The 43,682-nt window shown below is 73.8% G+C and carries 44 protein-coding genes; 23 read left to right on the top strand and 21 right to left on the bottom strand.

Annotated features, from left to right (window positions below; translation table 11 throughout):
- Positions 1-117 precede the first annotated feature (117 nt).
- Positions 118-1,032, top strand: a complete 915-nt coding sequence (locus tag PV341_RS13755) for a LysR family transcriptional regulator (RefSeq protein ID WP_500325128.1) — start codon at positions 118-120, stop codon at positions 1,030-1,032.
- Positions 1,033-1,078: 46 nt separating this feature from the next.
- Here PV341_RS13755 and PV341_RS13760 read toward each other — a convergent pair whose 3' ends face one another.
- The gene (locus PV341_RS13760) at positions 1,079-1,549 is read right to left on the bottom strand and encodes a pyridoxamine 5'-phosphate oxidase family protein (RefSeq protein WP_500325127.1); all 471 of its coding nucleotides are present in this window, start codon (positions 1,547-1,549) and stop codon (positions 1,079-1,081) included.
- Positions 1,550-1,634: 85 nt separating this feature from the next.
- Here PV341_RS13760 and PV341_RS13765 point away from each other — a divergent pair, with 85 nt between their 5' ends.
- Positions 1,635-2,309, top strand: a complete 675-nt coding sequence (locus tag PV341_RS13765) for an isochorismatase family protein (protein ID WP_500325126.1) — start codon at positions 1,635-1,637, stop codon at positions 2,307-2,309.
- Here the strand turns inward: PV341_RS13765 and PV341_RS13770 are convergent.
- Together PV341_RS13770 and PV341_RS13775 are read right to left on the bottom strand one after the other, a co-directional pair.
- Entirely contained in the window at positions 2,292-2,774 is a 483-nt protein-coding gene (locus PV341_RS13770; protein WP_499510498.1) for a Rieske (2Fe-2S) protein, read from the bottom strand. The two genes, PV341_RS13765 and PV341_RS13770, sit on opposite strands and share 18 nt — an antisense overlap.
- Before the next feature lie 188 nt (positions 2,775-2,962).
- Positions 2,963-3,469, bottom strand: a complete 507-nt coding sequence (locus PV341_RS13775; RefSeq protein ID WP_500325125.1) for a hypothetical protein — start codon at positions 3,467-3,469, stop codon at positions 2,963-2,965.
- Between the two features lie 146 nt (positions 3,470-3,615).
- Here PV341_RS13775 and PV341_RS13780 point away from each other — a divergent pair, with 146 nt between their 5' ends.
- The 7 genes from PV341_RS13780 to PV341_RS13810 all read left to right on the top strand — a co-directional run bounded on the left by PV341_RS13780 (position 3,616) and on the right by PV341_RS13810 (position 8,854).
- On the top strand, positions 3,616-4,434 hold the full coding sequence (locus tag PV341_RS13780) for a HipA family kinase (protein ID WP_500325123.1): 819 nt from the start codon (positions 3,616-3,618) through the stop codon (positions 4,432-4,434).
- A complete protein-coding gene (locus PV341_RS13785) occupies positions 4,431-4,823 on the top strand; it encodes a DUF3037 domain-containing protein (RefSeq protein ID WP_500325122.1) in 393 nt (130 codons plus the stop codon). Before PV341_RS13780 ends, PV341_RS13785 begins: the two co-directional genes overlap by 4 nt.
- A gap of 119 nt (positions 4,824-4,942) precedes the next feature.
- Positions 4,943-5,704: a 3-oxoacyl-ACP reductase FabG gene (fabG, locus tag PV341_RS13790; protein ID WP_500325120.1), complete on the top strand. Its 762-nt coding sequence runs from the start codon at positions 4,943-4,945 to the stop codon at positions 5,702-5,704.
- 22 nt (positions 5,705-5,726) lie between these two features.
- On the top strand, positions 5,727-6,488 hold the full coding sequence (locus PV341_RS13795) for an SDR family oxidoreductase (RefSeq protein ID WP_500325118.1): 762 nt from the start codon (positions 5,727-5,729) through the stop codon (positions 6,486-6,488).
- 101 nt (positions 6,489-6,589) lie between these two features.
- Positions 6,590-7,573: an aldo/keto reductase gene (locus PV341_RS13800; protein ID WP_500357913.1), complete on the top strand. Its 984-nt coding sequence runs from the start codon at positions 6,590-6,592 to the stop codon at positions 7,571-7,573.
- Between the two features lie 77 nt (positions 7,574-7,650).
- Positions 7,651-8,331, top strand: a complete 681-nt coding sequence (locus PV341_RS13805) for a uracil-DNA glycosylase (protein WP_500325115.1) — start codon at positions 7,651-7,653, stop codon at positions 8,329-8,331.
- A 67-nt stretch (positions 8,332-8,398) separates the two neighbouring features.
- Entirely contained in the window at positions 8,399-8,854 is a 456-nt protein-coding gene (locus tag PV341_RS13810; RefSeq protein WP_500325113.1) for a hypothetical protein, read from the top strand.
- Positions 8,855-8,858: 4 nt separating this feature from the next.
- On the opposite strand, the gene PV341_RS13815 is transcribed toward PV341_RS13810, so the two are convergent.
- The gene (locus tag PV341_RS13815; protein WP_500325111.1) at positions 8,859-9,377 is read right to left on the bottom strand and encodes a DinB family protein; all 519 of its coding nucleotides are present in this window, start codon (positions 9,375-9,377) and stop codon (positions 8,859-8,861) included.
- 31 nt (positions 9,378-9,408) lie between these two features.
- Positions 9,409-10,005: a TetR/AcrR family transcriptional regulator gene (locus tag PV341_RS13820; RefSeq protein WP_500325110.1), complete on the bottom strand. Its 597-nt coding sequence runs from the start codon at positions 10,003-10,005 to the stop codon at positions 9,409-9,411.
- A gap of 577 nt (positions 10,006-10,582) precedes the next feature.
- On the opposite strand from PV341_RS13820, the gene PV341_RS13825 reads away from it, so the two are divergent.
- Together PV341_RS13825 and PV341_RS13830 are read left to right on the top strand one after the other, a co-directional pair.
- Positions 10,583-11,794, top strand: a complete 1,212-nt coding sequence (locus PV341_RS13825) for an FAD-dependent monooxygenase (RefSeq protein ID WP_500325108.1) — start codon at positions 10,583-10,585, stop codon at positions 11,792-11,794.
- A gap of 13 nt (positions 11,795-11,807) precedes the next feature.
- Positions 11,808-12,722, top strand: a complete 915-nt coding sequence (locus PV341_RS13830) for a Gfo/Idh/MocA family protein (protein WP_500325106.1) — start codon at positions 11,808-11,810, stop codon at positions 12,720-12,722.
- Here the strand turns inward: PV341_RS13830 and lnt are convergent.
- The gene (lnt, locus tag PV341_RS13835; RefSeq protein WP_500325104.1) at positions 12,694-14,220 is read right to left on the bottom strand and encodes an apolipoprotein N-acyltransferase; all 1,527 of its coding nucleotides are present in this window, start codon (positions 14,218-14,220) and stop codon (positions 12,694-12,696) included. The two genes, PV341_RS13830 and lnt, sit on opposite strands and share 29 nt — an antisense overlap.
- A 188-nt stretch (positions 14,221-14,408) precedes the next feature.
- On the opposite strand from lnt, the gene PV341_RS13840 reads away from it, so the two are divergent.
- Positions 14,409-16,832: a SpoIIE family protein phosphatase gene (locus PV341_RS13840; RefSeq protein WP_500357914.1), complete on the top strand. Its 2,424-nt coding sequence runs from the start codon at positions 14,409-14,411 to the stop codon at positions 16,830-16,832.
- 50 nt (positions 16,833-16,882) lie between these two features.
- Here PV341_RS13840 and PV341_RS13845 read toward each other — a convergent pair whose 3' ends face one another.
- Complete coding sequence (locus tag PV341_RS13845) at positions 16,883-17,575, bottom strand: hypothetical protein (protein ID WP_500357915.1); 693 nt, start codon at positions 17,573-17,575, stop codon at positions 16,883-16,885.
- A gap of 147 nt (positions 17,576-17,722) precedes the next feature.
- Here PV341_RS13845 and PV341_RS13850 point away from each other — a divergent pair, with 147 nt between their 5' ends.
- From PV341_RS13850 to PV341_RS13870, 5 genes are all read left to right on the top strand, one after another.
- Complete coding sequence (locus PV341_RS13850; RefSeq protein WP_500325098.1) at positions 17,723-18,598, top strand: Fpg/Nei family DNA glycosylase; 876 nt, start codon at positions 17,723-17,725, stop codon at positions 18,596-18,598.
- A 50-nt stretch (positions 18,599-18,648) separates the two neighbouring features.
- On the top strand, positions 18,649-19,368 hold the full coding sequence (locus PV341_RS13855; protein ID WP_500325096.1) for a flavodoxin family protein: 720 nt from the start codon (positions 18,649-18,651) through the stop codon (positions 19,366-19,368).
- A 1-nt stretch (position 19,369) separates the two neighbouring features.
- Complete coding sequence (locus PV341_RS13860; protein ID WP_500325094.1) at positions 19,370-19,981, top strand: NAD(P)-dependent oxidoreductase; 612 nt, start codon at positions 19,370-19,372, stop codon at positions 19,979-19,981.
- A 90-nt stretch (positions 19,982-20,071) separates the two neighbouring features.
- Positions 20,072-20,608, top strand: a complete 537-nt coding sequence (locus tag PV341_RS13865) for a DoxX family protein (protein ID WP_500325092.1) — start codon at positions 20,072-20,074, stop codon at positions 20,606-20,608.
- 68 nt (positions 20,609-20,676) lie between these two features.
- The gene (locus tag PV341_RS13870; protein WP_500357916.1) at positions 20,677-21,840 is read left to right on the top strand and encodes a lactate 2-monooxygenase; all 1,164 of its coding nucleotides are present in this window, start codon (positions 20,677-20,679) and stop codon (positions 21,838-21,840) included.
- A 7-nt stretch (positions 21,841-21,847) separates the two neighbouring features.
- Here the strand turns inward: PV341_RS13870 and PV341_RS13875 are convergent, their stop codons facing one another.
- Positions 21,848-22,567, bottom strand: a complete 720-nt coding sequence (locus PV341_RS13875; protein WP_499510480.1) for a class I SAM-dependent methyltransferase — start codon at positions 22,565-22,567, stop codon at positions 21,848-21,850.
- Between the two features lie 133 nt (positions 22,568-22,700).
- Here PV341_RS13875 and PV341_RS13880 point away from each other — a divergent pair, with 133 nt between their 5' ends.
- Entirely contained in the window at positions 22,701-23,123 is a 423-nt protein-coding gene (locus PV341_RS13880) for a VOC family protein (RefSeq protein WP_500325088.1), read from the top strand.
- On the opposite strand, the gene PV341_RS13885 is transcribed toward PV341_RS13880, so the two are convergent.
- Positions 23,098-25,011 carry a PAS domain S-box protein gene (locus tag PV341_RS13885; protein WP_500325087.1) on the bottom strand — a complete coding sequence of 638 codons (1,914 nt, stop codon included), beginning with the start codon at positions 25,009-25,011 and terminating at the stop codon, positions 23,098-23,100. The genes PV341_RS13880 and PV341_RS13885 overlap by 26 nt on opposite strands.
- A 236-nt stretch (positions 25,012-25,247) precedes the next feature.
- Here PV341_RS13885 and PV341_RS13890 point away from each other — a divergent pair, with 236 nt between their 5' ends.
- A complete protein-coding gene (locus PV341_RS13890) occupies positions 25,248-27,662 on the top strand; it encodes a phosphoketolase family protein (RefSeq protein WP_500325252.1) in 2,415 nt (804 codons plus the stop codon).
- A 33-nt stretch (positions 27,663-27,695) separates the two neighbouring features.
- On the opposite strand, the gene PV341_RS13895 is transcribed toward PV341_RS13890, so the two are convergent.
- Genes PV341_RS13895 through PV341_RS13930 form a run of 8 tightly spaced genes read right to left on the bottom strand, consistent with a single transcriptional unit; the run spans position 27,696 to position 32,880 of the window.
- The gene (locus tag PV341_RS13895; protein WP_500325085.1) at positions 27,696-28,568 is read right to left on the bottom strand and encodes a DMT family protein; all 873 of its coding nucleotides are present in this window, start codon (positions 28,566-28,568) and stop codon (positions 27,696-27,698) included.
- A gap of 49 nt (positions 28,569-28,617) precedes the next feature.
- Positions 28,618-30,495 (bottom strand): complex I subunit 5 family protein, encoded by a 1,878-nt coding sequence (locus PV341_RS13900; protein WP_500357917.1) that lies wholly within the window; start codon positions 30,493-30,495, stop codon positions 28,618-28,620.
- Positions 30,496-30,506: 11 nt separating this feature from the next.
- Positions 30,507-30,851, bottom strand: a complete 345-nt coding sequence (locus PV341_RS13905) for a sodium:proton antiporter (RefSeq protein WP_500325081.1) — start codon at positions 30,849-30,851, stop codon at positions 30,507-30,509.
- Positions 30,848-31,576 (bottom strand): MnhB domain-containing protein, encoded by a 729-nt coding sequence (locus PV341_RS13910; RefSeq protein ID WP_500325080.1) that lies wholly within the window; start codon positions 31,574-31,576, stop codon positions 30,848-30,850. The genes PV341_RS13905 and PV341_RS13910 overlap by 4 nt, the downstream gene beginning before the upstream one ends.
- Complete coding sequence (locus PV341_RS13915; protein WP_500325078.1) at positions 31,573-31,845, bottom strand: Na(+)/H(+) antiporter subunit B; 273 nt, start codon at positions 31,843-31,845, stop codon at positions 31,573-31,575. The genes PV341_RS13910 and PV341_RS13915 overlap by 4 nt, the downstream gene beginning before the upstream one ends.
- On the bottom strand, positions 31,842-32,144 hold the full coding sequence (locus tag PV341_RS13920; RefSeq protein ID WP_500325077.1) for a monovalent cation/H(+) antiporter subunit G: 303 nt from the start codon (positions 32,142-32,144) through the stop codon (positions 31,842-31,844). The genes PV341_RS13915 and PV341_RS13920 overlap by 4 nt, the downstream gene beginning before the upstream one ends.
- Positions 32,141-32,419 carry an MrpF/PhaF family protein gene (locus tag PV341_RS13925; RefSeq protein ID WP_500325075.1) on the bottom strand — a complete coding sequence of 93 codons (279 nt, stop codon included), beginning with the start codon at positions 32,417-32,419 and terminating at the stop codon, positions 32,141-32,143. Before PV341_RS13925 ends, PV341_RS13920 begins: the two co-directional genes overlap by 4 nt.
- Positions 32,416-32,880: a Na+/H+ antiporter subunit E gene (locus PV341_RS13930; protein ID WP_500357918.1), complete on the bottom strand. Its 465-nt coding sequence runs from the start codon at positions 32,878-32,880 to the stop codon at positions 32,416-32,418. Before PV341_RS13930 ends, PV341_RS13925 begins: the two co-directional genes overlap by 4 nt.
- Before the next feature lie 234 nt (positions 32,881-33,114).
- On the opposite strand from PV341_RS13930, the gene PV341_RS13935 reads away from it, so the two are divergent.
- The gene (locus PV341_RS13935; protein ID WP_500325071.1) at positions 33,115-33,867 is read left to right on the top strand and encodes a DUF4097 family beta strand repeat-containing protein; all 753 of its coding nucleotides are present in this window, start codon (positions 33,115-33,117) and stop codon (positions 33,865-33,867) included.
- 58 nt (positions 33,868-33,925) lie between these two features.
- On the opposite strand, the gene PV341_RS13940 is transcribed toward PV341_RS13935, so the two are convergent.
- From PV341_RS13940 to PV341_RS13955, 4 genes are all read right to left on the bottom strand, one after another.
- Positions 33,926-34,765 (bottom strand): carbohydrate ABC transporter permease, encoded by an 840-nt coding sequence (locus tag PV341_RS13940; RefSeq protein WP_500357919.1) that lies wholly within the window; start codon positions 34,763-34,765, stop codon positions 33,926-33,928.
- On the bottom strand, positions 34,762-35,646 hold the full coding sequence (locus PV341_RS13945) for a carbohydrate ABC transporter permease (protein ID WP_500325250.1): 885 nt from the start codon (positions 35,644-35,646) through the stop codon (positions 34,762-34,764). Before PV341_RS13945 ends, PV341_RS13940 begins: the two co-directional genes overlap by 4 nt.
- A 145-nt stretch (positions 35,647-35,791) precedes the next feature.
- Entirely contained in the window at positions 35,792-37,066 is a 1,275-nt protein-coding gene (locus PV341_RS13950; protein ID WP_500325068.1) for an extracellular solute-binding protein, read from the bottom strand.
- A gap of 9 nt (positions 37,067-37,075) precedes the next feature.
- Entirely contained in the window at positions 37,076-38,128 is a 1,053-nt protein-coding gene (locus tag PV341_RS13955; RefSeq protein ID WP_500325066.1) for a carbohydrate kinase family protein, read from the bottom strand.
- Positions 38,129-38,323: 195 nt separating this feature from the next.
- Here PV341_RS13955 and PV341_RS13960 point away from each other — a divergent pair, with 195 nt between their 5' ends.
- From PV341_RS13960 to PV341_RS13970, 3 genes are read left to right on the top strand one after another with little or no spacing between them, the layout of a single operon-like run.
- Positions 38,324-39,076, top strand: a complete 753-nt coding sequence (locus tag PV341_RS13960) for a DeoR/GlpR family DNA-binding transcription regulator (RefSeq protein ID WP_500325064.1) — start codon at positions 38,324-38,326, stop codon at positions 39,074-39,076.
- Positions 39,073-40,416, top strand: coding sequence for a 6-phospho-beta-glucosidase (locus tag PV341_RS13965; protein WP_500325063.1), 1,344 nt, complete (start codon positions 39,073-39,075; stop codon positions 40,414-40,416). The genes PV341_RS13960 and PV341_RS13965 overlap by 4 nt, the downstream gene beginning before the upstream one ends.
- Before the next feature lie 14 nt (positions 40,417-40,430).
- Complete coding sequence (locus PV341_RS13970) at positions 40,431-43,550, top strand: alpha-mannosidase (RefSeq protein ID WP_500357920.1); 3,120 nt, start codon at positions 40,431-40,433, stop codon at positions 43,548-43,550.
- The last annotated feature ends 132 nt before the right edge of the window (positions 43,551-43,682 follow it).

The raw sequence follows: 43,682 nt of genomic DNA on the forward strand, positions 1-43,682 counted from the left end.
GGGCGGCCACGGCGGCAGGGTGGCGGGTGCTGGGTGCGCTCATGGCCATCACCATGACGGATTGAACCTCTTAGGACAAGCGAGAAAACCTGCCGGTGATCACGTAGTGTTGCTTACATGTTGAACCTCGAGCGCCTGCGCATCCTGCATGCGATCTCCACCTACGGCTCGGTGAGCGCCGCGGCGGACGTCCTGCACGTGACGACCTCGGCCGTCTCCCAGCAGATGGGCAAGCTCGAACGCGAGACCGGGCAGACGCTGCTGGCCAGGAACGGCCGCGGGGTCCGCCTCACCGACGCCGGCCGGCTGCTGTCCGGGCACGCCGACCGCATCCTCTCCCTCGTCGAGCTCGCCCACTCCGACCTGGAGGCGCACCGCGGCGCCGCGGTCGGCGAGCTGCGCATGGGGGCCTTCCCCACCGCGGTGCGCGGCCTGTTCCCGCAGGCGCTCGCGGCGACGCGGCACGACCACCCCAAGCTGCGCGCGATGGTCCACGAGATGGAGCCCCAGGACGCGCTGGCCCGGCTCGTGCGCGGCGACATCGACCTTGCGGTCGTCCTCGACTGGTACAACAAGCCGCTGTCGCTGCCCGGCGGCCTGGCCAAGGAGCCGCTGCTCGACGACCTCGCCGACGTGGTCGTCCCCGAGGGCCACCCCCTGGCGGGCTGCGACGAGGTCGACCTGGGCGACCTCGCCGACGATGACTGGATCGCCTGGCCGGACGGCGGCTTCTGCCACGAGTGGCTGCTGTTCACCCTGCGCGGCAAGGGCGTGGAACCGCGCATCGCCCACCACGCCGAGGAGCACCCCACCGTGCTCGCCCTGGTCGCCGCCGGCCTGGGCGTCGCCGTCGTCCCGCGCCTCGGCCGCGGCCCCCTCCCGGCCGGGGTCCGCGCGATCCGCGTGCGCCACACCATGAAGCGCCACATCTACGCCGTCTGGCGCTCCGACGCCGACCGCCGCCCCGCCATCCGCGCCGCCGTCGAGGCCCTGCGCCGGGCAGGGGAGGACGTGGCGGCAGCCGAGGGCTGATTGCCCTCGGGGATGCCGGTGCGCGCGTGGTCCAGGACGACATGGGCTAGCCGAGGCCGGGCATCTTGCGGAAGTCCCAGGAGACGACGGAGTCCGGGGTCAGGCGCAGCCACGCGTGGCGGCCGTCGTGGGGCATGGACTCCAGGCCGAAGTTCTTGGCGGCGAACAGCCGCTCGACGACCTCCAGGTCCGGGTGGGGCCCGCCGGTGCGGGGCGCCTCGCCGACGAACTCGACGGTGCCGGAGAGCTCGACGCCGCGCAGTTCGCCGTACTCCGTGCCGTCGTCGACGACGACCGCGACCCGCGGGTCATGCCGCAGGTCGGCCCAGCGGCGGCTGCGGACGATCGAGTACAGCCACAGGGACGTAGCGTCCCAGACGAACCACAGCGCGCCCACGTGCGGGCGGCCGTCGGGCGAGACGGTTGCGACGCGGCAGGTGCGCTGCGCGCCGAGGAAGGTGTCGATCTCCTGCGGGGTCATCATGATCCGGCGTCCGCGCCGCTGTGCGACGGCCATGTGCGCCCCCACTTCCCTGCCTGACGGTTCGTCAGATACGGTCACCTGGGACGACGGTAGGGCAGCCGCGCGCGAGGGGGCAAGCATGACGGACGGCAACCGGGACCGCAGGCTCGACGCGCTCCTGACCCCCCGGTCCACCGCCGTGCTCACCGTCGAGTGCCAGCGCGGGGTGGTCGGCCCGGACGGCGCGCTGCCGGAACTCGCGGCCGCCGTACAGGCCTCGGGGGCGCTGGACGCCACCGCGCGGCTGGTCACCGCGGCCCACGCGGCGGGCGCCACCGTGGTGCACGCCGTCGCCGAACGCCGCGCCGACGGCCGCGGGTCCAGCCGCAACGCGCGGATCTTCCGCGCCGCCGAGCGGCTGCCCGTCCTGCAGGTCGCCGGCACACCGGCGGTCGAGGTCGCCGAGGAGATAGCGGTCGGTGCCGGCGACTTCGTCGTGCGACGGCTGCACGGGCTGTCGCCGGTCGCCGGCACCGGCCTCGACGCCGTGCTGCGCAACCTGGGCGTGCGCACGGTCGTCGTCACCGGGGTGTCGGCCAACGTGGCCGTTCCCAACGCCGTCTTCGACGCGGTCAACCTCGGCTACCAGGCGGTCGTGCCCGCGGACGCCATCGCCGGGGTGCCGCAGTCGTACACCGCGGACATGGTCCGGCACACCCTCGCGCTCGTCGCCACGGTCACCACCGCCGACGAGGTCATCGGCAGCTGGAAACGGTCCGGGCCGGGCCCGGGGGGCTCAGGCCAGGGCCACTGAGTCCCCCTCCACCTTGATGTTCGCCGCCGGCAGCGGCTGGGTCGCAGGGCCGTTGGCCACGCTGCCGTCCTTGATGCTGAACTTGCTGCCGTGACAGGGGCAGTTGATCGTGCCGCCTGCGATCTCGTTGACGGCGCAGCCCTGATGAGTGCAGATCGCCGAGAACGCCTTGAACGAGCCCGCCTCGGGCTGGCAGACGACGACCTTCTTGTCCGCGAAGATCTTGCCGCCGCCGACCGGGATGTCCGAGGTCTTGGCCAGCGCCGCCTCGGCCCCGCCGCCGGCGGGCGCCGACCCCCCGGTCCCCTGGTCGCCGCCCTGCGGGGGCGCGGCAGGGCTGTAGGCGCCCGCGGAGTCGTTGGAGTCACCGCACGCGGCCAGCGCGGCCGCGAGCCCCGCCGCACCCACCCCGGCGACCACGGCGCGGCGGGTCGGAGCTCCTGCGGTGCCAGTCGTCTCGGCCATGCGTCACACATCCTGTTGCCTCGTCCGTTCCGGACCGCCAGCCGGGGCCCGGGAGCGTCGTTCACGCCCTGCCCTGTCGTACGGACGAGATGGGTGAGCCGTTCAACCATCCCCCGGAAAATCACAGGGCACGGCCGCTCGCGCCGGCGACTGCCCGTGCCGGCGGCCACTGCCACCGTCCGGCCGGTTCAGCCGTCGAAGTCGACGTACCACTTCGGTGCGCACTCCAGGACGCCGTAGACCCGCAGGCAAGGCCGCACCGCGTGGTACCGCCCCTGGACCGTCGGGGAAGGCGTCCACCCCGTGGTGCCTGAGTGATACCGCTGACAGTAGTCGTAGCCTCCATTGGCCGTGACCTGTGCGTTGGTGCGGTAGCCGTGGCCGGCCTTCTCTTCGGCGGCCGTCGGTGAGAAGGCGTTGATGGAACGGTCGATCGAGACGTACGAGCCGTCGGGCACGTAGGCGCCGCCGTAGGCGCCCGCCGACTGGATGCCGGTGTAGAGACGTGTGATGATGCCGCGCAGCGTCACCGGATAGTTGGGGGCCCCGACTTCGGAGTACGCCACGTACTCGGTCGGTGGGGCCACGCACCGCTCGGCGGCTTGCGCCGGTGATGTCGTGCCCAGCACGGACAGCGGGGCGATCAGCAGCCATGCTGCCACCCAGGCGCGTACGCGCCCGCGTCCGAGTTCCAAGGTTGCCCCCCGGTGTGTATCCGCCCTTATCGGGCGTCATCGGAGTGCGCAGGCTAGCACCGGACTTCACCGTCCTGCCATGAACATGGCGAAGTTGCCTCCCGTGGCCGAACGCCGGCGTCGTGTGCTCCGCCTAGGATGCGCCCATGGAGGAAGTGACCGGGATCCGCTACGTCACGCCGTTGCGTGAGGGCGGATCGGTTCCCGGGGTCGTCGAGGCCGACGACCTGGGGACCTACGTGGTGAAGTTCGTGGGCGCCGCACAGGGGCGCAAAGCACTGGTCGCGGAGGTGATCGCGGGGGAGCTGGCCCGGCGGCTGGGCATGCGGGTGCCGGTGCTGGTGCGGTTCCAGTTCGACCCGGTGATCGGGCTCGGCGAGCCGGACCAGGAGATCCAGGACCTGCTGAAGGCCAGCGGCGGCCTCAACCTCGGCATGGACTTCCTCCCCGGTGCGCTCGGCTTCGACCCGCTGGTCTTCGAGGTGGAGCCCGGTGAGGCGGGCCGGATCGTGTGGTTCGACGCCCTCGTGGGCAACGTCGACCGCTCGTGGCGCAACCCGAACATGCTGGTCTGGCACCAGGACCTCTGGCTGATCGACCACGGCGCCTCGCTGATCTTCCACCACAACTGGAAGGGCGCCGACCAGGCCGCGGACAAGCCGTACGACGCCGCGGACCACGCCCTCGCCCGCTTCGCCCCGGACGTCGAGGCCGCCGCCCGCGACCTCGCCCCGCGGGTGGACGAGGCGCTGCTGCGCGAGGTCACCGCACAGGTCCCCGACGAGTGGCTGGTGGACGAGCCCGGTTTCGCGGGCCCGGACGAGGTGCGGCGCGCGTACGAGCGGGTGCTGCTGGCGCGCGCCGGCTCCGTGGGGGAGCGGATCACCCTCGCCCCGAAGCAGCAGGAGAAGCAGGCGCCGCCGGAGTGGCTGCGCACCTGGGTCGAGGGGAAGGCCGCCAAGTGAGCACGGCGAGCGGGCGCGATGTGTTCGAGTACGCCCTGGTGCGCGTGATGCCGCGGATCGAGCGCGGCGAGCTGATCAACGCGGGTGTGCTGGTCTACTGTCGTGCCAAGTCCTTCGTGGGCGCCCGGGTCCACCTGGACGAGACGCGGCTGCGCTGCCTCGACCCCGACGTGGACGTCGCCGGCGTACGGGCGGCGCTGCGCGGCTACGAGGGCATCTGCGCGGGCGGTGAGCGGGCCGGGCAGGCGGCGGAGGACGATCCTGGGCGGCGCTTCCGGTGGCTGACGGCGCCGCGCAGCACCATCGTGCAGCCGGGCCCGATCCACACCGGGCTGACCGAGGACCCGCAGGCCGAGGTGGACCGTCTGCTGGATCTTCTGGTGCGCTGAGCCACATCGGCGCGGTGGGCGTTGACACAGGGTCACTGCGCTCCTACGGTTTCGGCTACGGGACGTACTAAGCGGTCGCTCACCTGCGCGACCGCTCCCCACAGGGCTGAGGAGAGCAGATGTCGACCACCGAGCAGCGCGTAGCGATCGTGACAGGGGCGGCGCGCGGCATCGGCGCCGCCACCGCCGTGCGCCTGGCCGCGGAGGGCCGCGCCGTGGCCGTGCTGGACCTCGACGAGACCGCGTGCAAGGACACCGTCGAGCAGATCACCAAGGCGGGCGGCCGGGCCGTCGCCATCGGCGCCGACGTCTCCGACGAGGAGCAGGTCGCGGCCGCGGTCGCGCGCGTCGCCGCGGAGCTCGGGGCGCCGACGATCCTCGTCAACAACGCGGGAGTGCTCCGCGACAACCTGCTGTTCAAGATGAGCGCGTCCGACTGGGACACGGTCATGAACGTGCACCTGCGCGGCGCCTTCCTGATGACCCGCGCCGTCCAGAAGCACATGGTGGACGCCAACTTCGGCCGCGTGGTCAACCTGTCCTCGTCCTCCGCCCTCGGCAACCGCGGCCAGGCCAACTACTCCGCCGCCAAGGCGGGCCTGCAGGGCTTCACCAAGACCCTCGCGCACGAGCTCGGCAAGTTCGGCGTCACGGCCAACGCGGTCGCCCCCGGCTTCATCGCCACCGACATGACGGCCGCCACCGCCGCCCGCATCGGCATGGGCTTCGAGGAGTTCCAGGCCGCGGCCGCCACCCAGATCCCCGTCCAGCGCGTCGGCAACCCGGACGACGTCGCCAACGCCATCGCCTTCTTCACCGGCGACAACGCGGGCTTCGTCTCCGGCCAGGTGCTGTACGTGGCCGGCGGACCGCTCGACTGAACCGCGACAGGAGACCCGCATCATGAGCAACCAGCCCGACAGCGGACGCGTCGCGATCGTCACCGGCGCCAGCCGCGGCATCGGCTACGGCATCGCCGAGGCGCTCGTCGCCCGCGGCGACCGCGTCGTCATCACCGGCCGCAACGAGGAGGCGCTGAAGGAGGCCGTCGAACGGCTCGGCGCCGACCGGGCCCTCGGCGTGGCCGGCAAGGCCCACGACGAGGCGCACCAGGCCGAGGTCGTCGAGCGGACGATGGAGGCCTTCGGCCGCGTCGACTACCTCGCCAACAACGCCGGTACGAACCCGGTCTTCGGCCCGCTCGCCGAGCTCGACCTCGGCGTCGCCCGCAAGGTCTTCGAGACCAACGTCATCTCCGCGCTCGGCTTCGCCCAGCAGACGTACAAGGCGTGGATGAAGGAGAACGGCGGCGCGATCGTCAACATCGCCTCCGTGGCGGGCATCAGCGCCTCCCCCTTCATCGGCGCGTACGGCATGAGCAAGGCCGCGATGGTCAACCTCACGCTGCAGCTCGCCTCCGAGATGGCGCCCGGTGTCCGCGCCAACGCCATCGCCCCCGCGGTGGTCAAGACCAGGTTCGCCTCCGCCCTCTACGAGGGCCGCGAGGAGCAGGCCGCGTCCGCCTACCCGCTGGGGCGGCTCGGCGTGCCCGAGGACATCGGCGGCGCCGCCGCCTTCCTGCTCTCGGACGCGGCTGCCTGGATCACCGGCCAGACCCTGGTCGTGGACGGCGGCATCTTCCTCAACGCCAGCGTCGGCGCCTGAGGCTTGCGTTCGTCCGCACTCCAACGTGCACAGTCCCTGGTGCCGGCCGCCGTAGCGGCGGCCGGCACCAGGGACCCGCCCGTATCCGAGGAGTGCGCACCATGCGATACCGCACACTGTCCGGCGGCGCCGGACCGAAGGTCAGCACCCTGTGCCTGGGAGCCCTGCCCTTCGGCACCACGGTCGACGAGGAGACCTCCTTCGCGATCCTCGACCGCTTCACCGAGGCCGGCGGCACCTTCGTCGACACCGCGAACAACTACGCCTGCTGGGTGGACGGCGCCACCGGCGACGAGAGCGAACTGCTGCTCGGCCGCTGGCTGCGCAGCCGACGGGCGAGGGAGCACGTCGTGCTCGCCACCAAGGTCGGCGCCCGTCCCGACCTCACGCGCGGTACGCGGTGGATCGACGACGAGGGCGGGCTCGGCAACGCCGAGGGCCTGGCCGGGCACGTCGTCCGGGCGGGCCTGAGGGAGAGCCTGCGCAGGCTGGGCACCGACCGCGTCGACCTCCACTACGCCCACGTCGAGGACCCGCGCGTCCCGCTGGAGGAGACCGTGGGTGCCTTCGCCGGCCTCGTCGCGGACGGCACGGTCGGTACGCCCGGCGTCAGCAACCACGCGACGCGGCGCATCGCCGAGGCCCGCCGGATCGCCGCGGAACGGGGCCTGCCGGGGTACCAGGTCGTCCAGCAGCGGCACACCTACCTCCGGCCGCGGCCGCAGGCGCGCTTCGGCATCCAGCGGCACGCCGACGCCGAACTCCTCGACCACGTCCGCACCCAGCCCGACCTGACGCTGCTGGGGTACTCCACGCTCGTCCACGGCGCCTACACCCGGGACGACAAGGCGGTGCCCGGGCAGTACCGGCACGGGGGGACGGAGCGGCGGCTGCGCGTCCTGCGGGAGGTGGCGCGGCAGGCCGGGGCGACCCCCAACCAGGTCGTGCTGGCCTGGCTGCTGGGCGGGGACGTGCCCGTCCTGCCGGTGCTCGGGGTGAGCAGCGTCGCGCAGCTCGACGAACTCCTGGCGGCGGCCGACCTGGACCTCGAACCGGAGTTGCGGGCCCGGCTGGACGCGGCCTGACCCCCGGCCGGGCGGATTGTCGGTGCGGAACGGTACGTTCGTCCCCAGTAACGGATCGCGTACCGGAGGTTCCCGACGTGCCCATCACGCTGCCCGAGTCCTGGCAGGCCGTCCTCGGTGAGGAGCTGGAGAAGCCCTACTTCACCCAGCTCACCGAGTTCGTGGAGGAGGAGCGCGGGAAGCACAAGGTCTTCCCGCCGCGCGAGCAGGTCTTCGCGGCCCTGGAGGCCACGCCCTACGACAAGGTGAAGGTGCTGGTCCTCGGCCAGGACCCGTACCACGGCGAGGGCCAGGGGCACGGGCTGTGCTTCTCGGTGCAGCCGGGTGTCAAGACCCCGCCCTCCCTGCGGAACATCTTCAAGGAGATGAAGGAGGAGTACGGCTACCCGATCCCGGACAACGGCTACCTGATGCCGTGGGCGGAGCAGGGCGTGCTGCTGCTCAACGCGGTGCTGACGGTGCGCGAGGCCGAGGCCAACTCGCACAAGGGCAAGGGCTGGGAGAAGTTCACCGACGCGGTCATCAGGGCCGTTGCGTCCCGGCCCGACCCGGCGGTCTTCGTCCTGTGGGGCAACTACGCCAAGAAGAAGCTGCCGCTGATCGACACCGAGCGGCACGCGGTCGTCCAGGGCGCCCACCCGTCGCCGCTGTCGGCCAAGCTCTTCCTCGGCAGCCGTCCCTTCACCCAGATCGACGAGGCGCTCAAGGCACAGGGCCACGACCCGGTGGACTGGCGCATCCCGGACCTGGGCCGCTGAGTCCGTGCCCGGGCCGGGCGACGCACGGGGGTCGTCGCCGGGCCCGGGCCGAGGGGGGGAGATGCCGATGGAATGGACGGGATGGACGGGGCCGCGCACGGGCAGGGCGCGCCGCCGGGCCGAAGCGGCGGCATGGACGGCCGGACTCGTGCTCGGCGCGTTCGTCGACGTCCGGGTGATCCAGCACCTTCTGACGGCGGACGTGGCGCCGGCCTCCGTCGCGTCGCGCGGCGCGGTGCTCGGCACCTGGGCGACGGACGACGGGGACGGTTCCATCAGGTTCGACCCGGACGGCCACTTCTCCGCCTCCCGGATGCCCGCCCAGGTCTTCATCCCCGGCCGGTGGGTCGACGGGGTGAAGACCACGGGCGGTACCTGGACGTTCCACCACCGCTACGTGGAGCTCGACGGGTTCTCGGGGCTGGGCATCGTCGAGGACTGGCGCGACGACACCCGCCTGTGCGTGGAGTCCGGCGACCCGGGCGTGCTCTGCGACGAGTTGCTGCACCGGGTGCCGGACTGAGGCGTCAGTCGCCCGTCACCCCGTCGATGCGTTCGCGGATCAGGTCGGCGTGGCCGTTGTGGCGGGCGTACTCCTCGATCATGTGGACGTAGATCCAGCGCAGGGAGATTTCGTGCTTGCCGCGGCGCAGCCCGATGTCGTCGAGCGACCGGTGGCGGGTCAGCTCGCGGGCGTGCGCGATCTCGGCGCGCCAGGTGGCGAACGCCTCGGCGGTGTCGGCCTGGGCGAGGTCGTGGAACTCGCCGTCGGGGTCATCCTCGGTGAGGTAGAGCGGGGGCACGTCCTCTCCGGCGAGCACGGTGCGGAACCAGCCCCGTTCGACCCCGGCCATGTGCCGGACCAGGCCGAGCAGGGTGAGGTCGGAGGGGGGCGCGCTGGGGGTGCGCAGCTGTTCGTCGTCCAGGCCGGCGCACTTCATCGCGAGGGTGTCGCGGTGGAAGTCCAGCCAGCTCTCCAGCATGGTGCGCTCGTCGGCGATGTAGGGCGGGTCGGTGCGCTCCGGCGTCGTCGTCATGGCCGCCATGATGGCGGGGGCCTCTGACGGCGTCGACGCATTAACCGGCCGAGCCGCCGGAGCCGCCACCGAGCATCCCGCGCAACAGGTCGGCCGCGCCCGCCCGCAACTCGGCCTCGGGCGGGGGCGAGGTGGACCCGGCGCCCGCGACGGAATGGAAGAGGACGCCGTCGCACCACGCGATGAGCGACCGTGCGTGACGCTCCGGCTCGGCGGAGCCCACGGCGCGCAGCATCGCCTCCAGTTGCTCGCGGAAGGCGCGACCCGCGGTGTCGTAGACCGTGCGCAACTCGGGGCGCCGGGTGGCCTCCAGGGCGAGTTCCAGGCGGGCGCGCGTGAGGTCACGGGCCTCGGTGACGGAGCGGTGCAGGAAGTGCGCGAGCAGCGCGGCCAGCCCCTCGGGCCCGGGCGCGGACGCGGGGGCGTGGGCCGTCTGAGACTCGCGGAAGGCCAGCCTGCGGACCGCCGCCTCCAGGAGGGCCGCGCGGGTCCGGGCGTGGTTGGACGTCGAGCCCTGCGGCAGACCGGCCGCCTCGTCGACCGCACGGTGGGTCAGCCCGCGCATGCCCCGCTCGGCGAGCAGGGCGAGTGCGGTGTCTGCGATCAGCTCGGGGCGGGACGTCTGCGCGGTGCTCATGACGGCAACCTACCGGCCCCGGCTCCGGCCCCGCCCTGCTCGTGTACCGGCGAGCGGCATCGTCGTCACCTGGGTTCGGCGTGACGGAAGGCCCCGACGCCGGCCGGTTCACCCGGGCCGAGGCGGCGGGACGCCGCCCGGGCCCCCGCCCCGCCGTCCTTCCCTCACCCGGTGCCCGGGCAGCCCGTCGCCTGCCGGGCCTGACGGGCCAGGGTGGGGGTCTCGGGCGGCACCGTCACCGGGATCCGGCGTGGCCGGACCCCACCCCCGTCGGCCGGGGCGAAGGGCGCCTTTGCAGGACGGGGTTGGCCCGGGTGGGCCGTCACCCGGCTCGGTGTCACCGCGCGCCTTGACGAGGGCCTGGGCGACCGTCGTCCCCGCTTGTTCCCTCGCCGGTCGGTGGACCGCCGTAGGGGTTCCGGAACCGCGCCGAGGCCCTGGGCGGCACCGTCTCCGGGTCCGGTGCCGCCGGACGTCGCCGTCCCCAGGTTCGCGTGCGGCTCCGGCGCCCTCCCCGGGATACTACAGATGTAGTACGCTCCACTACACCTGTAGTCTGCGGAGGGGAGCCGAAGCCATGGGCCGCACATCGCGTCAGCCGTACGCCGTCGTCGTCGGAGCCGGCATCGGAGGGCTGGCCGCCGCCGTGGCCTTGCGCCGGCGCGGATGGCGGGTGACCGTCCTGGAGCGGGCCGCGGCGCTCGAACCCGTCGGAGCCGGGATCGGCATCGCGCCCAACGGCCTGCGTGCGCTGGACGCGCTCGGGGTCGGCGGGGCCGTGCGCGCCATGGCCGCCTTCCAGGGCGAGGGCGGGCTGCGCCGCCCCGACGGGCGCTGGCTCTCCCGGACCAGCGGCGAGGCCGCCGCCGAGCGGTTCGGCGGACCCGTGGTGATCGCCCACCGGGCGGAGTTGGTGGCCGTGCTGTCGGGCCTCCTGCCGGACGGCGCGCTGCGCACCGGGACCCGGGTCCTGTCCGCCTCCCCCGGGGGGAAGGTCACCACCGGGGACGGGACGATCGACGCCGATCTGGTGGTCGCCGCCGACGGGATCAACTCAGCCGTGCGCGCCGCGCTGTTCCCGGCGCACCCGGGGCCGGTCTACAGCGGGTTCACCAGCTGGCGCACGGTCGTGCCGGCACCCTCCGCGTACCTCCCGCACGAGACCTGGGGGCGCGGCCGGCTGTGGGGCACCGTCCCGCTCACCGGCGGCCGCGTCTACTGCTACGCGACCGCCGTGACCCCGCCGGGCGGCCGCGCCCCCGGCGGGGACGAACGCACCGAGCTGCGGCGGCTGTTCGGCGACTGGCACCAGCCGGTGCCCGAGCTGATCGACTGCGCCGCCCCCGGCGCAGTGCTCCGCAACGACGTCCACCACCTCGCGCGAGGGCTGCCCGCCTTCCACCAGGGGCGCATCGCCCTGCTCGGCGACGCGGCGCACGCCATGACGCCCAACCTCGGCCAGGGCGGCTGCCAGGCCCTGGAGGACGCCGTCGTCCTCGCCCACCTCGCCGCCCCCGACGCCGCGGACGAGGCCGTGGCGCGCGCCCTGGCCGCCTACACCGCGCAGCGGCTGCCCCGCACGACGGGCGTCGTACGCCGCTCCTGGAGCATCGGGAGGCTCACCACCTGGTCCTCGCCGCCCGCCGTCGCGCTGCGCGACGCCCTGTTCGCCACCGTCAACCGGGTCGGCCCGCGCCTGGCCCTGCGCAGCCTCGACGGGATCGCCGACTGGCGGCCGCCGGCCGGCCCGTATGCTGCCGACGGCACAGGTCAGGCACAGCAGGCGTAGGCGGGAGCGGCACATGGAACCCCTCAGGATCGGGGTCATCGGACTCGGCGACATCGCGCGCAAGGCGTACCTGCCGGTGCTGACCGCGCAGCCGGGGGTGGAACTCCACCTGCACACCCGCACCCGCGCCACCCTCGACGCCGTCGGCGACACCCACCGGGTCCCGGTCCCGCACCGCCACGAGACCCTCGACGCCCTGCTCGACCAGGGGCTCGACGGGGCGTTCGTGCACGCCCCCACCGAGACGCACGTGGAGATCACCGAACGCCTCATCGCCGCGGGCGTCCCCGTCTACGTCGACAAACCGCTCGCCTACGACCTGGCCGGGGCCGAGCACCTGGTGCGCCTCGCCGAGGAGCGCGGGGTCGGGCTGACGGTCGGCTTCAACCGCCGCCACGCGCCGGGCTACGTGCAGTGCGCCGACCACCCGCGCGACCTGATCCTCCTGCAGAAGAACCGCATCGGACACCCGGAGACCGCGCGCACCGTCGTCTTCGACGACTTCATCCACGTCGTCGACACCCTGCGCTTCCTCCTCCCCGGCCCCGTCGAGCACACCGACGTCCGGGCACGGGTCCGCGGCGGGCTGCTCCACCACGTCACGCTCCAGCTGTCCGGCGACGGCTTCACCGCGATCGGCGTGATGAACCGCATGAGCGGCTCCAACGAGGAGGTCCTGGAGGTCATGGGCCAGGACAGCAAGCGCCAGGTGTTCAACCTGGCCGAGGTCGTGGACCACAAGGGTCAGCCCACCGTCCGCCGCCGCGGCGACTGGGTCCCCGTCGCCCGCCAGCGCGGCATAGAGGGCATCGCCCTCGCGTTCCTCGACGCCGTACGGCACGGCAAGCCCCTCGACGCCCGCGACGCGCTGCAGACCCATGAACTGTGCGAGCGCGTCGTCACCGCCGTGACCGGGCAGACCTCCTGAGCGCCGCCTCGTACGCGCCCGCCCCGGCCAGCAGCAGCACCGCCAGCCGGGGCACCCAGTCGCCGAGCCGGTCGTACGGGCTGCGCCCGGAACCCAGCGGCACGTCGTAGACCTGCGCCGCGCTGCGCGACGTGCCCAGCGACGGGCCGATCCGCTCGCCGCGGGCGTCGTGGACCGCACTGATCCCGGTCAGCGTCGCGTGCACCATCGGCCGCCAGGACTCGGCCGAGCGCAGTGCCGCCAGCGAGGCGTGCTGCGCGGGCGCCCAGCTCCCCTGGAACGAGGACGTGGAGGACTGCGCCACCAGCAGCTGCGCCCCGTCGTCCGTGAGGTGCCGGCTCATGTCGGGGAACGCCGACTCGAAGCACACCAGGGGCCCCAGCCGCACCGTGCCCGCGTCCATGACCACCTGGTGGTCCCCCCGGATCCGGTCCTCACCCGCCGCCCTGCCCACCGACGTGGCCCAGCCCAGCACCGTACGGGCCGGGACGTACTCGCCGAACGGCACCAGCCGCATCTTGTCGTAGCTCGGGCCGACCGGCCCGTCGGGGCCCATCAGGACCGAGGTCTTGGATATCCCGAGGCCGTCCGCCCGCCGGGCGTCGACGTTGACCAGGATGTCGGCGCCGACGTCCCGGGACAGCGCGGCCAGCCGGTTCGCCAGGCCGGGGCGGGCGGACAGGTCGAAGCCGACGCTGCTCTCCCCCCACACCACCAGGTCCACGCCCTTGCCCGCGAGCGTACGGGTCAGCCGCTCCCCCTGGTCGAAGCGCGGTTGCGGCCCGCTGATGACCCCCGGCTGCACGACCGCCACCCGCACGGACTCCCCGCTGCGGCCCGGGACCGGCGCCCAGGCCCACACCGCCGTCGTGCCCACCGCCGCGGCGGCCAGCACGGACCCCGCGGCCGCCCGGCAGGAGGGCACCACGAGCAGCGCGGCCAGGGCCGTGTTGACCGCCACCACCAGGAAGCTGACCAGCCACACGCCCCCGATCGAGGCCAGCCGCAGCGCCGGCGTCACCTGCCACTGGCTCGCCCCCAGCAGCCCCCACGGCCCGCCCAGGTACTCCCACGACCGCACCAGCTCGACCAGCAGCCAGGCGGACGGCACCAGCACCGTCGCCGCCAGGACCGTACGGCGGCCCGGCGTGCCCCCGAGCAGCCGCCGCACCAGCCACCCCCACGGCGCCCACAGGGCCCCCAGCAGCAGGGCGATGAGCACGATGAAGACGTGCAGGCTCGGGATCAGCCAGTGGTGCACGGCCACCATGAAGCCGGCCCCGCCCAGCCAGCCGTCCACGGCGGCCCGCCGCCCCGTCGGTGCGGCGCGCGCCAGCAGCATCCACGGCACGAGGGCGACGTACGCCAGCCACCACAGCGACGGCGCGGGGAACGCCAGCGCCGGCAGCGCCCCCGCCGCCGCGGCCGCCGCACCGCGCGTCCAGGGTGAGGCGAGACGGGGGGAGACCGTCCGCGGCCCGTCGACCTTCACCGTCACCTGCGCCACTCCTCACACTCGCCTGGCCTCAGTCTCGTTCGTCCGGACGGCCTTGCCCAGAGGGCCACGGCGCGTGAACCGGCGGCCCCGTGCCGTGCGCGCCGCGCCCCCGCCGCGCACGCCGGTTGAGAGTGCCCCGGCGGGGGACCATGCTGAGGGGGAACGGCCGTGAGGACGAGGACGTACCCATGGGAAGGCGCACCGGCCACGGGGAGCACGGGGGAGGGAAGGAGCGCCACGGGCTGACGCCGCCCGCGGCCGCTGCCGTCGCTGCCGGTGACACGGGGGTGCTGACCGCCTGGGGCGAGGACGCCTGCCGGCTGCTCGGCTGGTCGTCCGCCGAGGTGCTCGGCCGGCCCGCCGGCACCCTGCTCGCCGCGCCGCTGCCCTTCGCCGCACTGCGCCGCATCGCCGCCGGACGCGCCTGGGCGGGCCCCGTCGTCCTGCGCCACCGCGACGGCGGGGACGTGCCGGTCCGGCTGGGGCTGCGCCTCCTCAGCGACGCGTCGGGCACCGCGCACTGGGCCGTCACCGCGGCCGCGACCGCCCCCGGGCGACCGGAACCGGACGCCGGGGTCCTCGCCCAGCTCCCGGTCGCCGTCGCCGTCTACGACCGCGAGGTACGGCTCAGCACCGCCAACGCGGCGATGGAGCGCCTGGTCGGCAGGAGCGTGGAGGAGGTCCGCGGGCAGCGGCTGCGCGAGTTCATGCCCGGCGCGGCCTTCGAGGAGTTCGACCGCGTCCAGGAGGAGGTGATGCAGACCGGCGCGACCGCGCGCCTGGAGAGCCTCGGCCGCCCGCCCGGCGACGACCGCGACCACGCGTACGCGATGCTGGTCTTCCCGCTCAAGGACGGGTCGGGACAGGTCACCGGGGTGTCCGCCGCGGTCTACGAGACGACCGAGCAGTTCCACGCCCGGCGCCGGCTGGACATCGTCAACGAGGCGAGCACCTGCATCGGCACCACCCTGGACATCACCCGCACCGCGCAGGAACTCGCCGACGTCTCCGTACGGCGGTTCGCCGACATGGTCAGCGTCGACCTGCTGGACTCCGTCGTCCGCGGTGAGGAACCCGGCCCGCTGCCGGCCGCGGGCGCCCTCGCCTTCCGCCGCGTCGCCCAGCAGTCCGTGCTGCCCGGCTGCCCCGAGGCCGCCGCCCAGGTCGGGGAGCTGGACATGGTGCCCGAGCACTCGCCGGCCGCCTGCGCCCTGGTCACCGGGCGGGGGTCGCTGCACCGCACCCATGAGCCGGAGATCCGGCGCTGGACGGAGTACGACCGCGCCCGCGGCAGGAGCGTCGTCGACTACGGCGTGCACTCGCTGATGGTCGTGCCGCTGCGCGCCCGGGGCGCGACCCTCGGACTGGCGATCTTCATCCGGCACCGCACCCTCGACCCCTTCCACGCCGACGACCTGCTGCTCGCCGAGGAGATCGCCGCCCGGGCCGCCGTCTGCGTGGACAACGCCCGCCGCTACTCCAGGGAACGGGCCACCGCCCTCACCCTGCAGCGCAGCATGCTCCCCCAGCACTCCCCGCGGCAGGCCGCCGTCGAGGTCGCCTCCCGCTACCTGCCGGCCGGCTCCCGGGCGGGCGTGGGCGGCGACTGGTTCGACGTGATCCCGCTCAGCGGCGCCCGGGTGGCGCTCGTGGTGGGCGACGTCGTCGGCCACGGGGTGCACGCCTCGGCGACGATGGGACGGCTGCGCACCGCCGTGCGGACCCTCGCCGACGTCGACCTGGCGCCCGACGAACTCCTCACCCAGCTCGACGACCTGGTGGTACGCCTCGACATGGAGCAGGGGCAGGGCATCGAGGGCGGCTCGGACCAGTTCTACGGGGAGGTCGGCGCCACCTGCCTGTACGCGGTCTACGACCCCGTCACCCGGCGCTGCACCATGGCACGCGCCGGCCACCCGCTGCCCGCCGTGGTCCTGCCCGGCGGCCGGGCCGACTTCCCCGACCTGCCGGCGGGGCCGCCGCTGGGGCTGGGCGGGCTGCCCTTCGAGTCGGCGGAGCTGGACCTGCCCGAGGGCAGCCTGCTGGCCCTGTACACGGACGGCCTGATCGAATCGGCCGGGCACGACGTCGACGCGGGGCTCGCGCTGCTCGCCCGGACGCTCACCCGGCCGGCCGGGAGCCTGGACGAACTCTGCGACAACGTGCTGTACGGGCTGCTGCCGGACCGGCCCTGCGACGACATCGCCCTGCTGGTCGCCCGGACCCGCGCCCTCGACGCCCACCAGGTCGCCACCTGGGAGCTGCCCGACGACCCGGCCGTCGTCGGGCAGGCGCGCAGGACGGCCGCGGAGCAACTCCGCGAGTGGGGGCTGGGGGAGGCCGTGTTCATCACCGAACTGGTCGTCAGTGAACTGGTCACCAACGCGATCCGCTACGCCGGCGGCGGCCCGATCCAGGTCCGGCTGATCCGCGACGCCACCTTGATCTGCGAGGTCTCCGACACCAGCAGCACCGCCCCGCACCTGCGCCGTGCCCGGATCTTCGACGAGGGCGGCCGCGGGCTGCTGCTCGTCGCCCAGTTCACCCAGCGCTGGGGATCCCGGCAGACGCCCACCGGCAAGACGATCTGGGCCGAGCAGGAATTGGTCTGACTCCCTGACGCAGCGTCATCCCCGTCGGCCGAACCGCCCCTGAAGCGACGTCAGCCGCCGCGGGACCAGTCGCCCTGCCGGCCGCCGTTCCACTGGCCGCCGTGCCAGTCGGTGCCGCCGCCGGTGCGGTGCCGGCCGCCGAGGTGACCCTGCTCGCCCGAGCGGTGCGCGGCGATGGTGCGGGCCACGGCCTCCTGCCAGTCCTCGCTGTCCCAGGTGCCGCTGACGCGGGCGTGGCGGCCCGGGGCCGGGGCGTCGCCCGGAGCGTCCGGCCGCGCGGTGTCGTGCGTACCGGTGCTCGCCGCGGTGCCCGTACCCGTACCCGTACCCGTGCCCGTCGACGCGGCCTTCGTGACCGCCGTGTCGGCCTTCGTGGTCTCGGCGGAGACGGCCGCGCCCGCGGCGGTCGGCACCATGGCGTCCTCGACGGACCCGTCCGGTACGGCCCTGGCCGGCCCCTGGGCGGCTTCCGCGACGTCGCCGGAGCCGCCGTGCGGCATGAGCATGGACAGTCCCGCGATGGCGCCGGTCGCCGTCAGCACGGCGGTGCCCAGCGAGCCGCGGCCGGGACCGCCGCGCTGCCCACGGTGGCGGCCCCCGACGACCTCTCCGCTGATGACCTTGACCTCCGCGGCCTCACCCGCCTCCACCGGCTGCGGCCGGGGTATCACCTCGGTGGGGTCCAGCGCACCCGGGTCGGGGTGGCTCGGTGCCTCGGCGGGCAGGGGGAGAGAATCGGCCATGGCTGCGATCATTCACATCCGGCGGCCCGATGTCCAGTTCTCCCGAAGATCCAACTGTCTGTTCATCGTGCGGTATTGGCGCCGAAACCGGGCGGAACCGCTCCGTCGCCGCTCGCACCCCGCCGCCCCGGGGCGCACACTGGTCGCATGCCGGAGCTGCCCGAAGTCGAAGCCCTGGCCGGTTTCCTCACCGGCCGCATGGCCGGCCACGCCATCGCCCGGGTGCTGCCGGTGGCGGTGAGCGTCCTGAAGACCTACGACCCCCCGCTGGACGCGCTGCACGGGCGCACCGTGACCTCCGTCGGGCGCCGCGGCAAGTTCCTGGTCTTCACCACCGACGAGGGCGCGGCCCCGTACCTCGCCGTCCACCTGGCCCGGGGCGGCTGGCTGCGCTGGAAGGACGACCTGCCCACGACCCCGCCCCGCCCCGGCAAGGGCCCGCTGGCACTGCGGCTGCTGATGGCGGAACCGGAGGGCGCCGGCTTCGACCTGACGGAGGCGGGGACGCAGAAGCGGCTCGCCGTCCACTGCGTCCGGGACCTCGCGGACGTCCCCGGCATCGCCCGCCTCGGCCCCGAACCGCTCGATGCCGCCTTCACCCTCGAGGTCTTCGCGGCCCTGCTCTCCGGTGAACGCCGCCGCATCAAGGGCGTCCTGCGCGACCAGGGCGTCATCGCCGGTGTCGGCAACGCCTATTCGGACGAGGTGCTGCACGCCGCCAGGATGTCGCCGTACGCGCTCGCCGCGAACCTCTCCGCGGAGGAGGTCAGCCGGTTGTACGAAGCGCTGCTCACCACCCTCCGGGACGCCGTCGAACGCTCCCGCGGCCTGGCCGCGGGAGACCTGAAGGGCGAGAAGAAGACCGGGCTGCGGGTGCACGGGCGCACCGGCGAACCGTGCCCCGTCTGCGGCGACACGATCCGCGAGGTCTCCTTCAGCGACTCCTCCCTGCAGTACTGCCCCACCTGCCAGACCGGCGGGAAGCCGCTCGCCGACCGGAGGATGTCGCGGCTGCTGAAGTAGCCGCCCGGCGGACGGTGACCCAGGATGACTGGTGACCGAAAGGGTGCGCCATGTCCGATTCCACCGGGTACCGCTATGACGACCTGGGTGCGCTGTTCCTCAACTGCACGCTGAAACGCTGCCCCGAGGTCAGCAACACCGGGGGGCTCATCGACCGAAGCCGCGCCCTGATGGAGGCGCAGGGGGTCCGCACCGAGGTCGTCCGCGCCGTCGACGAGGACATCGCCACCGGCGTCTGGCCCGACATGACCGAGCACGGCTGGCGGACCGACGCCTGGCCCGCCCTGTACGAGAAGGTGCTGGCCGCCGACATCCTCGTCCTGTGCGGCCCGATCTGGCTCGGCGACAACTCCTCCGTCACCAAGCGTGTCGTCGAACGGCTCTACGCCTGCTCCAGCCTGCTCAACGACCGCGGCCAGTACGCCTACTACGGCCGGGTCGGCGGCTGCCTCATCACGGGCAACGAGGACGGCGTCAAGCACTGCGCCATGAACCTGCTCTACAGCCTCCAGCACCTCGGCTACACCATCCCGCCGCAGGCCGACGCCGGCTGGATCGGCGAGGCCGGCCCCGGGCCCTCCTACCTCGACCCGGGCTCCGGCGGCCCGGAGAACGACTTCACCAACCGGAACCTCGCCTTCATGACCTGGAACCTGATGCACCTGGCCGCCCTGCTCAAGCGCTCCGGCGGCATCCCGGGCCACGGCAACCAGCGGAGCGCCTGGGACGCCGGCTGCCGCCCCGACTTCGCGAACCCGGAGCACCGCTGACATGCGCATCGCGATCTTCGGAGCCACCGGCCACGTGGGACGCGAACTCGTGGCGCAGGCGCTCGACGCGGGCCACCACGTGACCGCCCTGGCCCGCGACCCCGCCGGGCTCCCTCCGCACGAACGGCTGACGGTCGTACCCGGCGACGTCCGGGACCCCGAGGCCGTCGGCCGTGTGATCGCGGGCGCCGACGGGGTGCTCAGCGCCCTCGGCACCCGCTCCCCACGCGGCGAGACGGTCTGCGCCGACGGGATGCGGCGCATCCTCCCCGCCATGCGGGCGCTCGGCGTACGGCGGCTGGTGGCCGTCGGCGCGTACGGGTCGGGACCCGGCCGGCGCGGTGTGTACCGGGCCGCGACCTCGCTGGTCATCCCGGCCATCATGCGGGACAAGGACCGTCAGGAGGAGCTGATCCGCGCCGAGGGCGACCTGTGGACGATCGTGCGGCCCGCCGTCGTCACCGGCGGCCGCTACTCCGGCGTCTACCGCACCGGATCCGACCTGCGGCTCGGTCTCGCCTCCCGGGTCAGCCGGGCCGACGTCGCCGACTTCATGCTCCGCGCCCTGGGCTCCGAGGACTGCGTACGGCGGGCCGTGGCCATCAGCTCCTGACCGCCCGGACGGCCCACCGCGGGCGGCGCCCCCCGCGGCGGGCGCCGAGACTGGCCGTACGCGCCCGCACCGCCCCGGAAGGACCCCGCCATGCCCACCAACCGCCGCAAGGACCTCGGACTGCTCGCGCTGCGCCTCGGGACCGGCTCGGTGCTCTTCGCGCACGGCGCCCAGAAGCTCTTCGGCTGGTTCGGCGGCCACGGCCTGGAGGGCACGGGCGAGGCGATGGAGTCCATGGGCTTCCGGCCCGGCCGGCGCAGCGCGCTCGCCTCGGGCCTCGCCGAGGCCGGCGGCGGCGCCCTGCTGGCGCTCGGCCTGGCCACCCCGGCCGCGGGCGCGGCCGCCGCCGGGGGGATGGCCGGAGCCGTCTCCGTGCACCTGCCGGCCGGTTTCTTCTCCGCCTCGGGCGGCTTCGAGCACCCGGCCTTCCTCGGCTTCACGGCCGCCGCGATCGGGATCGCCGGGCCCGGCCGCTACTCCCTGGACCATCTGACCGGCGACGTGCTGGACTGCCCCTGGACGGTCGTGGCCTGCTTCGCGGCCAGTGCCGTCGCCGCGGCGGTGGTGATCTCCCGCCGCAACGCCGCCGTACGCGCCGACATGGCGGCCGAACTGCCGCAGCCCTGACCGGACGGTGGACGCGGCGGTCCGGTCCTGACACAGTCCTGCTCTCGGCACCGAGAGACGGGACAGGGATGGGCGACCGGGCGGACCACCAGTACGAGATCTACCTCAACGGGCTCGCGGGCGTGCTGCCCGCGCTCCCCACCGACCTGACGCGGCTGGAGGAACTGGCCGCCGAGCGCCTGGCGCCCGGCCCCTTCGGCTACGTCGCCGGCAGCGCGGGCAGCGGACGCACGGAACGTGCCAACCGGGAGGCCCTGGACCGGCTGCGGATCGTGCCGCGCATGCTGCGCGACGTGTCCGCGCGCGACCTGACGGTGGAGGTCCTCGGCCGCACGCTGAGCGCCCCGCTCGCGCTGGGCCCGGTCGGCGTGCTGTCGATCGTGCACCCCGACGCCGAGCGCGCGGCCGCCCGTGCCGCCGCCGTGCAAGGGGTGCCCTTCGTGCTCTCCTCGGCGTCCAGCACGCCCATGGAGGAGGTCGCCGAGGCGATGGGCGACGCGGAACGCTGGTTCCAGCTGTACTGGGCCAAGGACCGCGAGGTCACGCGGAGCTTCCTGGGCCGTGCCAGGGCCGCCGGCTACACCGCGCTGCTGGTCACCCTCGATACCCCGATGCTCGCCTGGCGCCCCCGCGACCTGGACCAGGCGTACCTGCCCTTCCTCAAGGGCATCGGCACCGCCAACTACTTTACCGACCCGGCCTTCCTCGCGGGCCTCGCCAAGCCCGTCGAGGAGGACCTGAACGCGGCCGTCCTGCACTTCGTCGGCATGTTCGCCGACCCCGGCAAGACCTGGCCCGACCTCGCCTTCCTGCGCGAGAACTGGGACGGGCCCATCGTCCTCAAGGGCGTGCAGCACCCCGACGACGCCCGTCTGGCCGCCGACGCCGGCATGGACGGCGTCGTCGTCTCCAACCACGGCGGCCGCCAGGTGGGCGGCGCGATCGGCGCCGCCGAGACCCTGCCGGGCGTGGCCCGTGCCGTCGGCGACCGCCTCGCCGTCCTCTTCGACAGCGGCATCCGCACCGGCGACGACGTCCTCAAGGCGCTCGCCCTCGGTGCCGACGCCGTCCTCGTCGGCCGCCCCTACGCCTACGGCCTCGGCCTCGACGGCCAGGCGGGCGTCGAGCACGTCATCCGCTGCCTGCTCGCCGAGTTCGACCTCACCCTCGCCCTGTCGGGCCACTCCCGTCCGGGGGACCTGGGTCCGCAGGCGCTCTCCCCGGGGTCGTGACCGGGCGTCAGGCGGGGGCGCCGGCCGGCTTGCGGACGCGGAAGGCGAACTGCCCGCAGTAGGTGAGCTTGCGGAGGTTCGCCAGGGCGGCGCCGCGCTTCGTCCGCTGCGCCCAGGTGTCGATCTCGGCGTTCAGGGGCGACGCCTCGTCCCAGTACCGGCCGTACTCGGGCGGCCGGCCGTGGTACGAGCGCATGATGAGGGTGACCCCGTCCAGGGAGGGCCGGATCTCCTCCAGGGCGAGCCCGGCCTCCTCGACCAGCACCCGGAAACCGTAGGGCGTGTAGTTCCAGAGGCTGAAGGAGTGGTACGGCTCGAACTGCGAGGTGCTGCCGATGAAGACCGCGCCCGGTCGCAGCACGCGGCCGATCTCGGCCAGCAGCTCCCGCGGACGGGAGACGTGCTCGAACACCTGGTGCGAGTAGATCAGCGGGACGGCGCCGGTGCGGAAGGGCAGCCGGACGCCGTCGTAGTGGACGACCGGGTCCCCGCCGGCGGTGCGCTGCCGCGCCTCGGGGGAGTCGCCGATGTCGACGCCCACCCAGCGCACCTTCGGGTTGTGCCGGCGGAAGCGCGCGGCCGAGGTGCCGCGGCCGCAGCCGAGGTCCACCACCTGGTCCGGTGCCTGGGCGGAGGTCATGGCCTCGTCGAGGTAGAAGCGCGACGTGACCTGGCGGGCGTGGTCGTCGGGGATGCAGTCGCGCATGAGCTCCCACAGGGTTGCCATGGACCCGATGCTACGGACGGCCCGCGGGCCGGGACCAGCGGCGCGCGGCCGGGGCGGTGCCCGCACCGCCGTCCGGGCCCCGTCCCGCGCCATGCGGACCGGAACTGACCGCAAGGCAGGCGAGCATGACGGTATGACGACGACGTTCCGTGGCCTGGCCACCATCCGCTACCACGCACAGGACCTCGCGGCCGCCAAGGCGTGGTACACCGAACTGCTGGGCATCGAGCCCTACTTCGACACCCCGGACTACATCGAGTTCCGCCTCGGCGACCACAGCCAGGAGCTGGGCGTCTCCCGCACGCCCTCCGCGCCCGCCGGCGTCGTCGCCTACTGGCACGTCGACGACCTCGAGACGGTCTGGGAGCGCCTGATCGCCCTGGGCGCCCGCCCGCACGAGGCACCGCGCGACCACGGCCACGGCTTCGTCGCCGGCGCGGCCCTCGATCCCTTCGGCAACCTGCTCGGCGTGATGTACAACCCCCACTTCGTGGAGACGGCCGGGCCGACCGGAGGCGCCGGCCGCAGCGTCACCGGTGCACCAGCAGGAGGGTGAACCAGACCGTCTTGCCGTCGCTGGACGGCCGGGTGCCCCAGCCCGTGGCCAGGGCCTCCACCAGCAGCAGACCGCGCCCCGACTCGTCGCCGAGTTCGGCCGGACGGCGCTGCGGGATGTGCGTGCTGTGGTCGGTGACCTCGACGGTGATCTCCCGGTCGGTACGGTGCAGCCGCAGCCGCAACGGCCCCTGGGCGTGCCGCACGGCGTTGGTGAGGACTTCCGAGGCCAGCAGGCAGGCGGCGTCCGCGATCTCCTCGCAGCCCCACTGCGCCAGGGTCTCGCGGACGAAGCCGCGCCCCTCGGCGACCGCCGAGGGGACGGCCGTCACCTCCATGGTGGTCGCGGCGAGCGGAGCCTCGGGCAGCCGGGCGAGCAGCAGGGTGACGTCGTCGGCGTGGCCGTCGGCGTCGGGGCGGAGCGAGGCGAGCACCATGTCGGCGGCCTCCTCCAGCCCGGGGGAGCGGGCGAAGGCGGTGCGCAGTTCCGTGCCGAGCCGGCGCAGCTGTGCGTCGATGTCGGAGCGCGGCGTCTCGACCAGCCCGTCGGTGTACAGCACGAGCGTCGACCCGGCGGGGACGGGCAGGCACACCTGCTGGTGCGGCACGTCGCCGACGCCGAGCGGCACGCTGATCGGCGCGGGCAGCTCGCGCACGGCGGCCCCGGGGCCGGGATCCACCAGCAGCACCGGCAGATGGCCCGCCGAGCAGACCGTCACCTCGCCCGCGTCCGGGTCCACCACCAGGTAGCAGCAGGTGACGAGCTGGTCGGGCAGGTCGGTGACGAAGGCGTCGAGCGCCTGCATCAACTGCCGCGGGGGTATCCCGGTCTTGGCCAGCGCGCGGGCCGCCGAACGCAACTGCCCCATCACCGCGGCGGCCTCCAGGCCACGCCCCATCACATCGCCGATGAGCACGCCCACCTGACCGCCGCCCAGCGGGATGAGGTCGAACCAGTCACCGCCGACGCCCGCGCCCTGGGTGGCCGGGAAGTAGCGGCTGGCGGTGCGCATGCCGGGCGGCTCGGCCGGTGACCCCATGAGGCTGCGCTGCAGGGTCAGCGCGATGTGCCGCTGCTGCCGGTACAGCTCCGTCAGCTCCTCCTCGGCACGCTTGAGGTCGGCGATGTCGCGCACGATGGAGCAGGCGCCCACGATGGCCCCGTCGCGGTCGCGGATCGGCCAGAGGGTCACGTCCACGTCCAGCAGCCGCCCGGTGCTCGTCACCCGCAGCGTCTCGAAGTGCTCCACCCGCTCGCCCCGGCCGAGCCGCTGCAGCAGGGTCGCGATCTCCTCCTTCAGGTGCGCCGGGGCCAGCATGGACACGTGCCGGCCGATGGCCTCCTCCGCCGCGTAGCCGTACAGCCGCTGTGCCGCGGCGTTCCAGTAGGTGATGCGGCCGTCGAGGGTCTTGGCGAGGATCGCGTCCTGGGACGACTCGACGAGCACCGCCAGCTCGTTGATGCGCTCCTCGGCGGCCTTGCGCTCGCTGACGTCGCGCACCGCCGCGGAGATCAGCAGGCCGTCGGCGGTCTGCAGCGGACTCAGGCTGATCTCGACGGGGAACTCCCGGCCATCCTTGCGCAGCCCGTACAGCTCCAGCCCGGCGCCCATCGGCCGTACCTGCTGGTTGTCCGCGTAGCCGTGCCGGTAGGCGGGGTGGTGGCCGCGGAAGCGATCGGGGACCAGCACCTCGACGGGACGGCCCAGCAGTTCCTGCCGGGTGTGGCCGAACAGGGACTCGGTCTGGGCGTTGACCAGTCTGATGACACCGGTGCCGTCCACGATGACCATCGCGTCCGGGGCCGCCTCCAGCAGCGCGCGGAACATCTCCTCGGCGGCCGGGTCGCCGACCGCCGGGGCCGGCATGTCGGTCCTGGTCTCGTGCATCGTGGTCCCCCTGTCCATCCGGGCGTCCGTTCGGGGCCGATTCCGGGACCGTAGGGCCTGGCGGCGGGCCGTGCCGGGGATGCGCCGAAACCGGTCCGGTTCGCCCGAATCCGCTCAATCCGCGATCTTCCCTGCCCCCTCCTGCGGCACGCGCACTCCAGATCACGGCCCGTGTCGGACATCCCGTCGGCGTCCGGACCACCGCAAGAGGCCCCATCCGGCCCTAGCGGACCGTCATCGGGAGTGCCGAGTCTGGGAAGGAGAGGTCTCCCGTACCCGACGTTTCGGAGGAAGCCATGCACGACGAGGAGCTCCGTGCCCTCGACGCCCATTGGCGCGCCGCGAACTACCTGGCCGTCGGCCAGATCTACCTGATGGGCAATCCGCTCCTGGCCGAACCGCTCCGCCCCGAACACGTGAAACCACGGCTGCTCGGCCACTGGGGCACCTCGCCCGGCCTGAACCTCGTGTACACCCACCTCAACCGGGTGATCAAGGCCCGCGGGCAGCGGGAGCTCGCCGTCTGGGGCCCGGGGCACGGCGGCCCGGCCGTCCTGGCGAACGCGTGGCTGGAGGGTACCTACTCGCAGACCTACCCGGACGTCCCCCGTGACGCCGCGGGCATGGACCGGCTGTTCCGGCAGTTCTCCTTCCCCGGGGGCGTGCCGAGCCACGTCGCGCCGGAGACCCCCGGCTCGATCCACGAGGGCGGTGAGCTGGGCTACTCGCTCTCGCACGCCTACGGTGCCGCCTTCGACCACCCCGAACTCGTCGTCACCTGCGTCATCGGCGACGGCGAGGCCGAGACGGGGCCGCTCGCCGCGTCCTGGCACTCCAACAAGTTCCTCGACCCCGTCCACGACGGCGCCGTCCTGCCCGTGCTGCACCTGAACGGTTACAAGATCGCCAACCCGACCGTGCTGGCCCGCATCCCGGAGGGCGAGCTCGACGAACTGCTGCGCGGCTACGGACACGAGCCGCTGCACGTCACCGGGGACGACCCGATGGCCGTCCACGCCGCGATGGCCGAGGCGATGGACACCGCCCTGGACCGCATCGCGCAGATCCAGGCCGCCGCCCGCGAGGGCGGGGAGAGCGGGCGCCCGCGCTGGCCCGTGATCGTGCTGCGCACGCCCAAGGGGTGGACCGGCCCGGCCGAGGTCGACGGCCTGCCCGTGGAGGGCACGTGGCGCGCCCACCAGGTGCCGATGGCCGCGGTCCGCGACAACCCCCAGCACCTGCGCCAGCTCGAGCAGTGGATGCGCTCGTACCGCCCGCAGGAGCTGTTCGACGAGCACGGCGCGCCCACCTCCCAGGTGCTGGCCTGCGTCCCCGAGGGCGACCTGCGGCTCGGCGCCACCCCGTACGCCAACGGCGGGCTGCTGCTGCGCGACCTGCCCGTGCCGCCCCTGGAGCGGTTCGCTGTCGAGGTCGACAAGCCGGGCGTGACCCTGCACGAGCCCACGCGGGTCCTCGGCGACCTGCTGGAACGCGTCATGGCCGACACCACCGAGCGCCGCGACTTCCGGCTCGTCGGCCCCGACGAGACCGCCTCCAACCGGCTCCAGGCGGTCTACGAGGCCAGCGGCAAGGCCTGGCAGGCCGAGGTCCTCCCCGTCGACGAACACCTGGACCGGCACGGCCGCGTCATGGAGATCCTGTCCGAGCACACCTGCCAGGGCTGGCTGGAGGGCTACCTCCTCACCGGCAGGCACGGGCTGTTCTCCTGCTACGAGGCCTTCGTCCACATCGTCGACTCGATGGTGAACCAGCACGTCAAGTGGCTGCGCACCACGCGGGCGCTGCCCTGGCGCCGCCCCATCGCCTCCCTGAACTACCTGCTGACCTCGCACGTGTGGCGGCAGGACCACAACGGCTTCTCACACCAGGACCCCGGCTTCATCGACCACATCCTCAACAAGGCGCCCGAGGTCGTGCGGGTCTACCTGCCGCCGGACGCCAACACCCTGCTGTCGACCGCCGAGCACGTGCTGCACAGCCGCGACTACGTCAACGTGGTCGTCGCCGGCAAGCAGCCCTGCTTCGACTGGCTCGACCTCGACGCCGCCCGCGCCCACTGCGCCCGCGGCGCCGGGGTCTGGCAGTGGGCGGGCACCGAGGACGGCACCCGTGAACCGGACGTCGTCCTCGCCTGCGCGGGGGATGTCCCCACCCAGGAGGTGCTGGCCGCCGCCTCGCTGATCCGCCGTCATCTGCCCGAGCTGGCCGTACGGGTGGTCAACGTGGTCGACCTCGCGCGGCTGGTGCCCAAGGACGAGCATCCGCACGGCATGGCGGACCCGGAGTACGACGCGCTCTTCACCCGCGACAAGCCGGTGATCTTCGCCTACCACGGCTACCCGTGGCTCATCCACCGGCTCGCCTACCGCCGCACCGGCCACGCCCACCTGCACGTGCGCGGCTACAAGGAGATCGGCACCACGACCACGCCCTTCGACATGGTCGTCCGCAACGACCTCGACCGCTTCCGGCTGGTCATGGACGTCATCGACCGCGTGCCGGGGCTCGCGGTGCGGGCCGCGCCGGTACGCCAGCTGATGGAGGACGCCCGGCTGCGGCACCACGCGTGGATCCGCGAGCACGGCGTGGACCTGCCCGAGGTCACCGACTGGACCTGGCCGGGGCGGTGAGCGGCTGACCGGCAGGCGACCGTCAGCCGTCCTTCACGGCGCGCCGCCCGCGGCCGACGCGGGCGGCGCCTCCTGCTCCGCCTCCCCGAACCGTGCCAGGGCCAGTGCCCCCGCGATCGAGAGCACGAAGCCGAGCACGGCGAGCGGGGCCCGGTCGTGCCGCGTGGAGTCCCCCAGCCACACCACCCCGAACAGCGCGGGCCACAGGGACTCGGTGATGACCATCGCCGCCGTCGCGGCGGTCACCGAGCCCGCCTGGAGGGCGTCCACGAGGAAGACGAAGCCGGTGATCCCCGAGATGACGACGGCGTACGTCGCCGGGTCCGCGAGCAGTTCGCCCACTTCGAACCCGACCAGCATCCGCACCGCGACCGCCACGACGCCGAAGCCGAGCCCCGCCACGGCGCCGAGCACCGCCGCCCTGCTCCGCGTCGCACGGCGGTCCACGATCCGGCCGGCGACCGCCAGCACGACCGCCGTGACGAGGATCGCCAGCCGCAGCCGCAGGTCCCCCTCGCCCCCGCCGTCCCGGCCCGCGGAGACCGCCAGCACCGCGAGCCCGACGCACACCGCGCCGACCGCTGTCCACTCCGCCGCACGCAACCGCACCTTCAGCAGCACCGCCGCCACGACCGCGGTGACCGCGAGGGAGGACGCCAGCGCCGCCTCGACCACGAACAGCGCCAGGGACCGCAGCGCGACCAGCTCCGCCGCGAAGCCCAGTGCGTCCATCCCGACACCCGCGACGAACGGCCAGCACCGCAGTGCCGCCAGCAGCGTCCGCGCGCCCGAGCACGGCGCCCCGGGCGAGCCCGCGGCGGCCCGGCGCGCGCCCATGGCCTGTATCACCGTCGCCGTCCCCATCAGGACGGCGGCACACAGAGCGAAGGCGATACCCGGTCCCATGCACGGACCGTAACGGCCGGAGGCGGGCGGCCGGTGCGACCGCCACGCGTCATCCCCCGCCTGCCTGCGCGCCGAAGGCGACGAGCAGCACGGCGACGCCGACCGTCAGCCAGGCGACGGAGTCCCCGGGCAGCCCCGAGTGCAGCCGGCGCAGCGGCACCACGGCCGTCCGGGTCACCGCGCCGGCGGCGGTACGGGTACGCCGCGCGAGGGCGCCGGAGGCACCGGGGCCCCACACGGCGGCCGCGGCCAGGGCCGCGGCGGCGGCCGAGGAGAGCAGGCCCAGCAGCACGCCCTCCGGCGTCCACCCGGCCGCGGGCGGCACGTGCGCAGGACCGGCCGCCCGCGACGGGCCGAGCGTCGCGGCGGCGTACCCCGCGTGGTCGGTGAACACCGTGGCGGAACGGGCGAGGGAGGCGCCCACGGCGGGGACCGTGCCGACCGCCAGGCAGCCGAGCAGCAGCAGCGCCGGGACGGTGACCATCATCACCGGCAGCACACGGCGCGGCCCGCGGATCTCGGGCTCCTCGCCCTCCCCACTGGTCTCCGGCTCCCAGGGGTGGGACGCAGGACGGGGACCTGCGCCGTGGAAGACCCGCAGCGCGGCGCGCAGTACGGCGCCGCCGGTCACCGCGGAGGCCACGAGGTACGCGGCGGGCAGCCACCCCAGCCAGTGCGCAGCGGCGTCCTCCGCCAGCGCCTTGCCCAGCCCGGTGCCGAAGGGCGGCAGCCCCGCGAGCACCAGTCCGGCCAGCAGGAACAGCGCGCCGGGCAGCACCAGTTCCCGGGCCCTGCCGTGCAGCCCGTGCTCGTCGACCGAGCCGTACCGGTCCAGTAGCACCCCGGTCAGGCCGAACAGGGCGGCCTTGGCCCCGGCGTGCCCCGCGACGTACACGGCGGTGCCCGCGGTGCCCAGCGGCGTGAGCGTGGCCACGCCCACCAGGAACAGCCCCACGTGCGAGATGGTGGAGAAGGCCAGCAGACGTTTCAGGTGCCGCTGTTGCCAGCACATCACCGCCCCCACCAGAGCGGTCAGCACCCCGAACGCCGTCAGGGTGTCCCGCAGCGCCTGCGGGGGGATGCCGCCGGGACCGGAGAAGACCGCCCAGTAGACGCGCGTGACCCCGTAGACGCCCAGCTCGACCATCACCCCCGACAGCAGCATGCACACCGGCGTCGGGGCGACGGCGTGCGCGTCGGGCAACCACAGGTGGAAGGGGACCGTCGCGGCCTTCACCAGCAGCCCCGTCACGACCAGCACGAAGCCGCACACCACGACGGCGTCCGGCCCGCCGTGCCGCGCCAGTTCACGTCCGATCGCGGCGAAGCCCAGCTCGCCGGTGCGCGCGTACAGCAGGCCGATGCCCATCAGGGAGGCGTACGCGCCCAGCGAGTTGACCAGGCCGAAGGTCAGCGCGCCCTGCAGCGGGCGGGGATCCTCGATGCGGTACCCGGTGAGGGCGTACGCGACCACGCCCATCAGCTCGAAGAAGACGAAGGCGTCGAAGAGGTCGCCGGTCAGGGCGAAGCCGCACATGCCCGCCTCGAAGAGCAGCAGAAGGGCGGGGAAGTTCCCCGCGTGGTCGCCGCCCGGCTCGGCGTAGTAGCGCCACGAGTAGACCACCACCGCCAGCACCAGCACCGCGGCGAGCAGCGCCATCCCGCCGCCGACCCGGTCCGCGGCCAGGACGACGCCGACGCCGTGGCCGCCCGGGGCCTGCGGCCGCCAGCCGCCGAGCCACGCCACGGACAGCCCGTCGCCCGTGCCCGCCCACAGCGCCGCCACGACCACGACCTCCGCCGCCGCGCAGACCGTGGCCAGCACGTCGCAGCCCAGCCTCGGCAGCCATCTGCCGCACACGGCCAGCAGCACCGCGCCGAGCAGCGGAACGGCGACGGCCAGCGGCAGCAGGGCGTCCGGCCCCACGGTCGGCGCCCTCAGCCCTTCAGTCCGGTCAGCGACTCCGGGTCCAGGGTGCCGTGCCGCTTGCGCAGCTGGATGACCAGGCTGAGCAGCAGCGCGGTCACCACCGCCCCCACCACGACGTCGGTCAGGGTCATCGCCTGCACGACCGGGTCGACGACCGGGGTGCGCACGGAGGTGTCGGAGTAGACGGGGGCGGTGCCGCCGCGCCGGTAGCCGACGGCCAGCAGCAGCACGTACGTCCCCGACTGGGTGACGCTCAGGCAGCCCACGGCCTGGATCAGGTCACGGCTGGTCACCAGCCCGTACATCCCGGCCAGGAAGACCCAGCCGGCCACGAGGTAGGGCAGCACGCTCACTTGTCGGTCACCTCCACGGCCTGGTCGAGGAAGGCGGCGAGCAGGACGACGACGCCCGAGCCCACCTCCACCCCGACGGCGGCGTTGATCAGCGGTACGAGCCCGCCGGAGGCCAGGTCGCGGAAGGTCCCCAGCGGCAGCGTGTTGGCCAGGTAGGCGCCGGCCACCGCGAGCCCCACCAGGCCCAGCGCCGTGAACGCGGCCGCCGCGAGGGCGTCCGTCACCTCCAGGACGGCCAGCGGGCGCACCCGGCCCAGCACCCGGTAGTCGGCGGCCACGTACGCCAGGTGCAGGCCCGCGGCCAGCACCACGCCGCCCTGGAAGCCACCGCCCGGGCTCAGCTGGCCGTGCGCGACGACGTACCAGCCGGTCAGCAGCGTCACCGGCAGCAGCAGCGCGCCGAACAGCCGGGTGGCCGGCAGCACGGACAGCGGCGCCGGGCCGACCTTGTGCTCGTCACGGGCCGGCCGCAGCAGCACGGTGGCCCCCAGGACCGCCGCGAACAGCACGGACTCCTCGCCGAGGGTGTCGAAGGCCCGCTGGTCGAAGTTGACCGAGGAGACCACGTTCGCGGTGTGCCGGGTCAGCGCCGCGGCGACCGCCCGGTCGCCGTAGGGGTGGACGTCACCGCCGAACGGCGGCAGCCCGGCGCAGGCGAGCGCCCAGCCCGCGAACAGCACCGCCGCGGCGACGGCGAACAGCCGGATCCGCGCGCCGCGCCTCACCGGCCCTCCCGCCCGGTCCGCTTGGCCGCGGGCCGCCGGACCCGGCGGACGGTGAGGAGGATCAGCAGCGGCGTCAGCACCGAGCCGACGGCCAGCTGCGACAGCGCCACGTCCGGTGCCTGGAACACGGTGAACAGCAGCGCGAACGCCAGGCCCAGGAAGGCCAGCACGACCGACTGCCGGACCGGGTCGCGGGTCAGCACGGCCGCCGTGGCCGTCACCGCCACCAGCAGCAGCGCGATCACCACCAGCACATCGGTGCCCGTCACGTGGCGGGCTCCCTGCGCTCGTCCATGCGTACGGTCAGCCGCCCGAGCGCCATCGTGGTCACCGTGCCGCCGGCTGCCAGCAGCACGCCGATGAACAGCAGTTTCAGCGCGGCGCGCCCCGGCCCCGTCTCCACCGCCAGGGCCAGCGCCACCAGCGGGGCGCCCAGCGCGCCAGCGGGGGACAGGGCGTGCAGCCGGCGGTAGGGGCCGGGCAGCAGGACCAGCGCCGCCGCGGACAGCAGGAGCACGGCGCAGCCCGTGACCAGCAGCGCCAGGGCCAGCAGGTGACGGACCGTCATGTCGCCGCACCGCCGCCCTCGTGCGGTTCCCCGGCCAGGAACCGGGTGAACACCAGCGTCCCGACCGGCCCCAGTACGGCCAGTACCAGTGCGAGATCGCCGTACGAAGTGCGCCCGAAGCCCTCGGCCAGCAGCAGGAGCACCACCGCCACCAGCGTCGTCGCCAGGCTCACCCCGGCCAGCCGGGCGTGCGCCGCCCCGCGCAGCACCAGCCAGGCGCACGGGCCCAGCCCGGCGCTCATGAGCACCCCGGCCGCGATCAGCCACGCGTTCACCGCCGCACCTCCTCGGCGCCCAGCGCCCGCTCCATCGCCGACGCGCCGCCACCCAACCGGTGCACCGTGACGGCGCGTTCGCCGCTGTCGTCGGCGTCCACCACGACGGTGCCCGGGGTGGCGGACAGCATCGCCGTCGCCCATCCCGCCCCGACGCCCTCCGGCAGCCGCAGGGTGTGCAGGCCGCCGCGGTGCGCTCGCCCGCCGACGGCCGCCACGGCCAGTTGCCAGGTCTCCGAGAGCACCGCACCCGGCCAGGCGCGTACCGCACGTGCCCCGTACCGCGCACCGCCCGGCGCCGCGTCCGCGGCCTTCCGTACGGTGTGCGCGGCGATGCCGGCCAGCAACGCGCCGGCCGCGCCGACGATGACCTCCAGCACCGTGACGGGCCCGATCAGCACCACGTACAGGGCGAGCAGCACGAGCAGCCACCCCGTCACCTCGGCCGCCGTGCGCCCCATCCTGCCCTCCCGGATCCGTCCGCCCCGTCCGCCAGGTCTACCGGCCGCGGCGCACCCGGCCCGCCCCGCGCGCCGCCCGCACGGCCGCTGCCACCCGTTCGCCGCACCGCGGTCGAGGCGCGTGTACCCGCGTCCCGGCGGGCCATTCACCTCATCGGAGGATCGGGAATGCCGCCTTTGCAGGGATATGCTCCCGTGGGGCGATGGTTGGCGACGTGCAAGGAGAAGGCAGTGGTGAAGAGTTGGCGCGCGGTGGCGGTCGTCCTGGCCCTTGCGGCGGAGGGGTTCCTGGTGTCCTGCGACGCGGGCGGCGACGGGGCACCCGGTGCCGACGTCACCGGCCCCGCCGTGCCCTCGGGGGGAGGGTCACCCGGCGGCGCGACCGGCGGGTCCTCCCCGCACTCCTACGAGATCTCCGGCGCGAAGGCGCTCGACGTGCGCAATGAGAACGGCTCCGTGCGGATCACCGTGGGGAGCGGGCCGATGTCGGTGACCGAGACCCTGGAGTACGGCGCCGTGAAGCCGGCCACCCGTCATCAAGTCGAGGGCGGCACCTTGCGGCTGGTCGGCTCCGGGTGCGGGAACAGCCGGCCGTGCAAGGTCGACTACGTCGTCAGGGTGCCCCCCGCGACGCCCGTCACCGTCAGGGTGGACAACGGGGAGGTCGAGGCGGACGGCGTCACCGGCTCGGTCGACCTCGGCACAGGCAACGGCGGCGTCACCGGCAGCGCGCTCGGCGCCCGCCGGGCGTCCCTGACGAGCGGGAACGGCACGGTCGAGGCGACCTTCGCCGTCGCACCGCAGGAGGTCACCGCCACCGCCGGGAACGGCATGGTCACCGTCACCGTGCCGCCCGGAACCGCCTACGACGTGCGGGCCCGGACCGGCGTCGGCATGAGGCAGGTGAGCGTGCCGACCGATCCGTCGTCGTCCCGCAGGATCACCGCCACCACCGAGAACGGCATGGTCACGGTGCAGACGGGCTGACCGCCCGCCCGGGGCCGCCCCGGGGCGCCGGTCGGCGCGCCCCGGGACCGGTGACGGGTCAGCCGCGGACGGCCCCCTCGGTCGCGCCCGCGATGAAGCCCCGCGCGAAGAGCGCGAAGACCAGCACCAGGGGCGCGGAGGCGATGAGCACGGCGGCCATCACGACGCTGTAGTCCGTGGAGCGGCCGACGTTGAGCTGGGCCAGGGCGACCTGGAGCGTGATGTGCTCGGGGTTGACCAGGGCGATCAGCGGCCAGACGTAGTCGTTCCAGGCGTTGACGAAGGCGTAGATGCCGAGGAACGCCAGCGCCGGGCGGATCATCGGGAGCACCACGTGCCAGTACTGGCGCAGGAAGCCGCAGCCGTCCATGCGGGCGGCGTCGAGAAGTTCGTCGGGGACGCCCCCGCTGACGTACTGGCGCAGCCAGAAGATGCCGAAGGCGTTGGCCAGCGCGGGCGGGATGAGCGCCTTGAGCGTGCCGAGCCAGCCCAGGTGCATCATGATCAGGTACTGCGGGATGATCGCCAGCTGCAGCGGCAGCATCATGAAGACGAGCAGCACGCCGAAGAGCCACCTGCGCCCGGGGAAGTCGAACTTGGCGAAGGCGAAGGCCGCGATCGAGTCGACGAGGAGCACGAGCACGGTCGAGACGCAGGCGACCACCAGCGTGTTGAGCATCGAGCCGAAGAAGTCGATGCTGTCGAGCACCGTGCGGACGTTGTCCAGCAGGTGCGGGCCGAAGGAGACCTTGGGCGGCGTGCGGTAGATGTCGCGGGTGGTGTTGGTCGCCATGACGATCGTCCAGTAGAACGGGAAGACCGAGACGAGGACCGCGACGATCAGCACGAGGTGCGCGGTGAGCCCCTTGGGGCGCAGCGACCGTGCGGTGCGCGTCATGACTTCCTCCCGCGCTGGACGAGGCGCCAGTTGACGACGACGAGCACGAGGATGAGCACGAAGAACGCCCAGACGATGGCGGCCCCGTAGCCGAAGTCGTTGTTGGAGAACGCCGATTGGTAGAAGTAGAGCAAGGTGGTCAGACCCGCCTGGCCGGGGCCGCCGAGATTGGCGTTGGCCGCGTTGCTCCCGAACAGGACCTGCGGCTCGGTGAAGCTCTGCAGGCCGTTGACGGTCGAGATGACGACCGTGAACAGGATGACCGGGCGCAGGATCGGGATCGTGATGCGCAGGAAGGTCCGCACCGGCCCGGCCCCGTCGATCCGCGCCGCCTCGTAGACCTCGCCGGGGATGGCCTGCATCCCCGCCAGGTAGATGATCATGTTGTACCCGGTCCACTGCCAGGTCATCAGCAGCGCGATGACCAGCTTGATGGTCCACGGATTGCTCATCCACTGGACCTCGGGCAGGCCGGCCATGTGCAGGATCGCGTTGACCAGGCCGAAGTTGTTGCTGAAGACCGCCCCGAAGAAGATCGCGATGGCGACGATCGAGGTGACGTTCGGCAGGAAGAGCGCGATCCGGTAGAAGGACTTGAAGCGCCGCACGGAGTTGAGCAGCGTGGCCAGCACCAGCGCCCCCAGGAGCGTCGGCACCGTCGACAGCACCCAGATGGCCAGGGTGTTGCGGATCGACAGCCAGAAGACCGGGTCGTCCATCAGGAAGCGGAACTGCTGCAACCCGACGAACTGCATCTCGCCGATGCCGTCCCAGCGGTGGAAGGCCAGGTAGAGCGAGTAGAACACCGGCCAGAGCATGAAGACGCCGAAGACCAGGTAGAACGGCGAGATCGCCAGGTACTGCGGCCAGAAGGACAGCACACCGCGCCGGGCGGCCCGCGCCGCCGGCTGCGGCAGGTGGTGCGCGGGCGCGGAGCGGCGCGGACGCAGGCGCGGCCGCCCCGGGCCGCCGCCGGTGGCGTCCACCGCGACGGAGCCGGGGCCGGTGGTCGGAGGCGCCGCCATGTCAGCGCACGCCCTGCCGCTGCGCGATCTGCTTGGCCTGGGCCACGGCGTCCTTCCAGGCGTCGTCCGCCTTCTTGCCCTTGGTCTCGACGTTGGTCAGCTCGGTCTTGTACGTCGCCATCAGGGCCGCGTCCGCCGGGGCCTCGTACGCCTCCGGGATCGCCTTGGCGGCCGGCCCGAAGACGTCGATGGTCTTCTGGCCGCCGAAGTACGGATCGCCGGCGGTCATCTGCGGCATCGCGTACGCCGCGGGGGCGGCCGGGAAGATCGCGGCGTCGGCGAAGCCGCGGGCGTCGTTGGCGGGGCTCAGCAGCCAGCTCACGACCTTGAAGGCCTGCTCGGGGTTGCGGCACTGGCGGGGCAGCGCCAGGAACGAGCCGCCGAGGTTGGACGGGCCGCCCGGCATCGGGGCCACGCGCCACTTGCCCTTGGAGTCGGGCGCGGCGGAGGAGATGTCCAGGGCGTGCCAGGCGGCGCCGAGTTCGGTCGCGAGCGTGCCCTTGGCGATGGCCGCGTTCCAGCTGTTGTCGTTGATCTTGGCGTCGAGCCCGAGCCCGTACGGCCGCACGGCCAGGTCCCAGGCGGCACGGATGTGGTCCTGGTCGCCGACGAAGTGGTTGCCGGTGTCGATGAAGCGCTGCGTGCCCTGGCCGACGGCGATGTCGAAGACCGCGCTCGCGCTGTTGATCAGCGACGCCGACGGCACCGCCTTGCGCAGTTCCCGGCCCGCGGCCAGCCAGTCGTCCCAGGTCTTGATCTGCGCCGCGACCTGCTCCGGCTCGGAGGGCAGCCCGGCCTGCTCGAAGAAGTCCGCGCGGTAGAACATCGCGGTGGGGCCGATGTCGATCGGGAAGCCGATCTGCCGGCCGTCCTCGCTGCGCGCCAGCTTGCTCTTCCACTCCAGGTACTGCGGGGCCACGTCCTTGAAGCCCAGGTCGTTGAGGTCCAGGAAGCGGTTGGCGTTGGGCAGGAAGGAGGCCATGTCCTCGCCCTTGATGCCGGTGATGTCGGGCACGGACTGGCCGCCGGTCAGCGTCGTGAGCAGCTTCTGCTTGAAGTCGCCGCCTATCTGCGCGGACTTCAGGGTCACTTCGGTGAAGTGCGCCTCGGCGTCCTTGACAACCTTGTCACTCAGCCCGCCGCCCCAGTACCAGAGCGTGAGGTTCTTGCCGTTCCTGGTGCCGCCCGTTCCGCCGCCACCGCACGCGGCGGTGAGGCCGGCGGCCGCGGCGGTGAGCACGGTCGCCTGCAGGAATCGTCTGCGGGAAAGGTCCACGGGGTTCTCCTACTGCTCGGGCTGATCGGCGTGGTGCGGGCCGGCGGCGGTCGTCGCGGCGGCCGGCACGGTGTGGTCGAGGAAGGCGTACGCGGAGCGCAGGTCGTCGTTGCCGGGGGAGTCGCGCACGGACCGCCACCAGCGGGCGACGGCGGCCACGTCCGGTGCGGCGGCGGCGCCACCGATCCGCCGCACGGACAGCGCGGCGACGAGGTTGGCGAAGCGGAGCCGGTCGGCGAGCGGGCGGCCCGCCAGGGTGGCGGCGACCAGCCCGGCCCCGAAGACGTCGCCGGCGCCGGTGGTGTCGACGGCGTCCACCGGCAGACCGGCCACCGACACGCTCTCGCCCGTCGTGGAGTCCACCGCCAGCGCGCCCCCGGCGCCGTCGGTGACCACGGCGAGCGGCACGAGGTCGGCCAGCCGGGACAACGCCGCCCGCGGGGTGCCGGTGCGGGTGTAGGCCATCGCCTCCTCGGCGTTGGGCATGAAGGCGTGGCACAGGGCGAGCTGTTCCAGCACCGCCGGGCTCCAGCGCTCCGAGGGGTCCCAGCCGACGTCGGCGAAGACCAGGGTGCCCGCCGCGTGCGCGCGCCCCACCCACTCCAGCGGCTCGGCGCCGATGTGGGCGATCGCGGCCCGGCTCGCCGGCGGTTCGCCGATCATCGCGTCCGGGCCGAGCGGCGGCTCCTGGCCGTGGGTGACCAGCGCCCGGTCGCCGTCGTACGCGAGCGAGACGGTCACCGGGGTCGGCCACCCGGCGAAGCGGCGCGAGCGGGAGAGGTCGACGCCCTCGGTCACGGACAGCTCGTGCCACAGGTGCGTGCCGAGCAGGTCCTCACCGAAGGCCGCGGACAGCGACGTGCGCAGCCCCAGCCTGCTCAGCGCGACCGCGAAGTTGGCGATCCCGCCGGGCGACGTGCCCATGCCCTTGGTCCACACCTCGGCGCCCGGGGTGGGAGCCGAGGGGAGCCCGGTGAAACCCAGGTCGAAGAAGAGCAGCCCTGACAGGAAGACATCGGCTGCCTCCTCCCGGGTGCTGCGGGCGTGCGTCGACCGCGGCATTGCGACCTACCTCTCCAGGGGCACCGGCGCGGGGCGCCCGGTGCTTCGTGTCCCCCCGGTCCAGGCCCGGACAGGGGGACGCCCCGGCCTGAAGTAGGCAAGAGCTTGCATGCTGTGCAGTGGTTTGACAAGGGTCAATCACAAACCTGCTCGACTTTGATTGACTTTGCAGAGAGCCCGGGTAGGGTTCGTGCCATGCTCCCCGACCGACGACATGAGCTGATCCTCCGTGCGCTGCGGGCGGACGGCCCCACCTCGGTGACCGTGCTGGCCGAGCGGATCGGCGCCAGCCAGGCCACGATCCGCCGCGACCTCATCCAGCTCGAGGACGAGGGCCTGCTGAAGCGTGTCTACGGCGGCGCGGTCCCGCTGACCGGCGAGGACGACCCGTTCCCGGACGTCGCCGCCGTCCGCGTCGAGGCCAAGGACGCCATCGCCGTCCGGTGCGCCGAGATCATCAAGGACGGCGAGACCGTGCTGCTGGACATCGGGACCACCGCACTGCGGGTCGCCCGGCACCTGCGCGGCCGCTCGCTCACGGTGATCACCAGCAACCTCGCGGTCTACGAGGAGCTGCAGGACGAGAAGGACGTCCAGCTGGTGCTGCTCGGCGGGGTCGTGCGCCGCGAGTACCGCTCCCTGGTCGGCTTCCTCACCGAGGACAACCTGCGCCAGGTCCGGGCCGACCGGCTGGTCCTGGGCACCAGCGGCATCCGCCCGGGCGGGCAGATACTGGACACGACCGCCGTGGAGGTGCCCGTCAAAAGGGCCATGATCGCGGCGAGCGACCAGGTGGTGCTCGCGGCGGACGCCGGGAAGTTCCCCGGCACCGGCATGGCCCGCGTGTGCGGGCCCGAGGACATCGACGTCGTGGTGACCAACGCCCCGGCGGACGCGACGACCCGGACCTCGCTGCGCGAGGCGGGGGTGGAGGTGGTCGAGGTATGAGGCTCACGATTCTCGGTGGTGGCGGCTTCCGCGTCCCGCTGGTCTACCGCGCCCTGCTGGAGGACCGTGCGGCGGGCCGCGTCACCCACGTGACCCTGCACGACCTGGACCCCGGACGCCTGGACGCCATCGTCCGGGTGCTGCGGCAGCAGGCGCAGGGACACCCCGACGCGCCCGGGGTCACCGTCACCACCGACCTCGACGAGGCCGTCACCGGCGCCGACTTCGTCTTCTCCGCGATCCGCGTCGGCGGTCTCGCCGGACGCGTCGTCGACGAGCGCGTCGCCCTCGACGAGGGCGTCCTCGGCCAGGAGACGGTCGGACCCGGCGGCATCGCGTACGGGCTGCGCACCATCCCCGTCGCCGTCGACATCGCCCGCCGCATCGCGCGGCTCGCGCCCGACGCCTGGGTCATCAACTTCACCAACCCCGCCGGCATGGTCACCGAGGCCATGTCCCACCACCTCGGCGACCGCGTCATCGGCATCTGCGACTCGCCCGTCGGCCTCGGCAGGAGGGTGGCGCGCGCCCTGGGCGTCGACGCCGGCCGCGCCTGGTTCGACTACGCGGGCCTGAACCACCTCGGCTGGCTGCGGGCGGTGCGCGTGGACGGCGTCGACCTGCTCCCGCGGCTGCTGGCCGACGAGGCGGCGCTCACCTCCTTCGAGGAGGGCAAGCTCTTCGGCGCCGACTGGCTGCGCACCCTCGGCTCGGTGCCCAACGAGTACCTGAACTACTACTACTCCAACCGCGAGACCGTCGCCGCCGCGCGCGACGCCGAGCACACCCGCGGCGCCTTCCTCCTGGAGCAGCAGCAGCGCTTCTACGAGACGATGCGCGCCCCGGGCACCGAGCCCTTCGCGGCCTGGGACGCCACCCGCCTGGAGCGCGAGACCACCTACGGCGCCGACGTCCGGGAGGCCGCGGGAGCCGGCGAACGCGACTCGTGCGACCTGGAGTCCGGCGGCTACGAGAAGGTCGCCCTCGCCCTGATGCGGGCCATCGCCCTCGACGAGCGCACCACGCTCATCCTCAACGTCCGCAACCGCCGCGCCCTGGAGCCGCTCGACGCCGAGGCCGTCGTCGAGGTGCCCTGCCACGTGGACGCCAACGGCGCCCGCCCGATCGTCGGCGATCCGCTGCCGGGCCACGCCGTCGGCCTGGTCACCTCCGTCAAGGCCGTCGAGCGCGACGTCATCCGGGCCGCCACCACCGGCGAGCGCACCGCCGCCCTGCGCGCCTTCGCGCTCCACCCGCTCGTCGACTCCGTCGCCGTCGGCCGGCGTCTGCTCGACGGCTACCGCAAGCACGTACCCGACCTCGCCTACCTCCGGGACTGAGGGGACCAGCACCCATGCACGACGACCGCAAGCAGGTCGAGGCGCGCCTCGACCGCGTCCTCGAACAGCGCATCCGCCCCGCGGTGTACGCCGCGTCGGTGCCGCTGACGCTCACCGCGTGGCACGTGGACGGCGAACCGGTTCCGGTGGGCGAGGCGCTGGCCGCCGAGTACGTCCCCTTCGCGACCGGCGACCGCTGGGGCACCCCCTGGTCGACCAGCTGGATACGCGCCCGGGGCACCGTCCCCGCGGAATGGGCCGGCCGGCGCGTCGAGGCCGTCTTCGACCTCGGCTTCATCGGCGACTGGCCCGGCGGCCAGGCCGAGGCCCTGGTCCACGACGCGTCCGGCACCCCGGTCAAGGGCATCGAGCCGCGCAACCAGTACGTGCCCGTCGCGAACCCCGCGGCCGGCGGTGAACCGGTGGAGCTGCTGCTGGAGGCCGCCGCCAACCCCGACATCCTGGCCAAGGGGTTCCTGCCGACCCCGCTCGGCGACCGGCTCACCGCGCCCGCGGAACCGCTGTACACGATGGCCCGCGCGGACCTCGCCGTGCTCGACGAGGACGTGTGGCACCTGGTCCTGGACATCGAGGTCGCGGGCGAGCTGATGCGTGAGCTGTCCACGGCCGAGCCGCGCCGCCACGAACTGCTGCGCGCCCTGGAGCGGATGCTCGACGCCCTCGACATCGCGGACGTCGCCGGCACCGCCGCCGCGGCCCGCGCGGAACTCGCCGGGGCGCTGTCCCGGCCCGCCCACGCCAGCGCCCATACGCTGTCCGCGGTCGGCCACGCCCACATCGACAGCGCGTGGCTGTGGCCGCTGCGTGAGACCAAGCGCAAGACCGCCCGCACCTTCTCCAACGTCACCGCGCTCGCCGCCGACTACCCGGAGCTGGTCTTCGCCTGCTCCCAGGCCCAGCAGTACGCCTGGGTCAAGGAGCGCAACCCCGAGGTGTACCGGCGCATGCAGGAGGCGGCGAAGGCCGGCAACTGGGTGCCGGTCGGCGGCATGTGGGTGGAGGCCGACGGCAACCTGCCGGGCGGCGAGGCGATGGCCCGCCAGCTGATCCACGGCAAGCGCTTCTTCGCCGAGGAGTTCGGCGTCGAGTGCCGGGGGGTGTGGCTGCCCGACTCCTTCGGCTACACCGGCGCCTACCCGCAGATCGCCCGGCTGGCCGGGATGGAGTGGTTCCTCACGCAGAAGATCTCGTGGAACCAGACGAACAAGATGCCGCACCACACCTTCTGGTGGGAGGGCATCGACGGCACCCGGATCTTCACGCACTTCCCGCCCGTCGACACCTACAACGCGGTGTTCTCCGGCGAGGAGATGGCCCACGCCGTGCGCAACTACGCGGACAAGGGCGGCGGCACGCGTTCCCTGGTCCCCTTCGGGCACGGCGACGGCGGGGGCGGCCCGACCCGCGAGATGCTGGAGAAGGCCCGGCGCCTGCGCGACCTGGAGGGCTCGGCCAAGGTCGTCGTCCAGGACCCGGACACCTTCTTCCGCGAGGCCCGGGCGGAGTACGAGGACGCCCCGGTGTGGTCCGGCGAGCTCTACCTGGAGCTGCACCGTGCCACATACACCAGCCAGGCCCGCACCAAGTCCGGCAACCGGCGCGGCGAGCACCTGCTGCGCGAGGCCGAGCTGTGGGCCGCCACGGCCGCGCTGCGCGACCCTTCGTACGCGTACCCGTACGAGGACCTCGACCGGCTGTGGAAGACGGTCCTGCTCCACCAGTTCCACGACATCCTGCCCGGCTCCTCCATCGCCTGGGTGCACCGCGAGGCCGAGGCGACCTACGCCCGGCTGAAGGAGGAGCTGGAGGCGATCACCGCCACCGCCGCCGCGGTGGTGGCCGGCGACCCCGGCACCGGGCCGTCGGCGCCGTGGGTGTTCAACACCTCACCGCGGGCCCGGGCGGAGGTCGTCGCGGTGCCGGCGGCGCCGGACGGAACCGGAGGCCAGCCGCTCGCCGACGGCCGGGTAGCGGTCTTCGCCGAGCTGCCGGCCTCCGGGGCGGGGCCGGTCGTGGCGGGTGAGCCGGGCGGCAAGGTGACCGTCACCGGCCGTGTCCTGGACAACGGGCTGGTCCGCGTCGAACTCGACGACGACGGGCTGCTCACCTCGGTGTTCGACCTGACCGCGGGCCGCGAGGTGCTGGCCCCCGGCGCGCGCGGCAACCTGCTGCGGCTCCACACCGACCTGCCCAACCAGTGGGACGCCTGGGACATCGACCGGCACTACCGTCGCCAGTACACCGACCTGACGGCCGCCGACGCGATCACCGTCGTGGAGGAGGGCCCGCTTGTGGGCGCCATCCGCGTCGAGCGGTCCTTCGGGGGCTCCCGCCTCGCGCAGACCGTACGGCTGCGCGCGGGCAGCCCGCGGATCGACTTCGAGACGGAGATCGACTGGCACGAGAGCGAGAAGATCCTCAAGGCGGCCTTCCCGCTGGACGTGCACGCCGACCGGAGCGCCGCCGAGATCCAGTTCGGGCACGTCTTCCGGCCCACGCACACCAACACCAGTTGGGACGCGGCCCGTTTCGAGGTCTTCTGCCACCGCTGGGTGCACGTCGCCGAGCCCGGGTACGGCGTGGCCGTGCTCAACGACTCGACCTACGGCCACGATGTCGGCCGCACCTCCCGCGAGGACGGCGGCACCACCACGACGCTGCGGCTCAGCCTGGTCCGGGCGCCCCGCGTGCCCGACCCGCACGCCGACCAGGGCACGCACCGCATGACGTACGCGCTGCTGCCCGGCGCGGCCGTGGAGGACGCCGTGGCGGGCGGCTACGAGCTCAACCTGCCGCTGCGCGTCACCGCCGGTGCCCCGGGCGGCGGGCCGGTCGCGCCCCTGGTGACCCTCGACGGCACGCGGGCCGCGATCGAGGCGGTCAAGCTCGCCGACGACCGGTCCGGCGACGTGGTCGTCCGGCTGTACGAGTCGCTCGGCGGGCGCGCCGCGACCACCCTGAGCGCCTCGTTCCCGGTGGAGCGGGTGCAGGTGACCGACCTGCTGGAACGCCCGCTGGAGGGGGAGAGCGCGCAACTCGGGCCCGACGGAGGGATCCGGGTGTCCCTGCGGCCGTTCCAGATCCTCACCCTGCGACTCACGCCGCGCGCGTAGCCGCCCCACCACCCGGAACGGTCCGGCCACCGGCCACCGGCCCGACCGTTCCGGGTCGTCCGGGGCGCGCGCACCACGCCGCCCCGGAGACGTACCGCCCGGCCGTCACCCCGTGCCGTCGCAGCGGACCCC

The organism is Streptomyces sp. PA03-1a, assembly GCF_033792805.1.
Lineage (GTDB): Bacteria > Actinomycetota > Actinomycetes > Streptomycetales > Streptomycetaceae > Actinacidiphila.

Bases quoted from the DNA above. Each gene is read 5' to 3' on its own strand.
- PV341_RS13765 (WP_500325126.1), top strand. From the start codon at position 1,635: ATGACGGACGGCAACCGGGACCGCAGGCTCGACGCGCTCCTGACCCCC.
- PV341_RS13795 (WP_500325118.1), top strand. From the start codon at position 5,727: ATGAGCAACCAGCCCGACAGCGGACGCGTCGCGATCGTCACCGGCGCC.
- PV341_RS13920 (WP_500325077.1), bottom strand. From the start codon at position 32,144: ATGACGGTCCGTCACCTGCTGGCCCTGGCGCTGCTGGTCACGGGCTGC.
- PV341_RS13810 (WP_500325113.1), top strand. From the start codon at position 8,399: ATGGAATGGACGGGATGGACGGGGCCGCGCACGGGCAGGGCGCGCCGC.
- PV341_RS13870 (WP_500357916.1), top strand. From the start codon at position 20,677: ATGGGCGACCGGGCGGACCACCAGTACGAGATCTACCTCAACGGGCTC.
- PV341_RS13770 (WP_499510498.1), bottom strand. From the start codon at position 2,774: ATGGCCGAGACGACTGGCACCGCAGGAGCTCCGACCCGCCGCGCCGTG.
- PV341_RS13760 (WP_500325127.1), bottom strand. From the start codon at position 1,549: ATGGCCGTCGCACAGCGGCGCGGACGCCGGATCATGATGACCCCGCAG.
- PV341_RS13930 (WP_500357918.1), bottom strand. From the start codon at position 32,880: ATGGGGCGCACGGCGGCCGAGGTGACGGGGTGGCTGCTCGTGCTGCTC.
- PV341_RS13965 (WP_500325063.1), top strand. From the start codon at position 39,073: ATGAGGCTCACGATTCTCGGTGGTGGCGGCTTCCGCGTCCCGCTGGTC.
- PV341_RS13855 (WP_500325096.1), top strand. From the start codon at position 18,649: ATGTCCGATTCCACCGGGTACCGCTATGACGACCTGGGTGCGCTGTTC.
- PV341_RS13840 (WP_500357914.1), top strand. From the start codon at position 14,409: ATGGGAAGGCGCACCGGCCACGGGGAGCACGGGGGAGGGAAGGAGCGC.
- PV341_RS13820 (WP_500325110.1), bottom strand. From the start codon at position 10,005: ATGAGCACCGCGCAGACGTCCCGCCCCGAGCTGATCGCAGACACCGCA.
- PV341_RS13755 (WP_500325128.1), top strand. From the start codon at position 118: ATGTTGAACCTCGAGCGCCTGCGCATCCTGCATGCGATCTCCACCTAC.
- fabG (WP_500325120.1), top strand. From the start codon at position 4,943: ATGTCGACCACCGAGCAGCGCGTAGCGATCGTGACAGGGGCGGCGCGC.
- PV341_RS13860 (WP_500325094.1), top strand. From the start codon at position 19,370: ATGCGCATCGCGATCTTCGGAGCCACCGGCCACGTGGGACGCGAACTC.
- PV341_RS13960 (WP_500325064.1), top strand. From the start codon at position 38,324: ATGCTCCCCGACCGACGACATGAGCTGATCCTCCGTGCGCTGCGGGCG.
- PV341_RS13815 (WP_500325111.1), bottom strand. From the start codon at position 9,377: ATGGCGGCCATGACGACGACGCCGGAGCGCACCGACCCGCCCTACATC.
- PV341_RS13865 (WP_500325092.1), top strand. From the start codon at position 20,072: ATGCCCACCAACCGCCGCAAGGACCTCGGACTGCTCGCGCTGCGCCTC.
- PV341_RS13825 (WP_500325108.1), top strand. From the start codon at position 10,583: ATGGGCCGCACATCGCGTCAGCCGTACGCCGTCGTCGTCGGAGCCGGC.
- PV341_RS13895 (WP_500325085.1), bottom strand. From the start codon at position 28,568: ATGGGACCGGGTATCGCCTTCGCTCTGTGTGCCGCCGTCCTGATGGGG.
- PV341_RS13940 (WP_500357919.1), bottom strand. From the start codon at position 34,765: ATGACGCGCACCGCACGGTCGCTGCGCCCCAAGGGGCTCACCGCGCAC.
- PV341_RS13800 (WP_500357913.1), top strand. From the start codon at position 6,590: ATGCGATACCGCACACTGTCCGGCGGCGCCGGACCGAAGGTCAGCACC.
- PV341_RS13830 (WP_500325106.1), top strand. From the start codon at position 11,808: ATGGAACCCCTCAGGATCGGGGTCATCGGACTCGGCGACATCGCGCGC.
- PV341_RS13970 (WP_500357920.1), top strand. From the start codon at position 40,431: ATGCACGACGACCGCAAGCAGGTCGAGGCGCGCCTCGACCGCGTCCTC.
- PV341_RS13880 (WP_500325088.1), top strand. From the start codon at position 22,701: ATGACGACGACGTTCCGTGGCCTGGCCACCATCCGCTACCACGCACAG.
- PV341_RS13845 (WP_500357915.1), bottom strand. From the start codon at position 17,575: ATGGCCGATTCTCTCCCCCTGCCCGCCGAGGCACCGAGCCACCCCGAC.
- PV341_RS13780 (WP_500325123.1), top strand. From the start codon at position 3,616: ATGGAGGAAGTGACCGGGATCCGCTACGTCACGCCGTTGCGTGAGGGC.
- PV341_RS13955 (WP_500325066.1), bottom strand. From the start codon at position 38,128: ATGCCGCGGTCGACGCACGCCCGCAGCACCCGGGAGGAGGCAGCCGAT.
- PV341_RS13875 (WP_499510480.1), bottom strand. From the start codon at position 22,567: ATGGCAACCCTGTGGGAGCTCATGCGCGACTGCATCCCCGACGACCAC.
- PV341_RS13885 (WP_500325087.1), bottom strand. From the start codon at position 25,011: ATGCACGAGACCAGGACCGACATGCCGGCCCCGGCGGTCGGCGACCCG.
- PV341_RS13850 (WP_500325098.1), top strand. From the start codon at position 17,723: ATGCCGGAGCTGCCCGAAGTCGAAGCCCTGGCCGGTTTCCTCACCGGC.